The sequence below is a fragment of the Microbacterium sp. SORGH_AS_1204 genome, from assembly GCF_030818935.1.
Classification (GTDB): Bacteria; Actinomycetota; Actinomycetes; order Actinomycetales; family Microbacteriaceae; genus Microbacterium.
Genome location: NZ_JAUTBD010000001.1, coordinates 792,986 through 850,272 on the forward strand (window position 1 = coordinate 792,986; position 57,287 = coordinate 850,272).

General features: G+C 70.5%; 46 protein-coding genes, 1 tRNA gene and 2 pseudogenes (2 of these 49 running past the window's edge). 30 read left to right on the forward strand and 19 right to left on the reverse strand.

Annotated elements, in window-relative coordinates; genetic code table 11:
* The 3 genes and pseudogenes from QE410_RS03680 to aceA all read right to left on the reverse strand — a co-directional run.
* A pseudogene (locus QE410_RS03680) lies at positions 1-525 on the reverse strand (pyridoxal phosphate-dependent aminotransferase) (it extends 676 nt beyond the left edge of the window).
* Between the two features lie 240 nt (positions 526-765).
* Positions 766-2,379 carry a malate synthase A gene (aceB, locus tag QE410_RS03685; RefSeq protein ID WP_373459359.1) on the reverse strand — a complete coding sequence of 538 codons (1,614 nt, stop codon included), beginning with the start codon at positions 2,377-2,379 and terminating at the stop codon, positions 766-768.
* Positions 2,380-2,594: 215 nt separating this feature from the next.
* On the reverse strand, positions 2,595-3,911 hold the full coding sequence (gene aceA, locus QE410_RS03690) for an isocitrate lyase (protein ID WP_307328007.1): 1,317 nt from the start codon (positions 3,909-3,911) through the stop codon (positions 2,595-2,597).
* A 128-nt stretch (positions 3,912-4,039) separates the two neighbouring features.
* Here aceA and QE410_RS03695 point away from each other — a divergent pair, with 128 nt between their 5' ends.
* Positions 4,040-5,515: a helix-turn-helix transcriptional regulator gene (locus QE410_RS03695; RefSeq protein ID WP_307328011.1), complete on the forward strand. Its 1,476-nt coding sequence runs from the start codon at positions 4,040-4,042 to the stop codon at positions 5,513-5,515.
* A 294-nt stretch (positions 5,516-5,809) separates the two neighbouring features.
* Here QE410_RS03695 and QE410_RS03700 read toward each other — a convergent pair whose 3' ends face one another.
* Complete coding sequence (locus QE410_RS03700; protein ID WP_307328013.1) at positions 5,810-6,637, reverse strand: endonuclease domain-containing protein; 828 nt, start codon at positions 6,635-6,637, stop codon at positions 5,810-5,812.
* Between the two features lie 533 nt (positions 6,638-7,170).
* Entirely contained in the window at positions 7,171-8,706 is a 1,536-nt protein-coding gene (locus tag QE410_RS03705) for a PucR family transcriptional regulator ligand-binding domain-containing protein (RefSeq protein ID WP_307328016.1), read from the reverse strand.
* A 92-nt stretch (positions 8,707-8,798) separates the two neighbouring features.
* Between QE410_RS03705 and gabT the strand changes: the two genes are divergently transcribed.
* The 8 genes from gabT (at position 8,799) to nusG (ending at position 17,361) form a co-directional block, all read left to right on the forward strand.
* Positions 8,799-10,148, forward strand: coding sequence for a 4-aminobutyrate--2-oxoglutarate transaminase (gene gabT, locus QE410_RS03710; protein ID WP_307328019.1), 1,350 nt, complete (start codon positions 8,799-8,801; stop codon positions 10,146-10,148).
* Between the two features lie 79 nt (positions 10,149-10,227).
* Positions 10,228-11,682, forward strand: coding sequence for an NAD(P)/FAD-dependent oxidoreductase (locus QE410_RS03715; protein ID WP_307328021.1), 1,455 nt, complete (start codon positions 10,228-10,230; stop codon positions 11,680-11,682).
* On the forward strand, positions 11,679-12,551 hold the full coding sequence (locus QE410_RS03720; RefSeq protein WP_307328023.1) for a universal stress protein: 873 nt from the start codon (positions 11,679-11,681) through the stop codon (positions 12,549-12,551). The genes QE410_RS03715 and QE410_RS03720 overlap by 4 nt, the downstream gene beginning before the upstream one ends.
* A complete protein-coding gene (locus QE410_RS03725) occupies positions 12,548-14,107 on the forward strand; it encodes an APC family permease (RefSeq protein ID WP_307328025.1) in 1,560 nt (519 codons plus the stop codon). The genes QE410_RS03720 and QE410_RS03725 overlap by 4 nt, the downstream gene beginning before the upstream one ends.
* A gap of 58 nt (positions 14,108-14,165) precedes the next feature.
* A complete protein-coding gene (locus tag QE410_RS03730) occupies positions 14,166-15,527 on the forward strand; it encodes an NAD-dependent succinate-semialdehyde dehydrogenase (RefSeq protein WP_307328027.1) in 1,362 nt (453 codons plus the stop codon).
* Positions 15,528-15,812: 285 nt separating this feature from the next.
* Positions 15,813-15,885: transfer RNA gene (locus tag QE410_RS03735), tRNA-Trp, on the forward strand.
* A gap of 42 nt (positions 15,886-15,927) precedes the next feature.
* Positions 15,928-16,191 (forward strand): preprotein translocase subunit SecE, encoded by a 264-nt coding sequence (gene secE, locus QE410_RS03740; RefSeq protein WP_058232724.1) that lies wholly within the window; start codon positions 15,928-15,930, stop codon positions 16,189-16,191.
* Between the two features lie 60 nt (positions 16,192-16,251).
* Positions 16,252-17,361: a transcription termination/antitermination protein NusG gene (nusG, locus tag QE410_RS03745; protein WP_307328033.1), complete on the forward strand. Its 1,110-nt coding sequence runs from the start codon at positions 16,252-16,254 to the stop codon at positions 17,359-17,361.
* Positions 17,362-18,339: 978 nt separating this feature from the next.
* Here the strand turns inward: nusG and QE410_RS03750 are convergent.
* Positions 18,340-19,290, reverse strand: coding sequence for a hypothetical protein (locus tag QE410_RS03750; RefSeq protein WP_307328035.1), 951 nt, complete (start codon positions 19,288-19,290; stop codon positions 18,340-18,342).
* Positions 19,291-19,800: 510 nt separating this feature from the next.
* Here QE410_RS03750 and rplK point away from each other — a divergent pair.
* The 6 genes from rplK (at position 19,801) to QE410_RS03780 (ending at position 24,662) form a co-directional block, all read left to right on the forward strand.
* Positions 19,801-20,232: a 50S ribosomal protein L11 gene (gene rplK / locus QE410_RS03755; protein WP_058232721.1), complete on the forward strand. Its 432-nt coding sequence runs from the start codon at positions 19,801-19,803 to the stop codon at positions 20,230-20,232.
* An 11-nt stretch (positions 20,233-20,243) separates the two neighbouring features.
* Positions 20,244-20,936 (forward strand): 50S ribosomal protein L1, encoded by a 693-nt coding sequence (rplA, locus tag QE410_RS03760; RefSeq protein ID WP_058232720.1) that lies wholly within the window; start codon positions 20,244-20,246, stop codon positions 20,934-20,936.
* 245 nt (positions 20,937-21,181) lie between these two features.
* On the forward strand, positions 21,182-21,985 hold the full coding sequence (locus QE410_RS03765) for an amino acid ABC transporter substrate-binding protein (protein ID WP_307328044.1): 804 nt from the start codon (positions 21,182-21,184) through the stop codon (positions 21,983-21,985).
* Between the two features lie 131 nt (positions 21,986-22,116).
* Positions 22,117-22,782, forward strand: a complete 666-nt coding sequence (locus tag QE410_RS03770; protein ID WP_307328048.1) for an amino acid ABC transporter permease — start codon at positions 22,117-22,119, stop codon at positions 22,780-22,782.
* Positions 22,769-23,569: an amino acid ABC transporter ATP-binding protein gene (locus QE410_RS03775; protein WP_307328050.1), complete on the forward strand. Its 801-nt coding sequence runs from the start codon at positions 22,769-22,771 to the stop codon at positions 23,567-23,569. The genes QE410_RS03770 and QE410_RS03775 overlap by 14 nt, the downstream gene beginning before the upstream one ends.
* A gap of 31 nt (positions 23,570-23,600) precedes the next feature.
* Positions 23,601-24,662: a nitronate monooxygenase family protein gene (locus tag QE410_RS03780; RefSeq protein WP_307328053.1), complete on the forward strand. Its 1,062-nt coding sequence runs from the start codon at positions 23,601-23,603 to the stop codon at positions 24,660-24,662.
* A gap of 45 nt (positions 24,663-24,707) precedes the next feature.
* Here QE410_RS03780 and QE410_RS03785 read toward each other — a convergent pair whose 3' ends face one another.
* Both QE410_RS03785 and QE410_RS03790 read right to left on the reverse strand, forming a co-directional pair.
* The gene (locus QE410_RS03785) at positions 24,708-24,983 is read right to left on the reverse strand and encodes an acylphosphatase (protein WP_307328056.1); all 276 of its coding nucleotides are present in this window, start codon (positions 24,981-24,983) and stop codon (positions 24,708-24,710) included.
* Between the two features lie 241 nt (positions 24,984-25,224).
* Positions 25,225-25,909, reverse strand: a pseudogene (locus tag QE410_RS03790) (LysE/ArgO family amino acid transporter).
* Between the two features lie 69 nt (positions 25,910-25,978).
* On the opposite strand from QE410_RS03790, the gene QE410_RS03795 reads away from it, so the two are divergent.
* Positions 25,979-26,863 (forward strand): LysR family transcriptional regulator ArgP, encoded by an 885-nt coding sequence (locus QE410_RS03795; RefSeq protein ID WP_307328058.1) that lies wholly within the window; start codon positions 25,979-25,981, stop codon positions 26,861-26,863.
* A 2-nt stretch (positions 26,864-26,865) separates the two neighbouring features.
* Here QE410_RS03795 and QE410_RS03800 read toward each other — a convergent pair whose 3' ends face one another.
* From QE410_RS03800 to QE410_RS03815, 4 genes are all read right to left on the reverse strand, one after another.
* A complete protein-coding gene (locus QE410_RS03800; RefSeq protein ID WP_307328061.1) occupies positions 26,866-27,885 on the reverse strand; it encodes an NADP-dependent oxidoreductase in 1,020 nt (339 codons plus the stop codon).
* 221 nt (positions 27,886-28,106) lie between these two features.
* Positions 28,107-28,568, reverse strand: a complete 462-nt coding sequence (locus tag QE410_RS03805) for a MarR family winged helix-turn-helix transcriptional regulator (RefSeq protein ID WP_307328064.1) — start codon at positions 28,566-28,568, stop codon at positions 28,107-28,109.
* A 4-nt stretch (positions 28,569-28,572) separates the two neighbouring features.
* On the reverse strand, positions 28,573-30,258 hold the full coding sequence (locus QE410_RS03810; protein WP_307328067.1) for an MDR family MFS transporter: 1,686 nt from the start codon (positions 30,256-30,258) through the stop codon (positions 28,573-28,575).
* A 98-nt stretch (positions 30,259-30,356) separates the two neighbouring features.
* A complete protein-coding gene (locus tag QE410_RS03815) occupies positions 30,357-31,031 on the reverse strand; it encodes a YqaJ viral recombinase family protein (protein ID WP_307328070.1) in 675 nt (224 codons plus the stop codon).
* A gap of 103 nt (positions 31,032-31,134) precedes the next feature.
* Between QE410_RS03815 and QE410_RS03820 the strand changes: the two genes are divergently transcribed.
* The 5 genes from QE410_RS03820 to QE410_RS03840 all read left to right on the forward strand — a co-directional run bounded on the left by QE410_RS03820 (position 31,135) and on the right by QE410_RS03840 (position 39,207).
* Positions 31,135-31,536 carry an SIP domain-containing protein gene (locus tag QE410_RS03820; RefSeq protein ID WP_307328073.1) on the forward strand — a complete coding sequence of 134 codons (402 nt, stop codon included), beginning with the start codon at positions 31,135-31,137 and terminating at the stop codon, positions 31,534-31,536.
* A 195-nt stretch (positions 31,537-31,731) separates the two neighbouring features.
* Positions 31,732-32,718 (forward strand): hypothetical protein, encoded by a 987-nt coding sequence (locus QE410_RS03825; RefSeq protein WP_307328076.1) that lies wholly within the window; start codon positions 31,732-31,734, stop codon positions 32,716-32,718.
* Between the two features lie 441 nt (positions 32,719-33,159).
* Complete coding sequence (gene rplJ, locus QE410_RS03830; RefSeq protein ID WP_058232707.1) at positions 33,160-33,675, forward strand: 50S ribosomal protein L10; 516 nt, start codon at positions 33,160-33,162, stop codon at positions 33,673-33,675.
* Between the two features lie 38 nt (positions 33,676-33,713).
* Positions 33,714-34,100, forward strand: a complete 387-nt coding sequence (gene rplL / locus QE410_RS03835) for a 50S ribosomal protein L7/L12 (RefSeq protein WP_058232706.1) — start codon at positions 33,714-33,716, stop codon at positions 34,098-34,100.
* A 490-nt stretch (positions 34,101-34,590) separates the two neighbouring features.
* Positions 34,591-39,207, forward strand: a complete 4,617-nt coding sequence (locus QE410_RS03840) for an ExeM/NucH family extracellular endonuclease (protein ID WP_307328088.1) — start codon at positions 34,591-34,593, stop codon at positions 39,205-39,207.
* Between the two features lie 170 nt (positions 39,208-39,377).
* Here QE410_RS03840 and QE410_RS03845 read toward each other — a convergent pair whose 3' ends face one another.
* Positions 39,378-40,388, reverse strand: coding sequence for a LacI family DNA-binding transcriptional regulator (locus tag QE410_RS03845; RefSeq protein ID WP_307328091.1), 1,011 nt, complete (start codon positions 40,386-40,388; stop codon positions 39,378-39,380).
* 236 nt (positions 40,389-40,624) lie between these two features.
* On the opposite strand from QE410_RS03845, the gene QE410_RS03850 reads away from it, so the two are divergent.
* The 3 genes from QE410_RS03850 to QE410_RS03860 all read left to right on the forward strand — a co-directional run bounded on the left by QE410_RS03850 (position 40,625) and on the right by QE410_RS03860 (position 44,410).
* Entirely contained in the window at positions 40,625-41,956 is a 1,332-nt protein-coding gene (locus tag QE410_RS03850) for an ABC transporter substrate-binding protein (RefSeq protein ID WP_307328094.1), read from the forward strand.
* A 127-nt stretch (positions 41,957-42,083) separates the two neighbouring features.
* The gene (locus tag QE410_RS03855) at positions 42,084-43,436 is read left to right on the forward strand and encodes a carbohydrate ABC transporter permease (RefSeq protein WP_373459315.1); all 1,353 of its coding nucleotides are present in this window, start codon (positions 42,084-42,086) and stop codon (positions 43,434-43,436) included.
* Positions 43,433-44,410: a carbohydrate ABC transporter permease gene (locus tag QE410_RS03860; protein ID WP_307328097.1), complete on the forward strand. Its 978-nt coding sequence runs from the start codon at positions 43,433-43,435 to the stop codon at positions 44,408-44,410. Before QE410_RS03855 ends, QE410_RS03860 begins: the two co-directional genes overlap by 4 nt.
* Positions 44,411-45,114: 704 nt before the next feature.
* Here QE410_RS03860 and QE410_RS03865 read toward each other — a convergent pair.
* Both QE410_RS03865 and QE410_RS03870 read right to left on the reverse strand, forming a co-directional pair.
* The gene (locus QE410_RS03865) at positions 45,115-45,783 is read right to left on the reverse strand and encodes a DUF305 domain-containing protein (RefSeq protein ID WP_307328102.1); all 669 of its coding nucleotides are present in this window, start codon (positions 45,781-45,783) and stop codon (positions 45,115-45,117) included.
* Positions 45,783-46,490, reverse strand: coding sequence for a DUF3105 domain-containing protein (locus QE410_RS03870; protein WP_307328105.1), 708 nt, complete (start codon positions 46,488-46,490; stop codon positions 45,783-45,785). The genes QE410_RS03865 and QE410_RS03870 overlap by 1 nt, the downstream gene beginning before the upstream one ends.
* A 229-nt stretch (positions 46,491-46,719) precedes the next feature.
* On the opposite strand from QE410_RS03870, the gene QE410_RS03875 reads away from it, so the two are divergent.
* The 3 genes from QE410_RS03875 to QE410_RS03885 all read left to right on the forward strand — a co-directional run bounded on the left by QE410_RS03875 (position 46,720) and on the right by QE410_RS03885 (position 50,989).
* Positions 46,720-48,084 (forward strand): multidrug effflux MFS transporter, encoded by a 1,365-nt coding sequence (locus QE410_RS03875; protein WP_307328106.1) that lies wholly within the window; start codon positions 46,720-46,722, stop codon positions 48,082-48,084.
* A 114-nt stretch (positions 48,085-48,198) separates the two neighbouring features.
* The gene (locus QE410_RS03880; RefSeq protein WP_307328109.1) at positions 48,199-48,912 is read left to right on the forward strand and encodes a phosphatase PAP2 family protein; all 714 of its coding nucleotides are present in this window, start codon (positions 48,199-48,201) and stop codon (positions 48,910-48,912) included.
* Positions 48,913-48,922: 10 nt separating this feature from the next.
* Entirely contained in the window at positions 48,923-50,989 is a 2,067-nt protein-coding gene (locus QE410_RS03885; RefSeq protein WP_307328112.1) for a helicase HerA-like domain-containing protein, read from the forward strand.
* A 78-nt stretch (positions 50,990-51,067) separates the two neighbouring features.
* Here QE410_RS03885 and QE410_RS03890 read toward each other — a convergent pair whose 3' ends face one another.
* On the reverse strand, positions 51,068-52,525 hold the full coding sequence (locus QE410_RS03890) for an MFS transporter (protein ID WP_307328115.1): 1,458 nt from the start codon (positions 52,523-52,525) through the stop codon (positions 51,068-51,070).
* A 241-nt stretch (positions 52,526-52,766) separates the two neighbouring features.
* Here QE410_RS03890 and QE410_RS03895 point away from each other — a divergent pair, with 241 nt between their 5' ends.
* From QE410_RS03895 to QE410_RS03905, 3 genes are all read left to right on the forward strand, one after another.
* Positions 52,767-54,371 (forward strand): SDR family oxidoreductase, encoded by a 1,605-nt coding sequence (locus tag QE410_RS03895; RefSeq protein WP_307328118.1) that lies wholly within the window; start codon positions 52,767-52,769, stop codon positions 54,369-54,371.
* Between the two features lie 249 nt (positions 54,372-54,620).
* On the forward strand, positions 54,621-55,103 hold the full coding sequence (locus QE410_RS03900; RefSeq protein ID WP_307328121.1) for a molybdenum cofactor biosynthesis protein B: 483 nt from the start codon (positions 54,621-54,623) through the stop codon (positions 55,101-55,103).
* Complete coding sequence (locus QE410_RS03905) at positions 55,100-55,528, forward strand: molybdenum cofactor biosynthesis protein MoaE (protein WP_307328125.1); 429 nt, start codon at positions 55,100-55,102, stop codon at positions 55,526-55,528. Before QE410_RS03900 ends, QE410_RS03905 begins: the two co-directional genes overlap by 4 nt.
* Before the next feature lie 232 nt (positions 55,529-55,760).
* Here QE410_RS03905 and QE410_RS03910 read toward each other — a convergent pair whose 3' ends face one another.
* The 3 genes in view from QE410_RS03910 to glp are tightly spaced (each overlapping or abutting the next) and all read right to left on the reverse strand, a layout consistent with a single transcriptional unit that may run on beyond the window.
* Entirely contained in the window at positions 55,761-55,997 is a 237-nt protein-coding gene (locus QE410_RS03910) for a MoaD/ThiS family protein (protein WP_307328128.1), read from the reverse strand.
* Positions 55,994-56,548 (reverse strand): cyclic pyranopterin monophosphate synthase MoaC, encoded by a 555-nt coding sequence (gene moaC, locus QE410_RS03915; RefSeq protein WP_373459316.1) that lies wholly within the window; start codon positions 56,546-56,548, stop codon positions 55,994-55,996. Before moaC ends, QE410_RS03910 begins: the two co-directional genes overlap by 4 nt.
* A protein-coding gene (glp, locus tag QE410_RS03920; protein ID WP_307328131.1) for a gephyrin-like molybdotransferase Glp crosses the window boundary here: on the reverse strand, positions 56,545-57,287 show its 3' portion. 481 nt of this gene lie beyond the right edge of the window; the window shows 743 of its 1,224 coding nt (coding positions 482-1,224); the start codon falls outside the window, past its right edge; its stop codon occupies positions 56,545-56,547. Before glp ends, moaC begins: the two co-directional genes overlap by 4 nt.

The following is a 57,287-nucleotide window of genomic DNA, read 5'->3' on the forward strand; positions in this document are numbered from 1 at the left end:
CACGAAGACGAGCACCGTCGTCTTGTCGGTGCGGGCGGCCTCGAGCTGGGCGACGGTGACCTTGTAGTCCTGGTCGGCACCGGCGAACACCTCGACGGGCGTGCCGTCGGCCAGGGCGATCGCTTCGGGGTAGGTCGTCCAGTAGGGCGCGGGCAGCAGCACCTCGTCGCCGGGGTTCACCACGGTCTGGAACGCCTGGTACACCGCCTGCTTGCCGCCGTTGGTCACGATGACCTGCGACGGGGCGACCTCGAGGCCCGAGTCGCGCAGCGTCTTGGCGGCGATGGCCTCGCGCAGCACCGGGAGCCCTGCGGCGGGGGTGTAGCGGTAGTTCGCGGGGTCGTGCAGCGCCTCGGCGGCGGCATCCACGATGAACGACGGGGTCGCGAAATCCGGCTCGCCCGCGGCATACGAGATCACCGGGCGACCGGCGGCCTGAAGGGCCTTGGCCTTGGCATCGACCTTGAGGGTCGCCGACTCGGCGATGGCGGACAGCTTGCGAGAGAGCGGGGCACGGGAAGTCACGGTTCCGAGCCTAGTGTTTCGCCCCGGCGCGCCGAGGGGCAGATCGCCGATCCCATCCTTGGCAGGAATGGCTATACCGCACCCCGCGCCCCGCGTCTCCGCCCGTCGCCCCGCACCCCGCGCGCCATATCCCCGCCCGTCGCCTCAGCACCCCGCGTCTCCGCCGGTCGCCCCGCACCCCTGGCGCCGCGCGCCACGGCGCCCCTCCCGCCGATCGCGGAAGGGGCGCCGTGCCCGGGGTCAGTCGAGGTACTTCGCGTACGCCGGCAGGGTGAGGAAGGCCGGGAACTCTTCGCGCAGCGCCACCTCGCGGAACACCTCGGCGGCGTCGTCGAAGCGATCGCCGTCGAAGCGCTGCGCCTCGGCGAGCACGTCGGCGATCAGGCCCTCGACGAAGGAACGCGTGATGGCGGTGCCGTCGGCGGTCTCGCGGTCCTGGTGGATCCATTGCCAGATCTGCGAGCGTGAGATCTCGGCGGTCGCGGCGTCTTCCATGAGGTCGTCGATCGCGACCGCGCCGAGGCCCCGCAGCCATGCCTCGATGTAGCGGACGGCCACCGACACGTTCCCGCGCACGCCCGCCGTGGTGATCGGCAGGCCGATGCGCAGATCGAGCAGGTCTGCGGGGTCGACCAGCACCTCCTCGCGGGTGCGCCCGAGTTGGTTCGGCTCCTCGCCCAGGACCGCGTCGAACTCGGCGCGCGCCACCGGGATGAGGTCGGGGTGAGCCACCCAGGTGCCGTCGAACCCGTCGCCGGCCTCGCGCCGCTTGTCGGCGGCGACCTTCTCGAACGCCGCCTGCGTCACATCGGGGCGCCGACGGTTGGGGATGAACGCGCTCATGCCGCCGATGGCGTAGGCGCCGCGCTTGTGGCACGTCTGCACGAGCAGTTCGGTGTAGGCCCGCATGAACGGCACCGTCATGGTCACCTCGCTGCGGTCGGGCAGCACGAAGCGCGCCCCGCGCCCACGGTAGGTCTTGATGATCGAGAAGATGTAGTCCCAGCGTCCGGCGTTGAGACCCGCGCAGTGGTCGCGGAGGGCGAACAGGATCTCCTCCATCTCGAACGCCGCGGGAAGCGTCTCGATGAGCACGGTGGCCCGGATGGTTCCGTGCGTCAGACCCAGGCGCTCCTCGGTGAACGAGAACACGTCATCCCACAGCCGCGCCTCCTCGGCCGACTCGATCTTCGCCAGGTAGAAGTACGGCCCCCGGCCCGCCGCGATCAGGGCGTGGGCGTTGTGGAACACGTACAGCCCGTAGTCGACGAGGGATCCGGATGCCGGCAGCTCGCGACCCGCGCGATCGGTGAACGTCACGTGCTTCTCGGGGAGGTGCCACCCGCGCGGTCGCATCACGATGGTCGGGGTGCGCTCGGCCGTGACCTCGTAGCGCTTGCCCTCGGGGCTCGTGAACGACAGCTGCCCGCGGATGGCGTCGTAGAGCGAGAGCTGCCCGCCGATGACGTTGCGCCAGGTGGGGCTGGTGGCATCCTCCTGGTCGGCGAGCCACACCCGCGCGCCGGAGTTCAATGCGTTGATCGTCATCTTCGGGTCGGTGGGCCCGGTGATCTCGACGCGGCGGTCCTCGAGGCCCGGGCCCGCTCCGGCCACGCGCCACGATGGATCGTCGCGGATGTGGGCGGTGTCGGCGCGGAAGTGCGGGTCGTCGCCGTTGCCGATCTCGAACCGGCGACGCAGGCGCGCGGCGAGCCGGTCGTGACGGCGCCGGGCGAAGCGGTCGTGCAGCTCGGTGAGGAAGGCGATGGCCGCCGGGGTGAGGATCTCGGCGTCCCGTCCTTCGAGGGGCCGCTCGAGGCGCAGGTGCGGGACGGATGCCGGAGTGCTCGGCATCCGGGACTCTGCGGGGTACGCGCGGGTCGGGGTGGGCGGGGGAGAGGTGATGAGTGTCATGGTCGTGGCTTTCTTCTGAGTCAGTGACGAGGGGTGGGCGGCGGGGCGCGAGGTGGTGTCGCGCGGCGGGGGCGCGGGGTGTTGTCGCGCGGCGGGGGCGCGGGGTGTTGTCGCGCGGCCGGGGCGCGGGGTGGAGAGAGAGCGCGGAGCGGCGGTCAGTGGAACTGCGCGGTCTCCGTCGAACCCGCGAGAGCCAGGGTGGCGCTCTCGGGGTTCAGGGCGGTCGAGACGACGTCGAAGTAGCCGGTGCCCGCCTCGCGCTGGTGGCGCGTGGCGGTGTAGCCGTTCGCTTCGGCGGCGAACTCGGCCTCCTGCAGCTCGACGTAGGCGCTCATGGCGCGTTCGGCGTAGCCGCGGGCGAGGTCGAACATGGAGTGGTTGACGGCGTGGAAGCCCGCGAGCGTGATGAACTGGAACGCGTAGCCCATCGCCGCCAGCTCCGCCTGGAACGTCGCGACCTGCGCGTCGTCGAGGTGGCGCTTCCAGTTGAAGCTCGGCGAGCAGTTGTACGCCAGCTTCTTGCCGGGGTAGCGGGCGTGGATGGCCTCGGCGAAACGGCGCGCGAGCTCGATGTCGGGCTCGCCGGTCTCCACCCACAGCAGGTCGGCGTAGGGGGCGAAGGCGAGACCGCGGGCGATGACGGCATCCAGTCCCGGGCGCACCCGGTAGAACCCCTCGGTCGTGCGCTCGCCGGTGAGGAATTCGGCATCCCGCTCGTCGACGTCGCTCGTGAGCAGGTCGGCCGCCAGGGCATCGGTGCGCGCGATGATCACGGTCGGCACGCCCGCGACGTCGGCCGCGAGACGCGAGGCGTTGAGCGTGCGGATGTGCTGCTGGATCGGCACGAGCACCTTGCCGCCGAGGTGGCCGCACTTCTTCTCGCTGGCGAGCTGGTCCTCCCAGTGGATGCCGGCGGCCCCGGCCTGCATGAGCGACTGCGCGAGCTCGTAGGCGTTGAGCGGTCCGCCGAAGCCGGCCTCGGCATCCGCGACGATCGGGGCGAGCCAGTCCTGCGTGACCTCCCCCTCGGCGCGTTCGATCTGGTCCTGGCGCAGCAGGGCGTTGTTGATGCGGCGGACGACGGCGGGCACCGAGTTGGCCGGGTACAGGCTCTGGTCGGGGTAGGTCTGACCCGCGAGGTTGCCGTCCGCGGCGACCTGCCATCCCGAGAGGTAGATGGCCTTGAGCCCGGCGCGCACCTGCTGCACGGCCTGGCCGCCGGTGTAGGCGCCGAGAGCACGGACGTACTCCTCGGTGTGGATGAGGTTCCAGAGGTTCTCGGCCCCGCGGCGGGCGAGCGTCGCCTCCTCGCGAACGGTGCCGCGCAGGCGCACGACGTCGTCGGCCGAGAACGTGCGCTCGATGCCCTCCCACCGGGGGTCGGCTTCCCACGAGGCACGGAGCTCGGCGGCGGTCTCGGTCTGGTCGCCGGGGCGCAGAGCGGGCTGACCGGGGGTGGCCTGGATCGTCATGTCGTCCTCCTTCGGGTGACGGGGCGTCGGTGCCCCGTGACGACAACTGTGAGCGAAGATCACCGCCCTGAAACCGCATCCGCGCTGTGAAGATTGCCCGATCTTCTGCGCCTGTGAGACTCTGGCGTATGGACACCGGCGTCTCGATTTCTTCGGCATCCCTTCCGCTCGACCATGAAGAGGTGGACACCCTCACCATCGGCCGACGCATCCGTCAGCTGCGCACCGCGCGCGGCATGACCCTCGACGACCTCGCCACCGCGGTCGGGCGGGCGCCGAGCCAGATGTCGATGATCGAGAACGGCCGCCGAGAGGCCAAGCTCACGCTGCTCCAGGCGATCGCCCGCGCGCTGGAGTGCAAGCTCGACCAGATCCTGGATGCCGAGCCCCTCGACGCCCGCGCCACGCTCGAGCTGTCGGTCGAGCGAGCGATGCGCGGGCAGACGTTCCAGGCCCTGGGGATTGCGCCGTTCCGCGTCGGACGCGCGGTGCCGGACGAAGCGCTCGCGGCGATGCTCGCGCTGCAGGCCGAGATCGAGCGGCTTCGCGAGGAACGCTCGGCGACCCCCGAGGAGGCGCGGCGCGCCAACGTCGCCCTCCGCCGTCTCATGCGCACCCAGGACAACCATTTCCCGGAGCTGGAGCGCGTGGCATCCGAGATCCGGGAGGCGATCGCGCACCCGGGCGGACCTCTGACCCAGCGCGGGGCGAGCGACATCGCCGCGCACCTCGGCTTCACGCTGCACTACGTGCCCGACCTGCCGTCGTCGACGCGCAGCATCGCGGATGCCAAGAACGGCCGGCTGTACCTGTCGACCAAGGTCGCCAAGGGCGACCCGCGCGCGGCCGTGCTGCAAGCGCTGTCGAGCCGGATCCTCGGCCACGGTGAACCGACCAGCTACGACGAGTTCCTCCGCCAGCGCGTGGAGACGAACTACCTCATGGGGGCGCTGCTGCTGCCCGAAGCCCATGTCGTGCCGGCCCTGCGCGAGGCCAAGGAGCGGCGCGCGATCAGCATCGAGGATCTTCGCGACGCCTATTCGGTGTCGTACGAGACCGCCGCACACCGCTTCACGAATCTCGCGACCGTGCACCTCGGCATCCCGGTGCACTTCCTCAAGGTGCACGAGTCGGGGACGATCACGAAGGCGTACGAGAACGACGACGTGAACTTCCCCACCGACCGCCTCGGGTCGATCGAGGGGCAGATGTGCTGCCGGCGGTGGACGAGTCGTGTCGTGTTCGACGAGGACGACCTGTTCAACCCGTACTACCAGTACACCGACACCGGCAACGGGACGTACTGGTGCACCGCGCGCGTGGAGCAGTCGAGCGAGGGCGCGCACTCGGTGAGCGTGGGGGTGCGCTTCGACGACACGCGGTGGTTCCGGGGCCGCGACACGACGAACCGCGGTGTCTCACGGCACGCGGTCGAGACGTGCTGCCGCCGCGCACCGGCGGAGCTCGAGGCCGCGTGGCGCGGGCAGGCGTGGCCCAACGTGCGCACGCCGCGGACGCTGCTGGCGACGCTGCCGACGGGCGCCTTCCCCGGCGTCGACACCACCGAGATGTACGAGTTCCTCGCCGCGCACGCCCCGTCGTGACCACGCCCCCGTGCACGGCCGCGGCTGGGGTGTCGGTTCCGTGGCGGGTGCGGCGGCTGGGGTGTCGGTTCGCGGCGGGTGCGGCGTGCACAACGGCGGTGGTTTTCGGTGGCGCGCGGGGTGTGGTTGCCGTGGGGCGGCGTGTCGGTGGAGATTCCTGCTGTTGTGCTCGGCGGCGGTGGCGGCTGCACCGCACGGCGATCTCGCGTCGTGTGCTCCGGTGGAGGTGGCCCGGGTGTCGGTTCCGCGGCGGGTGCGCCGGCGCGCGCCGGACGACGATCTGGCCGCCGGAGGTCAGCGCGCGAGGTGCAGATTGCGGTCGACGTACGCCAGGATCGCCATTTCGACCGTGGGCCAGTCGTGCACGACGAGCGCGTAGTCGAACCGCAGCGTGATGTACCCCCACGCGGCGGCATGGGCGTCGCGTCGGAGATCGCGGTGGCGTTGGCTTTCACCGTCATGGAAGGGCGCGCCATCGACCTCGACGATGAGCACGTCGCCGATGATGAGGTCGACGCGCCCCACCGAGACGACTTTCACCTGCGTTCGCACGGGCAGGCGCCGGTTCCGCAGGCGCCACCGCACGAGCGATTCGAGCCCGCTATCGGCATCCGACCGCGCAAGGCGGAGCGCCTCGCGCCCGTGCGCGTTCGTGTTGTCGTGCAGCCAAGCGCGGTCCGAGCTGCGCAGAAGTCGCAGTCGCAACGCGGATTCGAGCGCGACGAAGAACTGCTCGACTCCGCGGCACCGCAGGATCTGCCGGAGGACGTGGGCGATCGGGAGGGACGCGAAGGCCCGCTCGAGGGGGATGTCGCTCCAATGGAGGATGCACGAGCAACCGTCGTGAGGGTAGCCGTGCCCGGCTTCACGCATCCACACGTGAATCTGGTCCGTTCCTTCGAGCACCCAGAGACCCAGGTGCCGCGCTGCCGTCACGCACGCGGGCGTTCCCCCGTGTTGAGCGGCCGAGACGACGGGTTCGCAGGTTCCGCGTTCGGCGTAGACACCACGACGCAGGTGGAGGAGGAATCCGGATGCCACTTCGGCCGCGATCGTCCGGCGGGAGCGCCCCGCGCTCCGCAGCTCGCTGAACGTAAAAATTGCCGAGTCGCCGACGCACATGCGTCCACGCTGCGTGATCGTCAGAGCGACGAGGCACCGGTCGGAGTGATTTGTGAACAGGTCGTGCCTGGGGAGGACCCGCCGCATCCGCGGGCCGCCGGGCGGCGGTGTGCACAACGGCAGGGAGTCTGGCGACACGCCGGGCCCGGCGAGCGCGGCTCGGCGTGTCGTGGAGGAGTCCTGCCGTTGTGCACAACGGGTCGGCCCGGGGCGGCGGTGTGCTCAACGGGTCGGCCGGGGGTGGCGGTGTGCACAACGGCAGGGGGTTTGGGCGACACGCCGGGCCCGGCGCGCGCGGCTCGGCGTGTCGCAGAGGAGTCCTGCCGTTGTGCCCGCGGGGTGGCCGCGGGGTGGCGGTGTGCACAACGGGTCGGCCGCGGGGCGGCGGTGTGCACAACGGGTCGGCCGCGGGTGGCAGTGTGCACAACGGCAGGGAGCTTCGGCGACACGCCGGGCCCGACGCCCGCGGCTCGGCGCGGCGCTCGACAACTCCGCCGTTGTGCTCGCAGACCCCGCCCGCCTGTCGGGGCCGCCTACTCGGCGAGTCGCAGCGCGGCCCAGAGTTCCGCGCGGGCGGCGAACGACGACAGGTCGCGGTCGATCACCCGCTCGGCCTGGGCGACGCGTGCGCGCACGGTGTGGCGGTGGATGCCGAGCGCGTGCGCCGTGGCCTCGTGCGAGCAGTCGTTCGAGAGCCACGCGTCGAGCGTCTCCACCAGCGCAGAGCCGTGCGCGGCGTCGTAGCCGCGCAGCGGTGCAAGGGCGTCCGCGGCCACGGCTCGCGCCCCCTCCGAACCGAGGGCGGCGATGAGCCCGGCACGGGCGGTGTCGGCGAAGTCGGCGACCCCGGGCGTCGCGGCCCGGTCGCGCGCGGTGCGCGCCTGGGTGAGGGCACCCGAGAACCTGTCGTAGCCGGTCGGCGCGGAGCAGCCGACGACCGTCTCGAACCGGTCGGCGATCTCGGCGAGCAGCTCCCGCGCGCCCGCCGGCACGACGACGACCAGCCCGTCGTCGCCGCGACCGAAGAACAACTCGCCCCGCCGCTCCTGCGCGCGGCGTTCGAGCCATTCGGTCAGCGCCGTCGAGCGATTGGATGCCGCCGGCGTCACCGCCACGATCACCGGGGCGGTCGGAAGGGGACCGAGCAGGTCGCGGGCCGCCCGCCGGGCGAGGGAGGGATCGTCACCGCTCAGCGATTGCACGAGTCCCGCGCGGAACGTGCCGATCGCCCGGCCGAGGCCGTCCTGCTGCTCGAGCGCGAGCGCGGCCATCGCGACGACCGCGGTCACGACGCTGCGGGCCTCGTGATCGAGGTCGGAGGCTTCGATCGCAAGGGCTCCCCGCAGGTGCCCGCCGCGCCCCAGTGTCTGCACGGTGACCGAGGCGTCGCCGACGCGTACGGTACCGGCGGCCCGTGTGCCACGGCGCAGCATCGTCGTCACCTCGGTGGCCACGGCGTCGACGGCGGGGAATGCCAGGGCGCCCACCGGATGCTCGTCGCGCACGGCGCCCGCCGCGTCGAACAGTCCCACCCAGCAGTCGAGCTGCCGTGAGAGTTCGGCGAGGGTGGCCGAGAGCCCGTCGGGGCGCAGCGCCGCCAGCGACACGGCCCGCTGCGCCGCGAGCGACCAGCTGCGTCGTGCGTACGCGTCGGCGGCGATCGCCTCGGCGCCGGCCCGGGCCACCGCGATGAAGGGCGTGCGGTAGGGCACTTCGAACAGCGGCATCCGCGCCTCGGCGCACGCGTCGACGAGACCGGCGGGGATGCCGTCGCGCACGACCTCCGTGCCGAAGCCCAGCGCCCGCACGCCGCGGGCGATGAGGCGGCCGACGTAGGCGGTGTAGTCGGCGGGGGTCGCGTCGGCGAACTGCGTGCCGGTGGTCAGCAGCACGAGCCCCTCGCTGAGGAACGGGGTCGGGTCGGCGAGGTCGCTGGAGTGCACCCACCGCACCGGGCGGTCGACGGCGCCGGGTGGCAGGTTCCGCTCGTTAACGACGAGGCGCAGGTGCAGGTCGCGCCGGGTGAGCAACGCCCGCAGGCTGGGCGGGCCCACGGCGTCGGCGACCATGCTTCCTCCTGTACGAGACGTATACGACGGTGCCAGCGACTGTACAGCCAGGTGAGTGCGACCCGCGTTGCGCCATCCGTAGCATCGCCGCCATGAGCCTCGACACCCTTCCCCTCGTCGGCGGTCCCTCGCTCCCGCAGGAGCGCCGCCTCGTCACCGCCATCCCCGGTCCCCGCTCGCAGGAGCTGCTCGATCGCAAGGCCGCGGCCGTGGCGTCCGGTGTCGGTCACACGGTCCCGATTCAGGCCATCGCCGCCGGCGGGGGAGTCGTCGTCGACGCCGACGGCAACTCGCTCATCGACCTCGGCTCGGGCATCGCCGTCACCAGCGTCGGCAACGCGCACCCCGCGGTGGTCAAAGCCGTGCAGGACCAGGTGGCCGCCTTCACCCACACGTGCTTCATGATCTCGCCCTACGACTCGTACGTCGCCGTCGCCGAGGCCCTCAACCGCCTCACCCCGGGGGATCACGCGAAGAAGAGCGCCCTGTTCAACTCCGGCGCCGAGGCCGTCGAGAACGCGATCAAGATCGCCCGCAAGTTCACCGGTCGCCAGGCCGTCGTCGCCTTCGACCACGCCTATCACGGCCGCACCAACCTCACGATGGCGCTCACCGCGAAGAACATGCCGTACAAGAGCGGTTTCGGCCCCTTCGCCGCCGAGGTCTACCGCGCGCCCCTGTCGTACCCGTTCCGCGACGGGCTCACCGGCCCCGAGGCCGCGGCCAAGGCCATCTCGCTGATCGAGAAGCAGGTCGGCGCCGACAACCTCGCCGCCGTCATCATCGAGCCGATCCAGGGCGAGGGCGGGTTCATCGTGCCCGCCGACGGCTTCTTGAACGCCGTCGTCGACTGGTGCCGCGAGAACGACGTGGTCTTCATCGCCGACGAGGTGCAGTCCGGCTTCGCCCGCACGGGCGCGATGTTCGCCAGCGAGCACTTCGGCATCGTCCCCGACCTCGTCACCACCGCGAAGGGCATCGCCGCGGGCCTTCCCCTCGCCGCCGTCACCGGACGCGCCGAGATCATGGATGCCACCCACACCGGCGGACTCGGCGGAACCTACGGCGGCAACCCGATCGCGTGCGCCGCTGCTCTGGCATCCATCGACGCGTTCGAGAACGAGGGGCTCATCGAGCGCGCACAGCAGATCGGCGACGTGCTGAAGGCACGCCTGCACCGGCTGCAACAGAACGACCCGCGCATCGGGGACGTCCGCGGACACGGCGCGATGGTCGCCGCCGAGTTCGTCGACCCCACCACGGGAGCGCCCGACGCCGCCCTCACCGCCGCGGTCGCAAAAGCCGCCATCGCCGAGGGAGTGATCGTCCTCACCTGCGGCACGTACGGCAACGTCATCCGGTTCCTGCCGCCGCTGTCGATCGGCGACGAGCTGCTGAACGAGGGCCTCGACGTCGTCGCGGCGGCCCTCGACCGCATCTGACGGACATCCTGGCGGCGGCGTGGGATCCACCGCCGCTGGGTCACCCCCTCGACTCCGCACGAGAAGTAAGGACGTTTTCATGGATGACATCACCCGCGACGTGGTCGTGATCGGCGCCGGCGCCGCCGGGCTCACCGCCGCGAACGACCTACGCACGGCCGGACTCTCGGTCGTGGTGCTCGAAGCACGCGACCGCGTGGGTGGGCGCCTGTGGACCGACACCGTCGAGGGCGCGATGCTCGAGCTGGGCGGACAGTGGGTCTCGCCCGATCAGACCGCGCTCATCGACACCGTCGCCGAGCTGGGATTGGAGACGTACAGCCGCTACCGCGAGGGCGAGAGCGTCTACGTCGGCGCCGACGGAGAGGCCAGACGCTTCACCGGCGAGATGTTCCCCGTCGCGCCCGAGACCGAGAAGGTCATCGACGAGGTCACCGCGCGACTGGATGCCATGGTGGCCGAGATCGACCCCGACAAGCCGTGGGAGCATCCGAACGCCGACGAGTGGGACAGGATCTCGTGGGACGCCTGGCTGCGACAACAGACCGACGACGACGAGGCCGTGCGCAACCTCGCCTTCGCGACGGGGTCCGCCATGCTCACCAAGCCCACGCACACGTTCTCGCTGCTGCAGTCGTTGCTCATGGCGGCATCCGCGGGCTCGTACTCGAACCTCGTCGACGCCGACTTCATCCTCGACAGGCGCGTGGCCGGCGGTCTGCAGCAGGTGCCCGAGCTGCTCGCCGAGCGCCTCGGCGACGACGTTCTGCTGAACCAGCCGGTGCGGCGCATCATCTGGGGTGCCGACTCCGCGGCGCCGGACCGCTCAGCGGGCACGGGCCGGCGGGTCGCCGACCTCCGGGCGTTGACCGCCCGCGTCGAGGCCGCGGCATCCTCCACCGACGGCGTCACCGTGATCGCCGACGGCGTCACCGTCCGCGCCCGCTTCGCGATCCTCGCGCTCGCGCCGGTGCTGTACCCGCGCATCTCGTTCGAGCCCCCGCTGCCGCGCCTGCAGCACCAGATGCACCAGCACATCTCGATGGGCTTCGTCATCAAGGTGCATGCCGTGTACGAGACGCCGTTCTGGCGCGAGCAGGGCCTGTCGGGCACCGCCTTCAGCCCGTACGAGCTGTGCCACGAGGCCTACGACAACACCAACCACGGCGACGAGCGTGGCACGCTCGTGGGCTTCGTGTCCGACCAGAACGCCGACGATGTCTTCCGCCTCAGCGCCCAGGAGCGCAAGCAGCGCATCCTCGAGTCGCTGTCGCACTACTACGGACCCGAGGCGAAGAACCCGGTCGTCTACTACGAGAGCGACTGGGGCACCGAGGAGTGGACCCGCGGCGCGTACGCGGCGAGCTTCGACCTCGGCGGCCTCCACCGCTACGGCGCCGACTTGCGCGAGCCCGTCGGCGTCATCCACCTCGCCTGCAGCGACATGGCCGGCGCCGGCTACCAGCACGTCGACGGTGCGATCCGTCAGGGCCACCGCGCGGCCGGCGAGATCCTCGAGCGGGTCCGCGGATGAGCATCGACCGGATCGTCGTCGGCTACACCGCCACCGAGGCGGGGGCGGATGCCGTCGCCCTCGGCGCCCGTCTCGGCGCCGCGCTCGATGCCTCGGTGCACGTCGTGGTGGTGCTGCCGTCGGCCGAGAACAACGTCTCGATCCCGGTGGATGCCGCCTACGAGCGCCTCGTGAAGGACACCGCCCGTGGATGGTTGCGCGACGCGGTGGCGCCGTACCCCGGCATCCGGGGCCACGTGCGCGTCGCGCCGTCGGTGTCGGAGGGGCTGGTCGCCGCCGCCGCAGAATTCGACGCGGGACTGGTCGTCATCGGCACCGGCGGGGGAGGACCGCGCGGCCGTCACCGTCTCGGCACCACGGCCGAAGAGCTGGTGCACTCGGCTCCCGTCCCCGTCGCCCTGGCACCCGAGGGCGCGCGCGCCGTCGATCCGAGCGTCGGCCTCCCGCGCGTCACCGCCGCGATCGGCACCCGCCCCGGTGCCGACGTGCTCCTCGACACCGCGGCATCCCTCTCCCGCCGGGCCACGGCGCCGCTGCGCCTGGTGTCGCTCGCGGGTGTCGACCTCCCCGATCGCGTCGACGCCGGTCTCACCCGGCTCACCGGTCAGACACACGCCGCGAGCGTGCTCGACACGGTGCGCGCGTCGCTCGCCGACGAGGTGCCCGCCGAAGCGGTCGTCGGCACCGGCAGCGACATCGAAGACGCCGTCTCGCGCATCGACTGGCAGTCCGGCGAGATCGCCCTCGTCGGTTCGAGCCGTCTCGCCCAACCGCGTCGGCTGTTCCTCGGCTCCACCGCAGGGCGGATCCTGCGCGCCCTGCCCGTCCCGATGATCGTGGTGCCCCGCACCCAGGAGGTCTCGTCATGACCCAGCAGCCCCTCGGTGCGAGCCCGGCTCCCGACAGCGCCGTCACCACCGGCATCTCCAACAAGGGGCTGCGCGTCGGCTCGATCGGTATGATCGGCGCCGTCGTCATCGGCATCTCGACCATCGCCCCGGCCTACACGCTCACCGGTGCTCTGGGCCCCACGGTCTCGGCCGTCGGATTCCAGGTGCCGGCGATCATCCTCGTCGGCTTCATCCCGATGCTTCTCGTGGCGCTGGGGTATCGCGAGCTGAATTCCCGGATGCCGGATGCCGGCACCTCGTTCACCTGGGCCGCCCGCGCGTTCGGGCCGTGGGTCGGCTGGATGGCGGGCTGGGGCCTTGTCGCCGCCACCGTCATCGTGCTGTCGAATCTCGCCGGAATCGCGGTGGACTTCCTCTTTCTGCTCATCGCGCAGATCACCGGCAACGCCGACATCGCCGAACTCACCCGCGTGGTGCCGATCAACATTGCGGTGTGCCTGCTGTTCATGTTCCTCGCGACCGTGGTGTCGTACCGCGACCTCCAGACCACGCAGCGCCTGCAGTACGGCCTGGTCGGATTCCAGGTCCTCGTGCTGCTGGTGTTCGCCGGAGCGGCCGTGGTCGAGATGCTGAACGGCAACGCCTTCGATGCGAGTCCGGTGCAGGCGTCGTGGTTCAACCCGTTCGAGGTCGACTCGTTCAGCTCCTTCGCCGCCGGTCTCTCGCTGTCGATCTTCATCTTCTGGGGGTGGGACGTCATCCTCACCATGAACGAGGAGACGAAGGACCCCGACAAGACGCCCGGGCGTGCGGCCACCGTGACGGTGTTCCTCATCGTCGCCCTGTACCTGCTCATCGCCGTGGCCCTGCTGATGTTCGCCGGCAACGGCACGGGCGAACTGGGCCTGGGCAACGAAGACATCCAGGAGAACGTCTTCTTCCACCTCTCCGGGCCCATCCTCGGACCCCTCGCCTTCCTCGTGTCGCTCGCGGTGCTCACCAGCTCGGCATCCTCGCTCCAGGCGACCTTCGTCGGCCCCGCCCGCACGCTGCTGGCCATGGCGCACTACGACGCCCTCCCGAAGAAGTTCGCGAAGGTCAGCCCGCGGTTCTTCACGCCGGGCTATGCCACGATCGTGTCGGCCATCGTCGCCTCGGCCTTCTACGCGATCATGCGCGTGGTCAGTGAGAGTGTGCTCACCGACACCATCACCGCCCTGGGTGCGATGATCTGCTTCTATTACGGCCTGACCGCCTTCGCCTGCGTCTGGTACTTCCGCAAGCAGTGGTTCGACTCCGCCCGCAACGTCTTCCTCACCCTGCTCGCCCCGCTCGTGGGCGGCGTCATCCTCGCCGTGCTGTTCGTGACGACCCTGATCGACAGCGCCGACCCGTCGTACGGCTCCGGCTCGGAGATCGGTGGCGTGGGGCTGGTTTTCGTCATCACGGTGGTGATCATCGTCGTAGGCCTCGTGCTGATGGTGGCGCAGCGCATCGCGAGCCCGGCGTTCTTCCGCGGTGAGACCCTGGGTTGGGAGGCGCCCGCCAGCGCCCGCCGGCGCCGCACGTCGTGAGATCCTCCCAAACCGCCCGCCGCGGCATGTCCTGACACCCGAAACGAGAAGGAGCACCATGAGCGACTACGCCGTCGTCAATCCCGCCACGGGGGAGACCATCGCCGAGTACGACACGCTGACCGATGCCGGCGTCCAGAACGCCCTGGCATCCGCTCACGACGGCTACCGCGCCTGGTCGCGGACTTCCCCCGCCGAGCGGGCCGACGCCCTTCGCCGGGTCGCCGACCTGCACCGTGAGCGCCGCGACGATCTCGCCGCGATCATCGTGCGCGAGATGGGCAAACCGCTGGAGGCGGCGCTCGGCGAAGTGGACTTCGCCGCCGACATCACGGAGTACTACGCCGACGTCATCGACCAGATCACCGGCGACGCCCCGCTCGACATCCTCGGTGAGGGCACCGCGGTCATCCGCCGGTCGCCCCTCGGCGTGCTGCTGGGCATCATGCCGTGGAACTTCCCGTACTACCAGGTCGCCCGCTTCGCAGCCCCCAATCTCGCGGTCGGCAACACGATCCTGCTCAAGCACGCCCCCCAGTGCCCCGAATCCGCCGAGGCGCTGCAGGCGATCTACCGTGACGCGGGGCTTCCCGAGGGGGCGTACGTCAATATCCGCGCGACGAACGATCAGGCGGCGATCATCATCGCCGACCCGCGCGTGCAGGGCGTCTCGGTCACGGGTTCCGAGCGCGCCGGCGCCGCGGTGGCCGAGATCGCGGGACGCAACCTGAAGAAGGTCGCGCTCGAGCTCGGCGGTTCCGACCCCTTCATCCTGCTGTCCACGGACGACCTGGATGCCGCCGTGCAGGCCGCCGTCGACGCGCGCCTCGACAACAACGGCCAGTCGTGCAACGGCGCCAAGCGCTTCGTCGTCATCGACGAGCTCTACGACGCGTTCCTGGCGAAGTTCACCGCGGCCCTCGGCGAGGCGAAGGTCGGCGACCCGTTCGCCGCCGACACCGTGCTCGGCCCGCTGTCGTCGCTCGCCGCCGCGGAGCGCCTCGACGAGCAGGTGCAGCGCGCCGTCTCGCAGGGGGCCACCGTCGAGGTCGGCGGCACGCGCGACGGGGCGTTCTACCCCGGCACGGTGCTGACCGGCGTCACGAGCGAGATGGACGCGTACGGCGAGGAGTTCTTCGGCCCCGTCGGCACCGTCTACCGCGTGTCCGACGAGGAGGAGGCGATCGAGGTGGCTAACGGCACCGGGTTCGGCTTGGGGTCGTACGTCTTCACGACGGATGCCGAGCAGGCCCAGCGCATCGCCGATCGCCTCGAGGCCGGCATGGTCTACGTCAACCTCGTGCTCGCCGACTCGCCCGAACTGCCCTTCGGCGGGGTGAAGCGCAGCGGGACCTCGCGCGAGCTGGGGCTGCTCGCGGCCGACGAGTTCGTGAACAAGAAGCTCATCCGCACGGCCTGATCCTCGCGTGCGCGCCCCCGGCTCGGACCGCCGCGTCGGGGGCTCTCTCGCGCCCCGAGACGGGGCTTTCGGCGCGTCCCCGTCCGCTCGGCGGAGCGGGGCGCGAGCCCGGCGACACGGGTGCACCGGCCCGGCTCGGTTCGCCAGGGCGGGGGACATGGCATAGACTGGGGAGTGCAGTCGAAATCTGCATTCTTTCGCCGTGCCTTCGGGTACGCGGCATCCTCCCCCGAGAGATTCCAGGCGCGAGCGTGTGGTTTCGAATCCTGGATCCCTCGGGATCTTAGGGCGGTAGCTCAATTGGCAGAGCAGCGGTCTCCAAAACCGCAGGTTGCAGGTTCGATTCCTGTCCGCCCTGCGCACAGCGCACGCTGGCACAGACAATGACCAAGGTGGTTCGATGACTCAGGACGAGATCGTCGCCGAGCGCGACGCCCCCCGCGAGAAGAAGCTGAACTTCTTCGCGCGGATCGCCCTCTTCATCCGTCAGGTCTTCGCAGAGCTCCGCAAGGTCGTCACCCCGACCCGGCAGGAGCTGCTGAAGTTCACCGCCGTGGTCCTCGGGTTCGTCGTCGTCATGATGGCGATCGTCTACGGCCTCGACGTGCTGTTCGTGTGGATCACCACCGCCGTCTTCGGCGTCCCCGGTACCGCCGGCGCCTGACCGGCGCTCGCGCGGACGTGCGGCGCCAAGAGCGGCCGCCTCTGAACGGAAGAGATCACAGTGTCTGAAAGATATGTCGACGACGCCGATTGGGCGACGGCAGCCGAGCAGTCCAGCGAGGACGACGAAGCCCAGGAGGGCAACGTGCTGGAGTCTCAGGAGCGTGCCTCCGACTCCGCTGAGCACGCGGCGGTCCACATCGTGGACGACGAGGCGGAGGTCGACGACGCCGACCTCGGCGACATCGACATCACCGACCCGGAGGCGGACGCCATCGTGAACGACGCACTCGAGATCGACGAGACCAGCGAGGCCGAGGCTGCCGCCGAGGTCCTCAACGACTCCCTGGCAGAGGAGCAGGCCGAAGAGGCCGAAGAGGCTGCCGAAGAGGTCACTCCCTACGACGGTCCCGACGTCAACGGTGAGCCCGACGAGCCCGTGCTCGACGAGGACTTCGTCGACGAGGTCTCCGCCGCCGCCGGCGTGGTCGACGAGGTCGAGGCCGGCGAGTCGCCTGCCGACGCTGCCGCCGACATCGACGAAGACGCCGACCCGTACGAGGCGTACCGCACCGAGCTGCGCTCGCTTCCGGGCAAGTGGTACGTCATCCACTCCTACGCCGGTTTCGAGCGCAAGGTGAAGGCCAACATCGAGCAGCGCAAGTCGACGCTCGAGGTCGAGGACGACATCTACCAGGTCGAGGTCCCCATGGAGGACGTCGTCGAGATCAAGAACGGCCAGCGCAAGATGGTCAACCGCGTGCGCATCCCCGGCTACGTGCTGGTGCGCATGGACCTCAACGAAGACACCTGGTCGGTCGTGCGTCACACCCCGGGTGTCACGGGCTTCGTGGGCAACGCCCACAACCCCACGCCGCTGCGTTTCGAAGAGGCCTTCAACATGCTGAAGAGCCTGGTCGAGGTCAAGGAGTCCGCTCCCGCCAAGGCCGGTGCCGCCAAGGGCGCCCCGACCGCTCAGCGCGTCATCCCCGCCGAGGTCGACTTCGAGGCCGGCGAGACGATCACGATCAAGGAGGGCTCGTTCGCGGGTCTTCCCGGCACGATCAGCGAGATCAAGCCCGAGAGCGGCAAGCTCACCGTGCTCGTGTCGCTCTTCGAGCGCGAGACCCCCGTCGAGCTGTCGTTCGACCAGGTCACCAAGATGGTCTGACGCCCCGCGCGTCCTCGCGAACGCCCCGCCCGGCTCCGGCCGCGGGGCGTTCGCCATTTTCGTGGGTGCGGACCGGTGGTGCGACGTTTCCGCCTGCTCTTCATGCGTCGAGAAACGCCATCCGCGGGAGGAAAAGCCCCACCGCGTTGTTCCTTGCGGCGGATGCCGTTTCTCGTGCTGGCGTCGTGGGCGGCGGCTTGTGCGTGTGCGACCGGGGCGGCGTGGGTGGCGTGCGGCGGTGTCGGTGTGTGCGGCGGTGTGGCGTGGTTGTCCTGGGCGCATGCGTCGAGAAACGCCATCCGCGGGAGCGAACGCCTCGCCGCGTTGTTTCTTGCGGCGGATGCCGTTTCTCATGCCGGCGTCGTGGGTGGCGGCTCGCGGCACGGCCGCGCGGCGCGCGCGGAGCGACGCCCGCGCGCGTCTCGCCGCCCGCCGGCGCTCACCGCGGACTGACGTAAGTGCCCCGACAAATCGGATGCGCGTGCACAAACGTCCCATCGAGTTGTTTCCAGTGATGGATGCCGTTCTCGCGACGGCCTCGTGTGTCGCGGCGCGTCGGTGTGTGGCTGAGCGGCGGGGAGGTCGTCGGTGTCCGCGTCGATAAACGCCATCCGCGGTGAGGAACGCTCCGCCGCGTTGTTCCTTCCGGCGGACGCCCGTTTCTCGAGCCCGCCGCCGTCGCCGAGGCCGCCGGGCGCGCCACGGCGCCCGCCCCACACCGGCCCCGCGCCCGCCCGGCGCGCCCGCCCGCCGCGCCCGCCCACCGCTTGCCCGGCCGGCGCCCGCCCGCGTGCGCGCGCGCCCGCCCGGCACGCCCGCCCGCCCGGCGCCCGCCTGGCGCCCGCCCACCGCCGCGCGCTCACCGCGGATCGGCGAACAGTGCACCGACAAACGGGATCCGCTTGAGTAAACGCTCCTACGGGTTGTTTCCGCCGGTGGATGCCGTTTCTCCCGCGGCCCGATCTCACCGCGCGTTGGTCACCAAGAACGCGGGTTGCGACCGACGGCGTGAAGACTCGCCGTGTCGGGCTTGCCGGTTAGAGGGAGACCCGCGGCGAGGAGCGACTCGCGCATCGCGTCGACCTTGAGGGCGTCGGCGTACTCCCATCGCGCGACACGCCACCCGATCCGGCGCAGGGCGTCTTCGCGGCGCTTCTCGTCGCGCAGCACCGCCTCGGGGGAATCCCCTGAGGTGTACTTGCCCCAGCCGTCCACCTCGCCGAGCACGCGGAACTCCGGCCAGCACAGGTCGGACCGGTATCGACGCGGTCCGATGCGGTGCTCTGCCTGCAGGATGGGCTCGGGGAACCCGCACCACTGCGCGACAGCCCGGCTGATGGACTCCGCAGGTGATTCGGCTGCGCCGTCGGCATTCCCGAGGACCCACTGAAGTCGCCGTCTCCCTCGAATGCTGCGCTGGGCGTCGGCCGTCTCGCGCAGCTGCTCGCGCGTCACGCTGTGGACGCGAATGGTGGCGTCCGCGACAGCGATACCCAGCGCCGGTGTCAGGCAGCGGATCAGATCGATCGCCGTCGCGGACGGAGATGTCGTCCGGAGGTCGCCGACGTCGCACATCGATCGAATGTCGAGACTCGTATGAACGACGACGTCTCCGTGAACCAAAGACCTCGTCCGTCGCGCGTCGAACAGATGAATCATGCGCGGGTGGCCGAACACCGGCAGTCCGAGAAGCGTTGCGGCCGACTCGTGCGAGAAGACGGCCCGAGGGTTTGTGAGCGCATAGGCGTGCACACGCGCCGCATAGCGATCCCACTCGGGCAGAGCGTCCCAGGCGACTTTCTCGGCGTAGACGCCCGGGCGCAGCCGCCGGAGAGCGCGGTCTGCGTGCGGGCGTCGCCCCATCCGGGCCGCGTCGACCGCGCGGATCAGGGGCAGGGGCGGGGGTTGCAGGCGCACAGACGTCTCCATGCGCCGAGGATGTCAAAGGCGCGGCCGCGGGCGATGCGCCCTGTGGATAACTGTTCGGCTGTGGCGTCCGTGCGCCCCCGACGGGGGGTACCGCATGCGTGGCGAGAAACTCCGTCCGCCGTCGGAAACGCGTCGTCACGCCGTTTGCGTGCGCGGATGGCGTTTGTCGGGCCGGAACGCGCGCGCTCCGCCCGATCCGCCGCCCGCGCTGACGTCGGCACGCCGCCGTGCAACGTCAACGTCCCATCGGCGCCACTTCCCCGCGAGAAACGGCATCCGCACCGATGAACGGGCCGTCGTGCCGTTTTCGCCCGCGGATCGCGTTTCTCGCAGACCTCGCAGCGCCGACACCGCCGCGGTGGGCGGGGGAGAGCGGTGGATGCCGCGGGCTTCGGCGTCGCGTATGATGGGGAGGTTGCGTGCCTCAGTGCGTGACGACCGCTGTCCGGAACCGCCGGGCGTGCGGGAGAGAGGGAGCCGCGAGGTTCCCGCTCGAGAGAGGAAAAGGATATGGCACCCAAGAAAAAGGTGACCGGCCTGATCAAGCTCCAGATCAAGGCCGGCGCGGCCAACCCCGCGCCGCCGATCGGTCCGGCGCTCGGTCAGCACGGCGTCAACATCATGGAGTTCTGCAAGGCGTACAACGCGGCGACCGAAGCCCAGCGAGGCAACGTCATCCCCGTCGAGATCACCGTCTACGAGGACCGCAGCTTCACGTTCATCCTGAAGACGCCCCCCGCCGCTGAGCTCATCAAGAAGGCTGCGGGCCTGGCGAAGGGCTCGCCCACGCCGCACACCACCAAGGTCGGCAAGCTGACCAAGGAGCAGGTCCGCGAGATCGCCACCACGAAGCAGCCCGACCTGAACGCGAACGACATCGAGGCTGCCTCGAAGATCATCGCCGGCACCGCCCGTTCCATGGGCATCACGGTCGAGGACTGAGGGAGATAACAATGGCTACCAAGTCCAAGGCATTCCGCGCCGCTGCTGAGAAGATCGCGGCCGACACGTTCTACACCCCGAGCGAGGCCGTCGCCCTCGCGAAGGAAACCGGCTCGAAGAAGTTCGACTCGACCGTCGAGGTCGCGCTGAAGCTCTCGGTCGACCCCCGTAAGGCCGACCAGATGGTCCGCGGCACGGTCATCCTGCCCCACGGCACGGGTAAGACCGCTCGCGTCATCGTCTTCGCCAACGGCCCCGCGGCCGAGGCGGCTCTCGCCGCCGGCGCCGACGAGGTCGGTGGCACCGATCTCATCGAGAAGGTCGCCGCCGGCTACACGTCGTTCGACGCCGCAGTCGCCACGCCCGAGCTCATGGGTCAGGTCGGTCGCCTCGGTAAGGTCCTCGGACCCCGCGGCCTCATGCCGAACCCCAAGACCGGCACCGTGACCCCCAACCCGGCCAAGGCCGTCGAGGAGATCAAGGGCGGCAAGATCGAGTTCCGCGTCGACAAGCACGCCAACGTGCACTTCGTCGTCGGTAAGGCGTCGTTCTCGGCCGAGCAGCTCGACGAGAACCTGAAGGCCGCGCTCGAGGAGATCGTCCGCCTCAAGCCGTCGAGCTCGAAGGGCCGTTACATCCAGAAGGGCGCCGTCTCGACCACCTTCGGTCCCGGCATCCCGCTGGACGTCAACGTCCTCGTCTGACCTCTGCGTCATCCGGAAGCCCCGCCGCGCCACGCGCCGGCGGGGCTTTCGCATCTCCCGACCGCTTCCCGCACGCCGCCCGACCGCCCCGTGGCGTGATCCGACCCGCGATGACGCCTGTCCGCGCACGATCGTGCGACTCGGTGTCATCCGGGAAGGGTTCGGCGAACGCCCGTGTTGTCACCGAGAGCGCTCAGCGCCATACCCCCTCGCACGTCCCCCACATCACCATGTCTGGAACAGCTATGCCCCGTCGTCGTTTGACCGTCCTCGCCGCCACCCTGGGCCTGAGCGCCCTCGCGCTGACCGCCTGCAGCGGCGGCTCGACCTCCGAGACCTCCGGGGCCGGCTCCGAGTACGACCTCGTCTCCGACGGCACCCTGACCGTCGCCACGGAAGGCACTTACCGTCCGTTCTCGTTCCACGAGGGCGCGGGGGATCTGACCGGGTTCGACGTCGAGATCGCCCAGGCCGTCGCCGAGAAGCTCGGTCTCGAGGTGATGTTCCGGGAGACGCAATGGGATGCCATCTTCGCCGGCCTCGACGCCGGACGCTTCGACGTCATCGCCAACCAGGTGTCGATCAACCCCGAGCGTGAAGAGAAGTACACCTTCAGCACGCCGTACACCGTCTCGCGCGGCGTCATCGTCACCACCGACGGCGACACCTCGATCTCGAGCTTCGCCGACCTGTCGGGCAAGACCACCGCGCAGTCACTGACCAGCAACTGGTACGAGCTGGCCACCAAGAGCGGCGCTCAGGTCGAGGCCGTCGAGGGCTGGGCGCAGGCCGTCGCGCTGCTCAAGCAGGGACGTGTGGATGCCACGGTCAACGACCAGCTCACCTACCTCGACTACGAGAAGACGAACAGCCCGACCGGCCTGAAGATCGCCGCGGAGACCGAGGACACCTCCGAGAGCGCCTTCGCGTTCAAGAAGGGCCAGGACGCGCTCGCCGACGCGGTCGACGGTGCTCTCGAGGAGCTGCGCGCCGATGGCACGCTCGCCGAGATCAGCCAGAAGTACTTCGGCGCCGACGTCACTCAGTAAGTCTCGCTGTAAAGCCCCGCGGATCGACCGCCTCCCGCCCCTAGCGTGGGTGGCGGTCGGTCTGCCCCCGCGTGTGCGTGAGCGCCCGCGACGAGGAGCCGGGCGCCGAGCCCGAAGGAGGAAGGAGGCCCATGAACGACATCTGGACACTGATGCTCGATTCGTTCTGGCCGATGGTGCTGGCGGGACTTCGGGGCACCATCCCGCTGTCGTTGGCCTCGTTCGCGATCGGTCTCGTTATCGCGCTGTTCATGGCGTTACTGCGCCTGTCACCCAACGTCGTGCTGTCGGGCATCGCGCGGTTCTACATCTCGGTCATCCGTGGCACACCGCTCCTCGTGCAGCTGTTCGTCATCTTCTACGGTCTCCCCGCGGTGGGGCTGACCATCGAGCCGTTCCCCGCCGCGGTCATCGCCTTCTCGCTCAACGTGGGCGGATACGCGGCCGAAGTCATCCGCGCGGCCATCCTGTCGGTCCCGCGGGGGCAGTGGGAGGCGGCGCACACGGTCGGCCTCTCGCCGGCTAAGACGCTGACGCGCATCATCCTGCCGCAGGCCGCGCGGGTGTCGGTCCCGCCGCTGTCGAACACCTTCATCTCGCTCGTGAAGGACAGCTCCCTGGCATCCCTCATCCTCGTATCGGAGCTCTTCCGGCAGGCGCAGAACATCGCGGCCTTCTCATACGAGTTCATGGCCGTCTACCTCGAGGCGGCGCTCATCTACTGGCTGTTCTGCCTCGTGCTGTCGTTCGGGCAGAACGCCCTCGAGAAGAGGTTGGACCGCCATGTCGCCCACTGACACCCCGCTGCTGCAGGTCACCGAACTCGAGAAGAGCTTCGGCGCGAACCGCGTGCTGGCCGGCGTCGACCTCGAGGTGCGCCGCGGCGACGTGCTCGTGCTCATCGGACCCTCGGGTTCGGGTAAGACCACGGTGCTGCGCTGCCTGAACGGCCTGGAGACCCCGGATGCCGGTGTCGTGGCGTTCGATGGAGGTCCGGCCGTCGACTTCTCGACGAAGGTGACCAAGGCCGACCGCACGGCCCTGCGCGACCGCTCGGCGATGGTGTTCCAGCACCACAACCTCTTTCCGCACCTGACGGTGATCCAGAACGTCATCGAGGGGCCCGTGCAGGCGCACGGTGTCGCCAAGGCCGACGCGGTCGCCCGGGCCGAGACCCTGCTTGCGCGTGTGGGCTTGGCGGAGAAGCGCGACGCGTATCCGTCCGAGCTCTCGGGCGGTCAGCAACAGCGGGTGGGGATCGTGCGCGCGCTGGCGTTGCAGCCGCAGCTGCTGCTGTTCGACGAGCCGACCAGCGCCCTCGACCCCGAGCTCGTCGGCGAGGTGCTCACGGTGCTGCGCGAACTCGCGAACGAGGGGTGGACGATGGTCATCGTGACGCACGAACTCGGTTTCGCGCGTGAGGTCGCCGACGAGGTGCTCTTCTTCGACGAGGGCGTGATCGTCGAGCGCGGTGCGCCGTCAGAGCTGCTGCGCCAGCCGAAGAAGGAGCGCACCCAACGGTTCCTCAACCGTCTGCTGCGTCCGCTCGACGGTCCCGAACCCGCGGCGGAAGACGACGCGTAACAGTGTCGGAGGCTCGGAGTAGCGTCGGAGCATGCGCCGCCTGGAACGCCTTCTCGGTCTCGACACGCCCATCGTCCTCGGCCCGTTCGGAGGGCTGTCGTCCGTCGCGCTGACCTCCGCGGTCAGCGACGGCGGAGGGCTGGGTTCGTTCGGGCTGTACGGGTACACGCCCGCACGCATCCACGAGACCGTCACCGCCCTGCGCGCGGCGACGCCGGGGCGCATCGCGGTGAACCTGTGGTGGCCTCGCGGTGACGAGGTCACTCCCGACGCCGTCGACATCGCGCCGTTCCTTCGCGCGGCCGACCCGCTCTTCGCCGCCGCCGGCGTCGTCGCACCCGAGCCCCCGGCCTCCTTCCTGCCCGCGTTGGCGGATCAGCTCGACGCGGTCTTCGACGCCCGCCCCGACGCGCTCAGCATCGTCTTCGGAGTTCCGGATGCCGCCACCCTCGCGCGCGCGAAGGCCCTCGGCATTCACGTGATCGGCACCGCCACCTCGGTCGCCGAGGCGGTCGCGCTCGAGGCCGCGGGCGTCGACGCCGTCGTCGCGACGGGGGCGGAAGCGGGTGGGCACCGCGTGTCGTTCCTACGCGAGGCCGTGGACTCGCTCGTCGGCACCTTCGCCCTGGTGCCGCAGGTGGTGGATGCCGTCGGCATTCCCGTGATCGCGGCCGGGGGCATCGCCGACCGTCGCGGCGTCGCGGCGGCCTTCGCGCTGGGGGCATCCGGTGTGCAGGTGGGGACGGCGTTCCTGCGTACCCGACAATCCGCGGCCACGGAGGGCCATCGAGCGGCTATCGCCGCGGCCGCAGACACCGACACCGTGTTGACGCGGGCGATGAGCGGGCGGCTGGCCCGTGGCATCCCGAACCGCGCGATGCGCGATCTGGAGGCGTCGGGCATGATCGCCCCGTTCCCGGCGCAGAACTGGCTCACGGGCGTCTTCCGCGCGGCGGCGGGTGCGGCGGGCGACGCCGACCTCGTGTCGCTGTGGGCGGGGCAGGCGGCCGGGCTGGCTCGTCTCGACGACGCCGCCGAGGTGCTCGCCGAGTTGCGAGCCGGTGTTCCGGCCGACCATTCTCTCGCCGTGTGAATCTCGCGGAGGCGTACCGATCCCGGACCCTCGACTCCGGTCTGGTCAGGCGGTCGCTCGGATCTCGAAGTCGACGGGAGGTGCCTCGCCGCATTCAACAGCGTCGACGCGGTCGACCCGCGCTGACGGCGGCCCCTCGTGCGCCCAGGCGATGACGGCGTCGACGGTCGCCGCGTCTCCCGCGATGAGAGCCTCGACCGTGCCGTCTCGACGATTGCGCACCCAGCCGCGGGCGCCCGCGCGCTGCGCGGCGGCGTGCAGCGCGTAACGGAAGCCGACGCCCTGCACCCGCCCGTGCACCGTGATCATCACCGCTCGCATGCGCTCATTCTCGCGGACGGTGCCCGGGGCGGTCGGGTTCGGGGCGGATTCGGCGTTTTGGGGCGGGCGGATTCCGCCCCGAGCGGCCGATCCTGCCCCAAACGGGGCGGTCCCGCCTGCGACGGGCGATTCTGACCGGCCACCAAGGCCCGGACCTGCCGACTCCGTCCCGCGCCGGCATCCGGGCGGATCGTGGACCGACGAAGACGCCGCCCGCAGGACGCCGCCTGCGCCCGCCGCCTCAGTGCGGCAGCACCAGCGACACCGCGATGGCGAACATCACCACGGCGATGACCGCGTCGAGGATGCGCCACGCGCGCGGCGTGTCGAGCCAGCGGCCGAGGTAGCGGGCGCCGAAGCCGAGCGCCGAGAACCACACGAGGCTGGCGGTGCACGCGCCGATCGCGAACGCCCACCGGCCGTCGCCGTGCGTGGATGCCACCGAGCCGAGCAGGAACACCGTGTCGAGGTAGACGTGCGGGTTGAGCCACGTCAACGCGAGGCAGGTCAGGAGGGTGGCGGCAGGCGTCGTGCGGGGTGCGTGACGCCGTGCTGTCGACGGTCCGGGTGGTGACGCGGGGGGAGGGAGTAGCGGCATCCGGAACGGAGGGCACGGGGGTATCCAGGCGCAGCGTTCCGCCGCTGGGCCGCAGGGCGCGCCGCGCCGCGAGCACGCCGTAGCCGACGAGGAACACGGCGCCCGCCCAGCGCACGACGACGATCAGCCACGGCACGGCCTGCAGCACGAGACCGACACCGGAGACGCCGAGCGCGATCAGTGCCGCGTCCGACACCGCGCACACCGCGACGACCGCGAGGAGGTACTCGCGCCGGATGCCCTGCCGCAGCACGAACAGGTTCTGCGCACCGATGGCGACGATGAGTGAGAAACCGAGGCCGAGGCCGGCGAGCAGGGGGGTGAGCACACTCCGACGCTACGGTCGTGACCTCGCGAAGACCAGCTCATGATTCTGCAGCACCATTAGCATCGCTTCATGTCGATACCGCTCGATCTCGCTCGCACGCTCGCCGCAGTGGTGGAGGCGGGGACCCTGGACGCCGCAGCACGTCGCCTGCACATAACCCCTTCGGCGGTGAGCCAGCGTATCCGCGCGCTCGAAGACCAACTCGGGCGCGTCGTGCTCGTGCGATCCAAACCCGTGCGCACCACCGAAGCCGGAGACGCGGTGGTGCGTCTCGCGCGTCAGCTCGCGCTGCTCGAGTACGACGCGCTCGCCGCGATGGGCGCAGAGGGCGGGGCAGTGGCATCCGTTCCCCTCGCGGTGAACGCCGACTCGCTCGCGACGTGGTTCCTGCCGCCGCTGGCCCGGGTCGCCGCCCGCCGGGCGGTGGTGTTCGACCTGCACCGGGACGACCAGGACTTCACCGCAGGACTGTTGGAGTCGGGCACCGTCATGGCCGCGGTGACCTCGCGTGAGGCACCGGTCGCCGGGTGTCGCGTTCGACGGCTGGGCGTGCTGCGGTACGAAGCGGTGGCGACGGCCGGGTTCGCGACCCGGTGGTTCCCCGAGAGGGTCGATGCCGACACCCTGAACGCGGCGCCGGTGGTCGACTTCGACCGTCGCGACGACCTTCAGACCCGCTGGCTCGCGCGCCGCGGAGTCGCGGAGGGGGCTCCGCCCAGGCATCGCGTGCCGGCATCCCAGGACTTCGCCAGCGCCATCGAACTGGGCCTCGGATGGGGGCTGCTTCCCGGCTTCCAGTCGAGGGACGGGCTCGCGACGGGCGCGCTCGTGCGTCTCGGCGACGACCCGGTCGATGTGCCGCTGTTCTGGCAGCAGTGGAACCTCACGTCGTCGCTGCTCGATGACATCGCCGATGAGATCGTCGACGAGGGAAGGCGTGTGCTCGCGGGATGACGTCAGTCGTCGCTGACGCGCAGCACGATCTTGCCGCGCGTGTGACCGCGCTCGAGCTCGGTGTGCGCGTCTGCGGCATCGGCGAGGTCGAACACCCGGTCGACGTAGACGCGGATCGCCCCCGCATCGAGCAGCCGCGCGATCGTCGCGAGCGCTCCGCCGTCGGGGATCGCCTTGTAGTCGGTGGACCGGATGCCGCGGGCGGCGGCCGCCTCGCGGAACCCCGGCCAGGCGCCGGTCGGCACCTCGATGAGCAGACCGCCCGGACGCAGCACGTCGAGCGAACGTGTCCCGGTGTCGTCGGAGACGTTGCCGATGAGGTCGATGACGACGTCGACGTCGGCGATGACGTCTTCGAAACGGGTGGAGGTGTAGTCGACGACCTCGGCGGCACCCAGTTCGCGCAGCCAGTCGCGGTTGCGGGGCGAGCCGGTGGCGATGACGTGCGCGCCGAAGTACGCCGCGAACTGCACGGCGAAGTGGCCCACCCCGCCGGCGCCCGCGTGGATGAGGATGCGCTGGCCCTGGTGCGCGAGGGCCGTCTCGACGACGAGGCCCCACGCGGTCAGCGCCGCGACCGGAACGCCTGCGGCCTCGACGTGCGAGAGCGAAAGGGGCTTCCGCGCGAGCGAGAGGGTGGGCACCACGACGTACTCGGCATATCCGCCGCCCGTACGGGGGAACGCGGGCATGCCGTAGACCTCGGTCCCGACGGGGAAGGGATGCGCGTCGAACGGAGTGCGCACCACCACGCCGCTGACATCGAGGCCGAGCACCGACGGCCACGCGTCGATGGCCCCCGACATGCCGCGGCCGGCGCGAGTCTTCGCGTCGATCGGATTCACGCCCGCCGCGACCACGCGAACGAGCACCTCGCTGAGCACCGGTGTGGGCACCGCGATGCGTGCGGAGCGCAGCACCTCGGTGGAGCCCGGCGCGTCGAAGACCACCGCGTTCATCGTGTCCGGCACGGCGGGCGCGGGGTGGAGGGTGGTCTCGGGACGCGTCGATCGGAATCTCATCGTGCGCTCTCTCTCGCGGATGGTCGCAAGTCGCTGCGACTCCGCCGCGACCTCTCCAGTCAAGCGCCCCATTGTCTCGCCGGTGTTTCGCCGCCGTCACCGTGTCGCGACGCTCCGGGCGCCGCGATGCTTAGCCGACCGGCCCGTCCGGGCGCATTCGACCGCCGGGCCGGTCGCGCCCTCTCGTGTCGGCGGCGAGGCGCCGCAGGGTCTGTCGACGTTCAGTCGCGTGCGGGCACCTCGCCCACCGCGAGCGCGTGGAGCAGGGTCGAGAGGTGGCGGATGTCGTCGATCGTCCAGTCGGCGATCGCCTCGAACAGACGGCTCTCGTGCGGGGCGCGCGCCTCGGCGAGGCGGTGGTGGCCGAGTTCCGTCACCGCGATCAGGCGCGAGCGCCTGTCGTTCGGGTCGGGGGTGCGGGTGACGAGCCCGAGGTCTTCGAGTTCGGTGATCGATCGACTGAGGAACCCCTTGTCGGCGGCCAGTCGCTCGGCCAGCGCCGACAGGGTGAGGGGCCCGAAGCGGCTGACGACCGAGAGAGCTTTGAAGGTGGCCGGGAGCATCCCGGGGCTGACCCGTTCCGCGGCCTCGGAGACGAAGCGACGGAACACGGTCATGAGCTCCGAGAACGACGATTCCAAGGCCTGCACGGCCTCTCGGCGGTCATCGGTCACGTCGCTCATCACGTCAGCCATCCTCTCCCATCTCGGCGTCGCGGTGCGCGCGCACGGCATCCTGGGTCTTCACCGTGCCGGTCGCGGAGAGGGTCGCCATGGCGGCGGGGACCGAGACGGTGGCGAGGTCGGCTTCGCTGGCAGCAACCCGCTCCGTCGTCGTCATCCGGGTCAGCGGCCGGTTCGGCAGGAACAGGATGGCGACGAGGCTGACCACGGCGACCGGCACCGCGATCAAGAACGAGTGCGCGATCGACTGCGCGTAGATGTCTTCGACGATGACGCGGACGCTCTCGGGGAGGGTCGAGACCTGGGGGATCGCGCCCGACTGCAGCGACTGAGCGACCGCGGCGCCGTGCGGGCCGAGCCCCATGATCGCGGCCTGCAGGTCGGCCGCCCGGTCGGTGAACAGGCTCGTCGCCATGCTGGCCAGCGCCGCGCCCATGACCGACACGCCGATGGTGCCGCCGAGGCTGCGGAAGAACGTCACTCCCGAGCTCGCCGCGCCCATCTGGGTGGGGTTGGCGGTGTTCTGCACGATGAGCACGAGATTCTGCATCGTCATGCCGACGCCCGCGCCGAGGAAGAACATGTACAGCGAGACGAGCGCGAAGTTCGTGTCGTAGTGGATGGTCGACAGCAGGAACGACCCCGCGATCAGCAGCACGCCACCGGCGACGAGGAACGGCTTCCAGTGCCCGAAGCGCGAGATGAGGGCGCCGACGACGATGGATGCCACGAGCAGGCCGCCGATCATCGGGATGGTCATGACGCCGGCCTCGGTGGGGGTCGCGCCACGGGCCATCTGCATGTACTGGCTGAGGAACACCGACGTGCCGAACATCGCCAGGCCCGTCGCGATGGAGGCGATCGTGGCGAGGGTGAAGGTGGCATCCCGGAACAGGGTCAGCGGCACGAGCGGCTCGGACGAGCGCAGCTCGACCACGACGAAGAGGATCGCGGCGACGACGGCACCGCCGACCATGAGCAGCGTCTCGGTGCTGGCCCACTCGAAGGTGCTGCCGGCGTTCGTCACCCAGATGAGCAGGAGCGACACGGCTGCCGACAGCAGGACGATGCCGACGTAGTCGATCTTCACCTTGCGCTTCGCGCGGACCGGCAGGTGCAGGGTGCGCTGCTGGATGAGCAGCGCGGCGACGGCGAAGGGGAGCGCGACGAAGAAGTTCCAGCGCCAGCCGAACGCGTCGGTGATGACCCCGCCGAGGAGCGGTCCGCCGACGGTGGCGACGGCCATGACGGCACCGAACAGACCCATGTACCGCCCGCGCTCGCGGGGGCTGATGATGTCGGCCATGATCACCTGGCTGAGGGCGGCGAGACCGCCGGCGCCGAGGCCCTGCACCGCGCGGAAGGCGATGAGCATGTCGGTGTTCTGCGAGAAGCCGGCGGCGGCGGTGGCGAGCACGAAGATCGCGATGGCGATCTGGATGAGCACCTTGCGGTTGAACAGGTCGGCGAGCTTGCCCCAGATGGGGGTGGAGATCGCGGTGGTGAGGAGGGTCGCGGTGATGACCCAGGTGTACGCGTTCTGGTCGCCGGCCAGGTCGTGCACGATGACCGGCAGCGAGGTCGAGACGACGGTCGAGGCGAGCATCGACACGAACGTGCCGAGCAGCAGCCCGATCAGGGCCGGGAGGACGCGGCGCTGTGCGGGCGCGTCGACGGAGGTGGTTGCCATGCGGAGACTCCACGGGAGGGGGCGGATGCCGCGACGACGCTGGCGCGATTAGTTGACTGGTGTCAACGATACGCCTAATGCTTGACTTGCGTCAACTATTAATCGAGGAGCGCGAGGGCGCGGTACCTGTCCGTGGGTTCTTTGTGCACCGGCATCGGCCGGCGCGCCTCCATGGTGCGGCGGTAGAGCTCGTCGATCAGAGATGTCGCGAGGCCGACGAGCTTGGCGATCTCGCGCTCGTCGCGGTCGACCCACTGGCAGCGGGGCTCGTCGTGCATCGGGACGAAGCCGTCGTGCTGCTCCCACGCGACCAGGGTGCGCTCGGCGCCGAGCACGTGCTGCTGCCACCAGATCTGGCGCATATAGGTCTTGGGGATCGAGCGCCACGCCTTGTTCGTCGTCTTGATCTCGGCGAGCACGATGCGCCCCTCACCGTCGACGACGACGCCGTCGGGGGTGGCGAGGTGCCGCTTCTCGACGACCGCGTGGTACAGCGCCGACGAGGGTCGGATCCCGTGCGTCGCGGCCACCCAGGCGGCGATCTCTGGCTCGCGGCGGCGGCCGTGCGCGGTGAAGGCGTTCCCCGAGAAGTTCGAGCCCATGAGCTTGGCATCCGCCGCTCGCGAGATCGCGTTGTGGCTGGTCAGGGTGGCGACGTCGGTCGCGGTGATGCCGCGCGAGCGCGCCCGGATCCAGGCGACCCGATCGCGCGAATCGGCGACGATCCGTGCGTCGAGGTCGGCGCTGCGCGACGCGACGAGCTCGGGGGACATGCGTTCGACCCTAACCCCGCTCGGCCCTGGATCGAATCGGAACCCCGGCGCGTCGGCATCCGGGGTCTTGTGCGCGAAGTAAGGGTGACCTAAGTTGTTGGGCATGAACCCGGATGCCGCCTCGCTGCGCCGCCCCGACGGCGGTCGCTGGTGCGACCTCGAGGGCGCGGTGCTGCTGGGCGGCGACGCGCAGAACATCCCGGAGATGCGGCGCATTGCCGCGGCCCTGTCGCCGGCGGCGCACGTGACGGTGCTGGTCGAGGTGTGCGGTTCCGCGCAGGTCGGCGTGATCGACGCGCACGAGGGCCGGGTGAGCTGGCTCGACCGGTCGCGCGACGGCGGGTTCCGGCCGCGGGGCGAGCGGCTGGCGCAGGCGATCCACGCGTGGTGCGCCGAGTGGGCCTGCGGCGACGACCCGGTCTGCACCGTCTGGCTCGGCGCCCGCACGCCCTCGCGCATCGTGCGTATGACGCAGGCGCTGCTGCCCGAGCCGCGCGTCTCCTGACGGCAGGTGCCCGGGCGGGTGGGGTGGACCTTTCTGCCGAGGACGCACGTGATCCGCGAGGGCGCATTCGTTCGATCGAAAAGCGGTGCGTCTTCGACGATCCGATGCGTCTTCGACCGTGGCTGAGGCCCCGGCCCAGCGCGCGCCTGTGGACAGTCGGCGACGGCGCTCCGCCGGAGTCGGCATGGTGGGTGGATGCTCGCGGAATCGGCGGTTGCCCGCGCTCGACGGTCGTTGTTCTCGCGAGCCGAGCTGCGCGAGCGGGGCGTGCCGGATGCCGAGCTACGCAAGGCCGGTGCCGGCGGCGGGTGGCACCGGATACAGCCAGGTGTGTATGTCGCTCGCGAGGAGTGGGAGACAGCGCGGCCGACAGACCGCCACCGCTTCGCCATCCTGGCCGCCGCGGATCGGGCACGCGAGGCCGGTGGGGTCATCTCCCACCTCTCGGCGGCCGTGTTGCACGGTCTACCGCTCTATCGGTTCAGCGATGGTCCGGTGCATACAACCGTTCCGCGGGCTTCGCATCCTCCCAGCGGAAGGGCGATCAGGCGGCATACCGGAGCGCTCGGAGCGGCGGATGTGGTCATCGTCGGCGGCCTCCGCTGCACCTCTCTCGAGAGGACGGTATTCGACGTCGCGTGCACGCAGTCGCGCGAGGTGGCGTTGAGCTGCGCCGACGCAGCACTGCGTCGAGTCGCGGTCACGGATCGGCGGTTCGACCCTGATGCGCATGCGCTCTGGCGTGAGGCCATGCTCGACCGCGTCTCGCGTGCGAGGGGAAGGCGCGGCGTTCGTGATGCCGCATGGATCGTCGCGTTCTCCGACGGTCGGGCGGAGCTCCCAGGAGAGAGCGTCAGTCGATTGCAACTGCACCGGCTCGGTTTCCGTGATCTCGACCTGCAGGTGGCCGTGAAGGGGCCCCACGGATTCGACTACTTCGTCGACATCGGCCTGCGCGACGTGCGAACGTTCTGGGAATTCGATGGGGAAGTGAAGTATCGAGACAGCGCGATGCGCCGCGGGCGCTCCGTCGAAGACGTGGTGCTGGATGAGAAGCGGCGCGAGGACTGGATCCGCGGAGTCACACAGTGGCGGCTGTGTCGTGGAGGCTTCGCTGACATCGTCTCGCCGGAGGCGCTTGGCGCCCGGCTCGCTGCCTTCGGGGTGCGTTCGCCGCGCTGACGCGCGTCGCCACGCACGCGTTCGCCGCGCTGACGCGCGTGAAGACGCACGCGTTTGATGAGGACGCAGTCATTCGGGGGCATTCGGATGCGTCATCGACGAACGTATGCGTCCTCGCCGACGCGGCGGCGGGCGCGGGTCGCGGGCCTGGGTGGGTCGGGGTGGCGTGCGGGGCACGGGCGGGGCCGAGGCAGGGCGGGGGCGGATTGGCGCCGGGGGCATGGGTCGGGTATGGTGGGGGTCAAGCCAAAGACCGTCGGTCATCGTCGTGCGTGCACGTCGATCGAAGCGTCTGCTGAAACAGCAGGGGACCTACGCAGGTAACGAAACTCCTCTCGAGCTCCGTGCGCCTGCGCCGGAGCTCTTCTTTTTGCCCAGACCCCGGTGTCTTCGGCCGGCGCCCCGCCATCGCGGAGCGCCTCGTACACACAAGGAGTGGCCATGGCGCAGAAGGATGCATCGGTCGCCGAGCTCACGAAGAACTTCGAGAACTCGACCGCCGTTCTGCTGACCGAGTACCGCGGTCTGACGGTTGCCCAGCTCAAGCAGCTGCGCAACGACATCCGTCAGGACGCGGATTACGCCGTGGTGAAGAACACGCTGACCAAGATCGCCGCGTCCAACGCGGGGGTCACGGGACTGGATGACGAGCTCAAGGGCCCGTCCGCCATCGCGTTCGTGCACGGCGACCCCGTCGCCGTCGCGAAGAGCCTGCGTGCCTTCGCCAAGGCTAACCCTCAGCTCGTGGTGAAGGGCGGCTACTTCGATGGCGCCCCGCTGACCGCTGCTGAGGTCAACAAGCTCGCCGATCTCGAAAGCCGTGAAGTCCTGCTGGCGAAGCTCGCCGGTGCGATGAAGGCGACGATGACCAAGGCGGCATACGTCTTCCAGGCGCTTCCGTCGAAGGCCGTTCGCACGGTCGACGCGCTGCGCGAGAAGCAGGACACCGCGGCCTGACCCGGCCCGGCTGATTAACCCGATCAAGGAGATACAACATGGCTAAGCTCAGCACCGAAGAGCTGCTCGACGCGTTCAAGGAGCTCACGCTCATCGAGCTGTCCGAGTTCGTCAAGGCGTTCGAGGAGACCTTCGACGTCACCGCTGCCGCCCCCGTGGCCGTGGCCGGCCCCGCCGCCGGTGGCGCGGCCCCCGCCGAAGAGGTCGAGGAGAAGGACTCGTTCGACGTCGTCCTCGAGGCCGCCGGCGACAAGAAGATCCAGGTCATCAAGGTCGTCCGCGAGCTCACCTCGCTCGGCCTCGGCGAGGCCAAGGCCGTCGTCGACGGTGCCCCCAAGGCCGTGCTCGAGGGCGCGAACAAGGAGACCGCCGACAAGGCGAAGGAGGCCCTCGAGGCTGCCGGCGCCACGGTGACCCTGAAGTAATCACGCTTCATCGGTCGCGGTAACGCGATCCGCGACGACCCGGATGCCACTGGCATCCGGGTCTTCGTCGTTTCCTGACGCGTGAGGGGTCGGTCTTCGTCGCCGAGGACAGCTCGAGGCGACAGAACGTGACCCCTCACGCGAGGCGGGGGCGCGGGCGGGGCGGGGAGAGCGGACGGGCGGGGGCGCGCACACGGGGCAGTAGCGCGGGCGGGGCGGGGAGAGCGGACGGGCGGGGTGCGCAGGCGGGCGGGGAGTGCAAGCGGGGCGGGTACGCGAGGACGTCACCGTGCCCCGACGATCCGCGCGGTGTGAGACCCGGTTCCGCCGGGCGAGAAACCGATGTTCACCAGATCGAAACGTTCGAGTCTGGGAAAAGGGTATGCGGATCGTTTACGGTCGTGGGGAACCCCCCCCGTCGATCCCCCCATCCGACGTCGAACGTTCGCGCGTCGGTACCTGGAGACTCATGCCCAACGCTGCTTCGCGCGTGCCCGCACGCCGTTTCACGACCGCGTTGAGCGCCGCCCTCGGCGCCGCTCTGCTCGGATCCGCCCTCGTCCCGCTTCCGGCCTTCGCCGCCGACGGCCCCCGGGTGGTGATCAACGAGGCCTACCTCAAAGGCGGCAGCAACGGCGCCTTCTTCAACAAGAAGTTCGTCGAGCTCTACAACGCCGGCGACACCGCGCAGGACCTCAGCGGATGGTCGCTGCAGTACCGTTCCGCCAGCAGCGTTCAGGCCCCGAGCGGCGCGAACACCCAGCCGCTGACCGGGTCGATCGCCCCCGGCGGCTACTACCTCATCGGACTGCCCGGCAACGACACCAACGGCGCCGACCTTCCCGCCGCCGACATCACGAGCGCGGGCCTGAACCCGTCGGGCACGAACGGCCAGCTGTTCCTCGCGAATGTGACCGAGTCGCTCGCGCTGCCCGGCGGGCCCGTCGCCGACAGTCGTGTCGTCGACTTCCTCGGTTACGGCACCGCGGCCGGCTTCGAGACGAAGGCGGCATCCGTCGACGGCCCGAACGGCACCCCGAACGCCCTGGTACGCACCGACTTCGTGGACACGAACGACAACTCGGTCGACTTCACCAACACGACCACCGTGACCCCCCAGGGGTCCGGCGGCGCGGTCACGCCCACGCCCACGGCGACGCCGACCGCCACGGCGACACCGACGGCCACGCCCACTCCCACCCCGACCGTCACGCCCGGCGTCGTCACGCCCATCCGCGACATCCAGGGCACCGGCGCCACGACACCCCTCGCCGGCGCGACGGTCACCACGCGCGGTGTCGTCACCGCCGCGTACCGAACGGGTGGATACAACGGATTCTTCATCCAGACGCCCGGCACGGGCGGCCCGCTCGACCCGCAGACCCACCTCGCCTCCGACGCCGTCTTCGTCTACGGATCCGCCGCGACCGCCACGGTCGCGATCGGCCAGCACGTCGAGGTCACCGGCACGGCGGGTGAATTCGGCGGGCAGACGCAGATCACCGTCGACGCCCCCTCCGTGAGCATCCTCACCGAGCAGGCGGCCGAGGTACGACCGGCCGAGATCGCGTGGCCGAAGACCGATGAGGAGCGCGAGCGGTTCGAGGGCATGCTGCTCGCGCCGCAGGGCGACTTCACCGTCACCAACACCTACTCGACGAACCATTACGCCGAGGTCGGCCTCGCCGCGGGCACGACGCCGCTGCGCACGCCCACCGACGTCGCACGTCCGGACACACCGGAATACGTCGCCGCCGTGGCCGACAACCGCGCCCGCGCGGTCGTGCTCGACGACGGCGCCTCGATCAATTTCCTGAACGACACCAACAAGAGCATCCCGTTGCCGTACGTCTCACTCACCGAGCCGGTGCGCGTCGGTGCCGCTGCGACGTTCGAGACGCCCGTCATCCTCGACTATCGCAACAACGCGTGGAAGTTCCAGCCGACCGAGCAGCTGACGGTCGGCAACGCGGACACCGTGCAGCCGGCGTCGTTCGAGAACACCCGCACCGCGGCTCCCGAGGCCGTCGGCGGCACCGTGAAGATCTCGAGCTTCAACGTGCTCAACTACTTCACGACCACGGCCGAGAGCGTCGGGTGCACGTCGACGTACAAGGACCGCGAGGGCAACCCCATCACGGCCGACACGTGCCCGGCCCCCGGTCCCCGCGGCGCGGCGGATGCCGCCAACCTGAAGCGCCAGCAGGACAAGATCGTCGCCGCGATCAACGGGCTGGGTGCCGACGTCGTCTCGCTCGAGGAGATCGAGAACTCCGCCGCCTTCGGCAAGGATCGGGATGCCGCGCTGTCGACCCTCGTCGACGCTCTGAATGCGGCACTCGGCTCGCCGCAGTGGGCCTTCGTTCCCTCGCCGGCTGTGCTGCCGGCATCCGAGGACGTCATCCGCACCGCCTTCATCTACAAGAAGGAGGTGGTCGCGCCCTCCGGCGACAGCGTCATCCTCGACGACCCGGCGTTCCGCAACGCCCGTCAGCCGCTCGCGCAGGCGTTCGCGCCTCTGACGGACCCGGATGCCGAGATCCTCGCGATCGTGAACCACTTCAAGTCGAAGGGTGACAGCCGCCCCGCGGCCACGGGCGACAACGCCAATGGCATCCAGGGCGCCTTCAACGGTGACCGCGTGCGCCAGGCCGACGCTCTCGGCGCCTTCGCCGCTGCGCGCGCGGCCGAGGTCGGCACCGACGATGTGTTCCTGCTCGGCGACTTCAACGCGTACACGCAGGAGGACCCGATCCAGAAGCTGCGCGAGTACGGCTTCGAGCCGCTGGAGGCGGGCACGGGCGAATACTCGTACTCGTTCAGCGGGCAGTCCGGCTCGCTCGACCACGTGCTCGCGTCGGCCTCGGCGCGTGAGCTGGTCACCGGTACCGACATCTGGAACATCAACGCCGTCGAGGCGCTCGCCCTGGAGTACAGCCGCTTCAACTACAACGTGCTGAACTTCTACGACACCACGCCCTACCGATCCAGCGACCACGACCCCGTGATCGTCGGTCTCGATCTCGCCCCCGAGACCACCGACATCACTCTGCTCGGCATCAACGACTTCCACGGTCGCATCGACGCCAACACGGTGAAGTTCGCGGGAACGATCGAGCAGCTGCGGGCCGCCGGCGGCGAGGGCAACACCCTGTTCCTCTCCAACGGCGACAACATCGGCGCCTCGCTGTTCGCCTCGGCGTACTTCGACGACGAGCCGACCATCGAGGTGTTGAACGCGCTCGACCTGGCGGCATCCGCCACCGGCAACCACGAGTTCGATCGGGGGGCGGACAAGCTCGTCGACGAGGTGAGCGGGTGGGCCGACTTCCCCTACCTCGCCGCGAACGTGTACAAGAACGGGCAGCCCCTGCTCGACGAGTACGCCATCTTCGAGGTCGACGGCGTGCGCGTCGGCGTCATCGGGGCCGTCACGCAGGAGACGTCGCAGCTCGTCTCGCCGGGCGGTATCGAGGGCATCGAGTTCCGCGAGCCCGTCGCCGAGGTGAACCGCGTGGTCGCCGAGATCCGCGATCAGGTCGACGTGATCGTCGCTGAGTATCACGAGGGTGCCGCCGAGGGCGACTCCACGGGGGAGACGATCGAGCAGGCGGTCGCCGCGGGCGGGGCCTTCGCGAAGATCGTGAACGACACGGATGCCGCGGTCGACGCGATCTTCACGGGTCACACCCACCAGAAGTACGCGTGGAACGCTCCCATCCCGGGCGCCGCGGGCACCCGCCCGATCGTGCAGACCGGGAGCTACGGCGAGAACATCGGCGAGATCGTGCTGACCGTCGACCGTCAGAACGGCGACGTGGTCGACTACTCCGCGCGCAACGTGCCGCGTCTCGCCGCGGCCACGGTTCCGAACGATCCCGCCCAGACGGCCGCGAACAGCGCCGCGCTGGACGCCGAACTGATCGCGACGTATCCGCGCGTGGCCGCGGTCGACGAGATCGTGAAGCTCGCGCGCGCCGAGGCCGACCGCGTCGGTGCGCAGCCGGTCGGATCGGTGACCGCCGACATCACCACCGCTTACCGCGGCGGGTCCTACGTCGACGGCGTTTACACCGGTGGTCAGCGCGACGACCGTTCGAAGCAGTCCGCTCTCGGCGGCCTCGTCGCCGACGCCCTGCTCGACACCCTCGCCGATCCCCTCCGCGGGGGCGCCGAGATCGCCCTGGTCAACCCGGGTGGTCTGCGCGCGGAGCTGTTCTACGGAGAGGACGGGGTCATCACGCTGGCCGAGGCCAACGCGGTGCTGCCGTTCGTCAACAACCTCTGGACGACGACGCTGACGGGTGAGCAGTTGCGACGCGCGCTCGAGCAGCAGTGGGGCGACACCGCCGGCCGCGACCGCGATCTCGCGCTCGGCGTCTCGGACAACGTGCGCGTCACCTACGACGTGTCGCGTGGCCCCGGACAGCGCATCACCGGAATCTGGATCGACGGCGTGGCCGTCGACCCGGCGGCGACGTACCGCGTGGGCTCGTTCAGCTTCCTGCTCCAGGGCGGTGACGCGTTCGCGGCACTCGGCCAGGGCGCCGAAACCCGCGACTCGGGCCTCATCGACCGTGACGGATGGATCGACTACCTCGAGGCGAACCCCGGCCTCACGCCCGACTTCACCGCGCGCGCGGTGCAGGTCTCGGGTGTGCCCTCGGAGGTCCGGTCGGGCGGTGACGTCGCGCTCACGGTCTCGAATCTCGACCTCACCTCGCTCGGTGCTCCCGCGAACACGTCGCTGTCGGCGGCCTGGGGATCGGATGCCACGACGTCCTTCCCCGTCGCGAATGGCGCGGCCACGGTCAGCGTCGGCGTTCCGGCCGGCGCCTCCGGCGTGATCGCCCTGCAGCTGGTGGCGCAGCCGAGCGGCACCGACGTGACGGTGCCGATCAGCATCGGCGCAGCCGGAGGCGACGGGGCCGGCGCGGGCTCGGGCGCCGGCGGATCCGCGGGCCAGGGCAGCTCTGCCGGTCAGGGTGGATCGCTGCCGGTGACGGGTGCCGACACCGCCTGGATGGGCGCGGGCCTGCTCGCCGCGCTCGCCCTGCTCGGTCTCGGCGTCATCGCACGTCGCCGGGCGGTCCGCCAGAGCGACTGAACGACGGCGAATCGAAGACCCCGGGTGCCACGGCATCCGGGGTCTTCGGCGTCCGACGGGTGACACAGGTGCGAGGGCATCCGGGACGTCACCGTGACTCGCGATGCCGGCGTGGCGCGGCATCCCGAATCTTCGTTACGAGGCGCCGGCCCAGCTGGCCCAAGGCGACGTCATGCGGAGCGCGGGGGAGCGGTGGACGCGCGAACGACGAGGCGCGTCTCGGCCTCGGTGCGGCGCGGGGCCTCGGCGGTGCCCTCGATCATCGAGACGAGGATGCGCGTCGCCTCGATGCCCTGGGCGAGGGGGAACTGCTCGACCGTGGTGAGGGAGAACATCTCGGCGTAATCATGGCCGTCGATACCGACGACGCTGAGCTCGGTCGGCACCGAGATGCCCATGCGGCGCGCCGCGATGATGACGCCGATCGCGACCTCGTCGCACGCGGCGACCACCCCCGTCGGACGGGATGCCGCGTCGGCGAGGAACGACGCCGCCGCGGCGTACGCGTCGGTGATGGTGAGGGTGGAGGGGACGTCGCGGATGCGGATGGCCAGACCGTTGTCGTTCATGGCGTTGCGGTAGCCGATCGATCGCTCGTCGACGTCTTTGGCGGGGGCGTCGGTGCGCGGTGTGCTGCCGACGAACGCGATGTCGGTGTGGCCGAGTGCGATGAGGTGCTGCGTGATGATGCGGGTGATCGCGACGTTGTCGAGACCCAGCGTCGGAACCCCGGAGAGGGCGTTGCCGATGCTGACCACCGGCTTGCCGATGTTCGCCAACCGCTCGAGATCGGCATCGTCGGGCTCGAGGGCGACGGCGATGATGCCGTCGAAGCGCTTGCGCGCGAGGTAGGTGGAGTACAGGCTCTCGCGGTCGTTGGAGCCGGGCTCGGCCACATACAGGGTGACGTCGTACCCGAGCGGGATGAGCGTGCGTTCGACGCCCTCGACGATCGATCCGAAGTACCAGCGGTTGACCTTGGGGACGATGAGGGCGATCGTGCGTGTGCGTCCGGTCGCCAGACTCACCGCGCTCGTGGACGGGACGTAGCCCAGGGATGCCGCCGCGTCGGCGACCCGTCGACGGGTGCCGTCGGAGACGTAGCCGCCGCCCGTCAGCGCGCGGCTGGCGGTCGACTTGGACACGCCGGCCAGGCGCGCCACCTCGGCGATTCCGCTCATTCGTGTCTTCCTCGTCATCCATCGACGTCCGTGTCGACGCTGAGAAGAGTATCCGACATCTCCGGAAACTGGAACCGGTTCCGGCTCGTCATGCGTCGCCTTTTCCGCATGAATCCGCCAGTTACCGGTTCGTGATCAAGTCACGGTTGCAACTCTGGTGGATTGCCTCTACGGTTGCCTGGAATCGGTTCCCGACGGGATCCGATGCACCACAGAACTCAAAGAGGAGAGACCACATGGGTATGTCACAGCGGACTCGCCTGCTGGCGCCCGTCGGGCTGCTGGCGGTCAGCGCGATCGCTCTCGCGGGCTGCGCCGAAGGCGACAGCGGCGGCACGGGCGGATCGGGCGGGGGCGAGACCACGGTCCGCATCTCCGGCGGCATCACCGGCACCGAGGCCGACGCGCTGAACCAGACGTTCGAGCAGTTCACGGCCGACACCGGCATCAAGGTCGTCTACACCGGCGACAAGAGCTTCGAGGGCAACATCGTCACGAAGGTGTCCGGTGGCGACGCCCCCGACATCGCCATCGTCCCGCAGCCGGGTCTGCTCAAGACCCTCATCGGCACCGGCGAGGTGCAGGCGGCATCCGACGCCGTCTCGTCGAACGTCGACGAGTACTGGGGCGAGGACTGGAAGTCGTACGGCACCGAGGACGGCACCTTCTACGCCGCCCCCATGCTCGCCAACCTCAAGGGCTACGTCTGGTACTCGCCGGCGAAGTTCAAGGAGTGGGGCGTCGAGGTGCCCAAGACGCTCGACGAACTCATGACGCTGACCGCGACGATCCAGCAGAAGACCGGTGCCGCCCCGTGGTGCGCCGGCTTCGCCTCCGACGCCGCATCCGGCTGGCCCGGAACCGACTGGGTGGAAGACATGGTCCTGCGCCTGTCCGGCCCCGACGTCTACGACCAGTGGGTCGCGAACGAGGTGAAGTTCACCGACCCGCAGATCAAGCAGGCCTTCGACGCGGTGGGCGACATCCTCCTCAACCCCTCCTATGTCAACGCCGGCTTCGGCGACGTGCGCAGCATCAACTCGACCGCGTTCGCCGACGTCGCCGCCAAGGTCGCCGACGGCAGCTGCCCGATGACGCACCAGGCCTCGTTCCTGTCGGCCAACTTCCTCACGGTGACCAACGCCGCGGGTGAGACGCCCACGGTCGCCCCCGACGGCGACGTCTACGCGTTCCTGACCCCCGGTGTCACCGAGGGCGAGCTCGCGGTCGAGGGCGGCGGCGAGTTCGTTGCAGCATTCTCCGACGACGAGAACGTGCAGAAGGTCGTCGAGTACATGTCGTCGCCCGAGTTCGCCGACGCGCGCGTCAAGCTCGGTGGCGTGATCTCCGCCAACAAGGGCGCCGATCCGTCGCTGGCCTCCAGCGAGTTCCTCACCGAGGCGATGAAGACGCTGCAGGACCCGAACACCACGCTGCGCTTCGACGCCTCCGACCTCATGCCGGCCACCGTCGGTGCGGGTTCCTTCTGGAAGGGCATGGTCAGCTGGATCGACGGTACGCCGACCGACCAGGTGCTCAGCGACATCCAGGCCGGCTACGACAACTGATCGACGCCGACCGACGATGGGCCGCCCGCTGTGCGGGCGGCCCATCCCGGGTCCATACTTCTAACCCGCCCGGCGTACTCCGCGGGCACACATCGATGAGCACGAAGGCGTGTTCGGGAGGGACGTCATGACCGATATCAAGAATGCGGAGTCGACGCCGACGGCGTCGCCGCCGCCGCGGGAGCGGGCCAGGACCGCCACGCGCGACTCCGCGAACGCGCGCAGGACCACGTTCACCGTGGTCGCCGTAGGGCTCATCCTGGTGGTGGCGCTCTTCCTCTTCATGGTCACCCGCGCACCGGCGGAGACCCGGCCGACCACGCTCGGCTTCTCGCTCAACAGCTTCTTCACCTGGCTGGGCGGCCTGAGCCCCATCGCCCAGATCCCGCTCGTCATCCTCGTCTTCGGTGCCGTCGTGGGCCTGCTCCTGCTGCTGATCGAGTACGCGCCGCGCTCCGGCAAGGGCTACTTCTGGCTCCGCCTCGTGGCCTGCTTCGCGATCCCCGTGCTGGCGTTCATGCTGCTGCGGCCCTACCAGAACGCCGTCATCTACGTGCTCGGCATAGCGGTGCTCCTCGGCGCGATCCTCTTCTACGCCGACTACCGCTCCCGTCAGGGGGCCGGCTACCTGTTCCAGCTCGTGCTCTTCGCCGCGCCCGCCGCGATCCTGCTGCTGATCGGCCTCGTGTACCCGGCCATCACGACCTTCTTCCAGTCGTTCTTCGACAAGACCGGTGAGAACTTCGTCGGCTTCGAGAACTACATCTGGACCTTCACGAACCCCGAGGGCTTCTGGTCGGTCATCAACACCCTCATCTGGGTGCTGCTCGCGCCCACCATCGCGACGGCCGTCGGCCTCGCCTACGCGGTGTTCATCGATCGCGCGGCGGGGGAGAAGTACCTCAAGGTGCTGATCTTCATGCCCTTCGCGATCTCGTTCGTGGGCGCCGGCATCATCTGGAAGTTCGTCTACGACTTCCGCCAGGGCGACCAACTCGGCATCCTGAACGCCATCGTCACGGCCTTCGGCGGGCAGCCGATCTCGTGGCTGTCGGCAGCGCCCCTGGTCAACACCCTGCTCCTGGTCGTGGTGTTCATCTGGAGTCAGACGGGTCTGGCGATGGTGATCCTGTCGGCGGCGATCAAGGCCGTCCCGCCGGAGCAGATGGAGGCCGCGGAACTCGACGGCGCGAGCGCTTGGGAACGCTTCTTGAACGTCACCGTTCCTGGCATCCGCTCTTCGCTCATCGTCGTGCTCACCACCATCGCCATCGGCGCGCTGAAGATCTACGACATCGTCGCCGTCATGACCGGTGGTCGAAACGACTCGACCGTCCTCGCCTTCGAGATGGTCAACCAGCAGCAGCGATTCCAGAGTTACGGCCACTCGGCAGCGCTGGCCGTGGTGCTGTTCCTCTTCGTGCTGCCGCTGATCATCTTCAACGTGCGCCAGATCCGGAAGCAGAGGGAAGTGCGATGACCACCTCCACCGTGGTGCTCGAACCCACCACCGACACCCGCACCGCGCGCCAGGTCGCCCGCGACACGCGCAAGCACGAGGCGATGGCGCGCAAGCGCCTCACCTCGAAGGGCGCGACGATCGCCGCCATCGTGATCGCCTTCTTCTGGACGATCCCGACGTTCGGCCTGTTCATCACCTCGTTCCGACCCGGCTCCGACACCCAGTCGACCGGGTGGTGGACGGTCTTCACCGACCCGTCGTTCACACTGGAGAACTACCGACTCGCGTTGACCTCGGGCGGCACCGCCCTGACGCTGGCGCAGTCGTTCCTCAACTCGCTGGCGATCACCATCCCGGTGGTGCTGTTCGCTCTGGCGGTGGCCTCGCTCATCGCGTACGCGTTCGCCTGGATCGACTTCAAGGGCCGCAACTTCTTCTTCATCTTCATCTTCGCGTTGCAGATCGTGCCGCTGCAGATGGCCCTCGTGCCGCTGCTCAGCCTGTTCTCGCGCGGCCTGACGATCAACGACGTGACGATCTTCCCGGGCTTCGACCTGCGGGGTGTGGAGCACAGCTTCGCCACCGTGTGGATCGCGCACGTGATCTTCGCGATGCCGCTGGCCATCTTCCTGCTGCACAACTTCATCGCCGAGATCCCCCACGAGGTGATCGAGGCGGCCCGCGTGGACGGGGCTGGGCACGGCCAGGTGTTCTTCCGGATCATCCTGCCGCTCGCCGCGCCGGCCCTGGCATCGTTCGCGGTGCTGGAGTTCATCTGGGTGTGGAACGACCTGCTGGTGGCGACGATCTTCGCGCCGTCGTCATCGTTGCCCCTGACGCAGTCGCTCAACTCCCTTTCGGGCACGTGGGGCGACCAGTGGTTCCTGCAGTCGGCGGGAACGTTCATCTCCATCCTGGTTCCGCTGATCGTCTTCTTCCTGCTGCAGCGCTTCTTCGTGCGGGGCCTGCTGGCGGGCGCGACGAAGGGCTGAGCCCGGTTCGACCGAGGGGCGTGGCATCCGTTGAGGGTGTCACGCCCCTTTCTCGTGCGCGCCGGGGCTGCGTGGCGCGGGGCGCGGGGCGCGGCGGGGCTGCGGGGCGGGCGGCGCGGGGCGCGGTGGGGCGGCGAGGGGCATGGCGAGAAACGGCATCCGCGGGGGGACATGCTGTGAGGCGGCGTTTCTTGCGGCGTATGGCGTTTCTCGCGGGGGGGTCGGCCGCGCCGGGCGCCGGCGGGCGCCGTGCCGCGCCGGTCCGGGCAGGTGCGCGGAGCGCCGCGCCGGTCCGCGCGGTGCGCGCGGTGGGGTGGGGTAGGTGGTGGCGTCGCGAGAAACGGCATCCGCGGGGAGACACGCTGTGAGGCGGCGTTTCTTGCGGCGAATGGCGTTTATCGCGGGGGGTGCGCCGGCCCGGGCGCCGCGCGCCGCCGGTCCGTGCAGTGCGCGCAGTGGGGCGGCGTGGGGTGGTGGGTTCGCGAGAAACGGCATCCGCGGGGAGACACGCCGTGACGCGGCGTTTCTTGCGGCGTATGGCGTTTCTCGCGGGGGGTGGGCCGGCCCGGGCGCCGGCCCGGGCGCCGCACCGCGCCGGCCTGGGCACCGCGCCGCGCCGGCCTGGGCACCGCGCCGCGCCGGGCCGCGCCGTGCGCGCGCCGGGCGCCGAGCGAGGGTGGGGCGGCAGGCGCGGAGGGGGCAGGTCAGGCGCTGCAGCCGAGGCGCGACTGGATGTCGCGCATCGCGTCGATCTCGGCGGACTGGCCGCTGACGATCGTGCCGGCGACGGCCTTGACGCGCTCGTCATCGCCGAGCTCGATGACGGCCTGCGCCATGGGGATCGCGCCCTGGTGGTGCCGGATCATCAGCTCGAGGAACAGGCAGTCGGCGGGCTGACCGTCGAGCGTCTGGAGCTCGGAGAGCTCGGCATCCGTCGCCATGCCCATCTCGCTCATGAGCTGTTCCTGCGTGAGCGCGGCGGTGTCGCCGTGGCTGTGCTCGCCGGAGGATTCCATCCACGTCATCAGCGGTTGCGACGACGCCTGCGGCAGGCCCCACTCGACGAGCCAGCCGTACATCTCGCCGCGCTGGCCGGCCTGGCCGGTGGCGATGTCGTACGACAGGGTGCGCAGTTCGTCGTCGTCGGTCTTGCGGTAGATCTCCATCGCCATGAGCGCCGCCTGCGTGTGGTGCACCTGCATGTCGCGGGCGAAGCCGGCATCCGCGGAGGTGTCGGAGGGGTGTGCGGGCGCGGCCGTCGCGCCGAACGCCGTGAAGCGTCCGATCGCGAAGGCCACGGCCAGCACCGCGACGGCGATGACGGCGACGACGATCCAGCGGACCGCGGGCCGCGCCGGAGCGTCGTCGGTCATCACGCCTTGCCCGGGCCGTCGATCGCGCCGGAGCAGGCGGCGTTGGGCTCGGGGACGTTCTGGCTGCGCCAGAACTCGGTGAAGAAGTCCTTGATGCGCGGGTCGGTGGGGTCGTCGACCTTGAGCTGGTGGTTCCAGCCGCTGACCGCGACGGCGGTGTCCATGTCGGGGTACGGCGAGAGGATCGCGTAGCTCGAGGGCATGACGGCCTTCAGGGCGTCGATGCCGGCCTCGTCGATGCGCGTCGGGTCGTAGGTGATCCAGATCGCGCCGTGCTCCAGGGAGTGCACCGCGTTCTCGTTCTGCTGAGGCTCGGTGTAGACACCGCAGTTCAACCAGTAGGGGTTGTGCGGGCCGCCGGCGGGCGGGTTCTGCTCGTAGGTCACCGCGCCCTGCACGTGGTCGGAGCGGTTCTCATAGGTCTGCACGCCGTCGGGCACCTCGCCCGTGCTGTTCTGCGCCTGGTAGGTGGGCGCGGGAGCGGGAGCGAGAACGAAGGATGCCACGACCAGACCGATCACCGCGAGAGATGCCACGGAGCCCACGACCCACCAGACGAGCTTGCCGCGCTTACGGCGCGCCATCTGCTTCTGGTATTCGGCCAGCTTCTCCTGGCGCTTCTGCTCGCGCTGCTGCTTGACGGTCAGGTCGATCTGAGCCTGAGTGGCGGGGTTTCCGCTCGCGCGCTTGTCGGGGGAGGGGGTCATGCGTCGTGTTCGTCTCTCTTCGGGGCGGGACACATCGGCATCCGCCGACATCTCCAGCCTATTCGGGCGAATGGGCCGATGGCCTGGGAGGAACCCCCGAGCCGGGATGGTGGCCGGCAGGGGAGTCGCGATAGTATGACGAGGTCGAATCGATTCGAGGTTCGATGATCCCCCCATTTTCTCAGCCCGATTCGTCGGGCTGTCCGTGTTGCGAAACGAAATCAGACGCGTGCTCGATACCTCCTCCCACCCCGTGATCACCCCGCCCTCGGCGGCGGCCTCCCCCGCCGCGCCCTCGCGCCCTGCCCCGACGACCACCGGAGCCATCCGGACGCTCGGCACGAACCCGGCGACCGCGCCGATCGTGCTCCACCCGGGCGACGCCATCCCGTCGTCGCGCCGCGTGCTCTACATCGTGCTGTTGGGCGCGCTGACCGCCCTCGGCCCGTTCACGATCGACCTGTACCTGCCGGCCTTCCCCGTGCTCGAGGCCGACTTCCAGACGACCGCGGCCGCCATCCAGCTCACCCTCACCGGCACCATGATCGGCTTCGCGCTGGGGCAGCTGATCGTCGGTCCCCTCAGCGACAAGGTCGGGCGTCGCGTCCCGCTGCTCTCGGTCACCGCGCTGCACGTCGCCGCGAGCATCTTCGCCGCTCTCGCGCCGACGCTCGGCACCCTTTCGGTCGCCCGTGTGCTGATGGGCGCGGGGGCCGCCGCTGGCGGTGTCGTGGCCGCCGCGATCATCCGCGACCTGTTCGGAGGACGCCGTCTCGTCGTCATGCTCTCGCGCATGGCGATGGTCTCGGGCGTCGCCCCGGTGCTGGCCCCGCTCGCCGGATCGGCACTGCTGCTGGTGATGCCGTGGCGCGGCATCTTCGTCGTGCTCGCCGTCTACGGTGCCGTCATGCTCGTGTCGGCGATCATCTTCATCCCCGAGACGCTTCCCCCCGCCCGCCGCGGCGGACCCGGCGCCACCACGGTGTGGCAGCGGTACGGCAGCGTCTTCCGCGATCGCGTCTTCATCGGCGTGCTCGTGATCGGGGCGATGGCGTTCAGCGGACTCTTCTCGTACCTGTCGGCATCGTCGTTCCTGTTCCAGGTGACCTACGGCTTCAACCCGCAGCAGTACGGCGTGCTGTTCGCCGTGAACTCGGTCGGCGTCGTCGTCGGCGTGCAGGTGGCGTCGCGCCTCGCGGCGCGCTTCGGTCCGCAGTGGGTGCTCGCGGTGTCGACCGCGGTGCTCGTGCTGGCCGGCGGGACCATCGTGCTCACCGACCAGCTCGGGCTCGGGCTGTGGGGCACGGTCGTGCCGCTGTTCTTCTTCATGACCGCGTGCGGGTTCACCTTCCCCTGTACACAGGTGCTCGCGCTCGACCGTCACGGCAAGGCCGCGGGCACGGCGCAGTCGATCATCGGCGCCGCGAACTTCGGCGTCGCGGGCATCGTCTCGCCGCTGGTCGGACTGCTCGCGACCGGGTCGGGCATCACGGCGACCACCATGGCGTCGGTCATGGTGGGCTGCGCGGTCATCGGCGTGATCGCGCTGTGGACGCTCGTGCGCCCGCGCACGGTGGAGCGTCTCGCGCCCTGACCCGGCGAGCTCGGGATGCCGCGTGTAGCGGCGAACAGTAGCAGAGCCGGCGCGTCAGCCCGATGGTGGGCGCGACCGTTCCGTCGAGCGCGCCGGACGCGGCATCATGAGGCGATGGATGACAGGGCGATGGACGACCGAGCGCTCGAGTTCGTGCTCGACACCCGTCCGCAGCGTTTCCGTGCCGTCGTGGGTGTCGTGCTCATCGCCCTCGCGTGCGCGCTGGGTGCGTGGGTGTACTTCCGCGGCCCGAGCCCGTTCGCGGTCGATGTCTGGTGGAACCAGCTGTTCGCGGCGGCGCCGTCGCAGCCGGTCTTCGTCTTCGCGATCGTGATGGACACGGTGGGGGGCCACCTCACCGCCGTGTTCATCGTGCCCCTGCTGGGGGCCCTTGCGCTCTTCCTGTCGCGCCGACGATGGTCGGCCGTGTACTTCCTGGCGGCATCCGTCGGGAGCGCGCTGCTCGTGCAGGTGGTCAAGCACACCTTCGGTCGCGCGCGGCCGGAAGACATCCTCATCTTGAGCGACTACGGCTCGTTCCCCTCGGGTCACACGGCCAACGCCGCCACCATCGCGGTGGTCGCGGCGGTGCTCTTCCCCCACCTGTGGGTGCGCATCGTCGGGGTGGCGTGGGTCGTCCTCATGGCGTTCAGCCGCACCTATCTGCACGCGCACTGGTTGTCGGACACCGTCGGCGGTGCCCTCATCGGCGCCGGTGCGGCGTTCGTCTTGGCGGCTGCCTTCTCACGTCTGCGTGCACGCGACGAGGATCGCTTGGCGATCCGACGCGCGCGGAAGCCGGATGCCGAGGCGGCGACCCCGTCATAGGCTGACGCGCATGAGTGAGCCCGGCGAAGCAGCCCCCGTTCCCTCCGCCGCCGATGCCGAACTGGCGCGGTTGAGAGCCGAGGCGCAGGCCGCGGAAGCAGAGCTGCGCCTGGCGCGGGCGCGCGCCGATCTGGCCGCCGCCGAGGCCGCCGCTGCCGCTGCGCGGGCGGCTGCCGCAGGCGGGGCGGCCGAACCTCGTGCAGCGTCCGCGGCAGAGGCATCGGCGGAGCTCGCCGGGTCGGCCCCGGACGATGCAGCTGCGCCGGTGCCTGCTGCGCCGGCCCCGGGTGCGCCGGCCCCGACCGACGCCGCCGCGTCGGTGCCTGCTGCGCCGGCGCCCGCTGCATCGGCTCCGGCGGCAGCGCCGGGAACGGCGGCATCCACGTCCACGACGTCGACGTCGACGTCGACCCGGCCGGCGTCCGCGCCGTCGCCCGCGGCATCCGCAGCCCCTCTCACCGAGGCGCAGGTCGCGCAGATCGCCGCGGGCTACGCCTCCGGCGGCGCCGCGCTCGAGCTGGGAGTGCTCGTGAACGGCGGGCCCGTGGCATCCGTCCCCGTGCGCATCCCGCTGGCGATGGTCAATCGCCACGGCCTCGTCGCGGGCGCGACCGGCACCGGCAAGACACGCACCCTGCAGCTGCTCGCCGAGCAGCTGTCGGAGAACGGCGTCCCGGTCTTCGCCGCCGACATCAAGGGCGACCTGTCGGGTGTCGCCGCGCCGGGAATCCCGAGCGAGAAGCTCGCCGCTCGCACGGCGGCCCTCGGCCAGGACTGGTCGCCCCGCGCCTTCCCCACGGAGTTCTACGCGCTCGGCGACGACGTGGCATCCGGCATCCCGGTGCGGGCGACGGTGTCGGGCTTCGGACCACTGCTGCTCAGTCGCGTGCTGGGGCTGAACGCCACGCAGGAGTCGAGCCTCGGGCTCGTCTTCCATTACGCCGACGAGAAGGGCCTGGCGCTGGTCGACCTGTCCGACCTGCGCGCGGTGCTCACCCACCTCACCAGCGACGAGGGCAAGGCGGAGCTGAAGGGCATCGGCGGGCTGTCGGCCGCGACGGCGGGCGTCATCCTGCGCGAGCTCGTCGCCTTCGCGGCGGTGGGTGCGGAGTCGTTCTTCGGCGAGCCCGAACTCGACGTGCGCGCGTTCCTGCGAACGGATGCCACGGGTGCGGGCATCGTGAGCCTGCTCGAGGTGCCGAACGTGGCATCCCGCCCGGAGCTGTACTCGACCTTCCTGATGTACCTGCTCGCCGAGCTGTACGAGGTGCTGCCCGAGGTGGGCGACGTCGACAAGCCGAAGCTGGTGTTCTTCTTCGACGAGGCGCATCTGCTCTTCCGCGACGCGTCGAAGGCGTTCCTCGCCGCCATCACGCAGACCGTGCGGCTGATCCGGTCGAAGGGCGTGGGCGTGTTCTTCGTCACGCAGACGCCGAAGGACGTTCCCGGTGACGTGCTGGCCCAGCTCGGCTCGCGCGTGCAGCACGCGCTGCGCGCCTTCACCCCCGACGACGCCAAGGCGCTGCGCGCGTCGGTGCGCACGTACCCCGACTCGGGGTACGACCTCGAGCGCGTGCTGCAGGAACTGGGCACGGGTGAGGCGATCATCACCGTCATGAGCGAGCGCGGCGCGCCGACGCCGGTCGCGTGGACGCGCATGTTCGCCCCGCGGGCCTCGATGTCGCCGATCACCGCCGAGGCGATGGCGTCGGCCGTGACGGCATCCCCCCTCTTCTCGACCTACGGAACCCCGATCGATCGGGAGTCGGCCCGCGAGATCCTCGGCGCCCGGATGCAGGCGGCGACCGAGGCGCGCGAGGCCGAGGAGCGGGCGAAGAAGGCCGCCGCCGACGAGGCCGAGTACGCCAAGCAGAAGGCCGCGATCGACAAGGCCAACGCCGCCGCGCAGAAGAAGGCGCAGCAGGAGTACGACCGGATCCTCCGATCGACGGCGGCGCCGCGCGGTCGCGCGAGCACCCCCGCTCCCGGGCTCGACGGGCTGCTCGGACGCGGGGCGACGAAGAGCATCGTGACGGGCGTGATCCGCGGGATCTTCGGCACGGGGCGGCGGCGGTAGACGGCGCGGGCGGGGACAGGACCGGATGCCGGGACCCGGCATCCCTTCGACAACCTCGCACCGCGACGGGGCGCGGGATCAGGGCCGGCGGACCGCCAGCGGCATGGTCGACGTGTCGATGAGCGGGTCGCGGTCCTGACGTTCGACCAGCGCCTCCGCCTCGGCGGGCGTCTCGACCGTCGGCACCGAGCCGAGCAGCGGGCGGCGGGCGGTCTCGCGCATCGACAGCAGGGCGACGAGGCCGAGGGCGGCGAAGAACATGATGTAGAACGCCGGCATGAGCGTGTTGCCGGTCCAATCGATGAGCGCCTGGCTGAACAGGGGCGTCGTTCCACCGAAGAGCGAGACGGCGACGTTGTACGCCACCGCCATCGCCCCGAAGCGCGAGGCCGTCGGGAACAACGCCGGCAGAGCGGATGCCGAGATCGCGACGTAGAACGCCACCGGCACCGCTGCCATGCACAGGGCGATCATGACGGCCCACAACTCCCCGATCTGCATGACGAGGAACGCCGGCACGAGCAGGACGAGCGCCGAGCCCGCGGCGATCGCGTACACCGGCCTGCGTCCGATGCGGTCGCTGAGGCGGCCGATGAACGGCAGCGCGGCCGACATCACCAGCAGCACCGGCACCGTGGCGACGGCGGCCGTGAGGTTCGAGACGCCGACCTCCTTCTCGAGGTACGTCGGCATGTAGCTGGTCAGCGCGTAACCGGCGGTGTTGGTGGCGGCGACCAGGGCGATGCCGATCAGCAGAGGCTTCCAGTGGTGCCGGACGATCCCACGCAGCCCCTGGCGCGACATCGGATCGTCGGCGTCGATCTCGGCGGTGTGGCCCTGCTCGAACGCGGGCGTCTCGGGGATGCGCAGGCGGAAGTAGATCGCCACGATGCCGAGCGGGATCGCGAGCAGGAACGGGATGCGCCAGCCGTAGTCGACCATGGCGTTCTCGCCCGAGACCGCCGTGGTGATGGCGGTGGTAACGGCCACGGCCGACGCGCCCGCGGCGAAGCCGACGTATGAGCCGACGTCGAGCCATGACGACCAGAAACCGCGGCGGCGGTCGGGGGAGAACTCCGAGACGTAGGTGGTCGCCCCGGCGTATTCCCCTCCGGTGGAGAAGCCCTGCACCATCTTCAGCAGGTACAGCGGCAGGATGGCCCACAGCCCGATCTGCGCGGAGGTGGGCAGGATGCCGATGAGCGCGGTCGCCGCGGCCATCATCGCCATCGTGAGGAACAGCACCTTCTGCCGCCCGATGCGGTCGCCGAGGGGACCGAGCACGAAACCGCCGAAGGGGCGGACGAGGAACGAGATGGCGAAGCCCAGGAGCGTCACGAGCAGGTCCCACGGGGCGGGCACGTTCGAGGCGAAGACGGCGCTCAGCGTGACGGCGAGGTAGCCGTAGATGCCGAAGTCGAACCACTCCATGAAGTTGCCGACGACGGTGCCGCCGATCGCGGTGCGCACGCGCTTGGTGTCGACGACGATGACGTCGTCGACCTCGAGGCGGGGAGCGGGGGCCTTGTCGTTCATTCCTCTAGCCCTACCCCTATCGCCGCGCCGATGCCAGCCGGGGCCGTGACGGCGGTGCCGTGCTACCGGATCGCCGGCGCGGTGTCGCCTCCCTGGCGCGGCGGGGCATGCGTCGAGGTCGTCGACGACCCGCGTGCCGTCGTGCGTGCGCCCGGCGCTCCTCTGCAGGTCGTCCCGGCGCGGCCCTCGGGGCGCCGTCAAGCCCCCGGCGATGTCGGAGGCCGGGCGTACCGTGTCGGGCATGAGCGAGCTGACCACACCCACCGGCCGCGAACCGGCCCTCGTCGCGCAGCCCCGTGACGACGGGTCGGAGCCGCGCGCTCTCGTGCTCGGAGCCACCGGCTATCTCGGCGGGCGTCTCGTCCCTCGTCTCGTTGCCGCGGGTTACCGCGTGCGCGTCCTCGTGCGCGACCCGCTCCGTGCGGCAGCCTTCCCGTGGGGCGATGAGGTTGAGGTCGTCCAGGGCGACGCGACCGACACGGCGGCCGTCACGCAGGCGGTCGACGACGTCGACATCGTCTACTACCTCATCCACTCCATGGGCGGTGGCAAAGACTTCGAGAGCACCGACCGGCGAGCGGCCCAGACGGTCGCCGACGCGGCGGCCGCGGCCTCCGTCCGCCGCATCGTCTACCTCGGCGGGCTGCACCCCGACGACACGCCCCTGTCGGCGCACCTGCGCTCGCGCGTCGAGGTCGGCGACATCCTCCTGGCCAGCGGCGTGCCCACCGTCGTGCTGCAGGCGGGCGTCGTCATCGGCTCCGGGTCGGCGTCGTTCGAGATGGTGCGTCATCTCACCGACGTGCTGCCCTACATGCCGGCCCCCAAATGGGTGCGCAACCGCATCCAGCCGATCGCCGTGCGCGACGTGCTGCACTACCTGCTCGGGGCGGCGCGCGTGGCGCCGAACGTGAATCGCGCCGTCGACATCGGCGGCCCCGACGTGCTGCGGTACGGCCAGATGATGAACGGCTACGCGCTCGAGGCGGGCCTGCACCAGCGGCCGATCGCGTCGCTGCCGGTGCTCACGCCACGGCTGGCGTCGCACTGGGTCAACCTCGTGACGCCGATCCCGAAGTCGATCGCGCGTCCCCTCGTCGAGTCGCTGCAGAACGACTGCGTCGTCAAAGACCGTGCCGTCGACGACCTCATCCCGCGGCCCGAGGCGGGACTCATGCCGTACCGCGACGCCGTCCGGCTGGCGTTGCGCCGTGTGAACGACGACGACATCGAGACGAGCTGGCTGGATGCCGAGGTCTCGGGCGTTCCGAGCGACCCGCTGCCGAGCGACCCCGACTGGGCCGGGCGGCTCGTTTACACCGACGTGCGCACGATGAGCACCACCGCCAACGCCAAGCAGCTGTGGTCGGTGATCGAGGGGATCGGCGGCGAGAACGGCTGGTACTCCTCGCCCCTGCTGTGGGCGATTCGCGGCTGGATGGACCGGCTCGTCGGCGGGGTGGGTCTCGCCCGCGGGCGCCGCAGCCGCTCGGTCGTCACCGTCGGTGACGCGCTGGACTTCTGGCGGGTCGAGGCCATCGAGCCCGGCCACCTGCTCCGCCTACGCGCCGAGATGAAGGTTCCGGGCGGGGCGTGGCTCGAACTGCGCGCGACGCCTGAGGGCGACGGAGCACGGTTCGACCAGCGGGCGCTGTTCTTTCCGACCGGGCTCGCCGGCCGCCTGTACTGGATGGCCGTGCTGCCGTTCCACGGCCTCATCTTCAGCGGCATGGCGCGGCGCATCACCGCCGCCGCCGAGCACGTGCAGCGTGACGAGCCGGAGCCGCAGGCCGAGGCAGGGCGCATCGCGCCCGAGGTGCCCGAGGTCGAGACCATCGGCTCGTGATGCGGGGCGCGGCCCCGGGCGGGCGCGGCGCTCAGCGCAGCCACGAGATCACCCTTTTGTGCCGAGACAAGCTGTTCTTGCGGCGAAACGCGGGTGATCTCGGCAATGCCGGTGATCTCGGCGAGGGGCGCGGCGAGCTGCCTGCCCGCAGTGCACACGGTGAGGGGCGCGGCGAGCCGCCTGCCCGCAGCGCGCACGGCAGGGGGTGTGGCGAGCCGCCCCGGTGCCACGCGCACCTAGGCTGATGCCGTGCCACATGTCGCCCGGGTGATCACCGTTTCCGACCGTTCCGCCGCCGGACTCCGCGAGGACCGCGGCGGGCCGCTCGCCGTCTCGCTCCTGCGCGACGCCGGGTTCGACTGCGCCGACGCGGTCGTGGTCGCCGACGGCGCCGACAGCGTCGAAGCCGCGCTGCGGGTCGCGGCGACGGCGGGGCCCGGATTGATCGTCACGACCGGCGGCACCGGCATCGCCCCGCGCGACCGGACGCCCGAGGGAACGGCGCGCGTGCTCGACCGCGAGCTCTCGGGCATCGCCGAGGAGCTGCGCCGCCGCGGCCTCTCCGACACCCCCCTCTCGGTCATCTCCCGGGGCCTCGCCGGCATCGTCGACCCCGGCACACTGGTCGTCAACCTTCCCGGGTCCACGAGGGCCGTGGCATCCGGGATCGCGGTGATCGTCGAGATCGCCCCCCACGTGCTCGACCAGCTCGCCGGAGGAGACCACGCATGAGCGCCGTCCGCATCGCCCGCCTGTCGGAGGAGCCGCTCGACCTCGACGCGCACCTGCGTGCCGTCGAAGACGACGCGTCGGGGGCGGTCACGACCTTCGTCGGTCGCGTCCGCAACACCGATCCGGATGCCGCTGACGCCGTCATCGCGCTCGAGTACAGCGCGCACCCGGATGCCGAGCAGACGCTGCATCGCATCGCCGCCGACGCGGCCGAGGGCACCGACGCGATCGTCGCCGTCAGCCACCGCGTCGGGCGGCTCGACGTGGGCGAGGCCGCGGTCGTGATCGCCGTGGCATCCGGTCACCGCGCTGAGGCGTTCGACGTCTGCCGCCGGGTGATCGAGACGATCAAGACCGACCTGCCGGTGTGGAAGCGCCAGGTCGAGGCCGACGGCACCACGCAGTGGAAGGGCCTGGGCGGGTAGGTTCCGCGGGCCGGTCGGGGCACGGGGCGGCCAGGCTGCGGCGCTGTCGGCGTGACAGCGTGCCGAGCACGGGCTATCGGGCGGCGGGACCCGCTCGGTGCGACAGAGCCGGAGATGTGCGCTGGATTCGGTGGGATCGCCGGGATGCGTCCGGATCCGCTGTCGGTTTCCGAATCCGCGACCCGGGGGAGGCAACCGCCGACACCCGGTCGCCAGCGGAGAGCGCCGTTCGTCAGCCGCCGGCGAAGGGCGGCAGGACGTCGACGTGCGTCACACCCGCGAGCGGGGCGTCGTCGTCGCGGCGGGTGCCGTCGACGAGCACGGCGCAGCGGTCGAGGATGCCGTCGAGTGCGGGGTGGTCGGCGACCAGAGCCGCGCGCAGCGTCGCGAGCGTGGACTCCGAGCGCTCCTCGGCGTCGGTGCCGGCGGCCTCGGCCGCGGCGGCGAAGTAGCGGACGCGGACGGTCACGCGGATGCTCCCGTGGGTCCGGAGGCGCCGGGAGACGCGGGGCCCGAAGCGTCGGAGGAGACCGAGCCCGAGCCGGCGGGCTCGCCCGGGCGGAGCCAGTCGCCGGACTTGCCGCCGGTCTTCGACACGATGCGCACGTTCTCGATGGAGGTGCCCTTGTCCATGCCCTTCACCATGTCGACGATGGCGAGGGCGGCGACCGACACGCTCGTGAGCGCCTCCATTTCGACGCCGGTGCGGTCGGCCGTGCCCACCGTCGCCTCGATCTCGACGCCGTCGTCAGTGATCTCCAGATCCACCGAGGCGCGGTGCACGCCGATGACGTGCGCAAGGGGGAGGAGCGTCGGCGTCGACTTCGCGGCCTGGATGCCGGAGATGCGCGCCACCGCGAGCACGTCGCCCTTGGGGGCGGTGCCGTCGCGGAGCGCCGCGACGACCTCGGGCGCGCAGCGCACGAAACCGCGAGCGGTGGCGGTGCGGACCGTGGGCTGCTTCTGCGTGACGTCGACCATGCGGGCGTGGCCCGCGGCATCCAGGTGCGTGAAGGTCATGGAATCAGCATGACATCGAGCGAGTCGCCGACCGACACGGTGGACACCTCGGCGGGCACGACGGCGAATGCCTCGGCACGGGCGAGGGATGCCGCGAGGTGCGACCCGGAGCCACCCGCGGTCGCGGGACGTACGGTGCCCGCGACCAGGTCGACGGCCGCGGGGAGGTATTGGCGGCGTCCGGGCGGAGTCGACCAGCTCTCGGATGCCGTGAGGCGGGCGAAGCGCCGATCGATCACGGTGCGACCCTGCAACGCCAGGAGGGCGGGCCGCACGAACACCTCGAACGACACCGCGACGCTCACCGGGTTGCCGGGCAGACCGAAGACGAGGCGTCCGTCGTCGAGCACGCCGAACGCCTGCGGCTTGCCGGGCTGCATCGCCACCTTCTCGAACACGATGCGATCGCTGAGCGCGAGGCGGACGGGTTCATAGGCGCCGGCACTGACTCCGCCGGTGAAGACCACGACGTCGGCGCGAGCCGCCCGCGCAAGGACCGCGTCGATGCCGGCGGGGTCGTCGCCGACGCGGTCGACGAGTTCGATGTCGGCATCCGCTGCGCCGACGAGGGCGGCGAGCAGGGTCGCGTTGGAGTCGGGTGTCTGACCGCGGCCCGGCGTCGTGCCGGGGGCGACCAGCTCGCTGCCCGTGGAGACGACGGCCACGCGGGGGCGGCGGTGCACGACCACCGCGTCGACGCCCGAGGCCGCGGCGGCCGCCAGCGCGAGCGGGCCGAGCC

Coding starts and splice junctions, on each gene's coding strand:
- aceB (WP_373459359.1), bottom strand. CDS start 2,379: ATGCCGAGCACTCCGGCATCCGTCCCGCACCTGCGCCTCGAGCGGCCC.
- aceA (WP_307328007.1), bottom strand. CDS start 3,911: ATGACGATCCAGGCCACCCCCGGTCAGCCCGCTCTGCGCCCCGGCGAC.
- QE410_RS03695 (WP_307328011.1), top strand. CDS start 4,040: ATGGACACCGGCGTCTCGATTTCTTCGGCATCCCTTCCGCTCGACCAT.
- QE410_RS03700 (WP_307328013.1), bottom strand. CDS start 6,637: ATGTGCGTCGGCGACTCGGCAATTTTTACGTTCAGCGAGCTGCGGAGC.
- QE410_RS03705 (WP_307328016.1), bottom strand. CDS start 8,706: ATGGTCGCCGACGCCGTGGGCCCGCCCAGCCTGCGGGCGTTGCTCACC.
- gabT (WP_307328019.1), top strand. CDS start 8,799: ATGAGCCTCGACACCCTTCCCCTCGTCGGCGGTCCCTCGCTCCCGCAG.
- QE410_RS03715 (WP_307328021.1), top strand. CDS start 10,228: ATGGATGACATCACCCGCGACGTGGTCGTGATCGGCGCCGGCGCCGCC.
- QE410_RS03720 (WP_307328023.1), top strand. CDS start 11,679: ATGAGCATCGACCGGATCGTCGTCGGCTACACCGCCACCGAGGCGGGG.
- QE410_RS03725 (WP_307328025.1), top strand. CDS start 12,548: ATGACCCAGCAGCCCCTCGGTGCGAGCCCGGCTCCCGACAGCGCCGTC.
- QE410_RS03730 (WP_307328027.1), top strand. CDS start 14,166: ATGAGCGACTACGCCGTCGTCAATCCCGCCACGGGGGAGACCATCGCC.
- secE (WP_058232724.1), top strand. CDS start 15,928: ATGACTCAGGACGAGATCGTCGCCGAGCGCGACGCCCCCCGCGAGAAG.
- QE410_RS03750 (WP_307328035.1), bottom strand. CDS start 19,290: ATGGAGACGTCTGTGCGCCTGCAACCCCCGCCCCTGCCCCTGATCCGC.
- rplK (WP_058232721.1), top strand. CDS start 19,801: ATGGCACCCAAGAAAAAGGTGACCGGCCTGATCAAGCTCCAGATCAAG.
- rplA (WP_058232720.1), top strand. CDS start 20,244: ATGGCTACCAAGTCCAAGGCATTCCGCGCCGCTGCTGAGAAGATCGCG.
- QE410_RS03765 (WP_307328044.1), top strand. CDS start 21,182: ATGCCCCGTCGTCGTTTGACCGTCCTCGCCGCCACCCTGGGCCTGAGC.
- QE410_RS03770 (WP_307328048.1), top strand. CDS start 22,117: ATGAACGACATCTGGACACTGATGCTCGATTCGTTCTGGCCGATGGTG.
- QE410_RS03775 (WP_307328050.1), top strand. CDS start 22,769: ATGTCGCCCACTGACACCCCGCTGCTGCAGGTCACCGAACTCGAGAAG.
- QE410_RS03780 (WP_307328053.1), top strand. CDS start 23,601: ATGCGCCGCCTGGAACGCCTTCTCGGTCTCGACACGCCCATCGTCCTC.
- QE410_RS03785 (WP_307328056.1), bottom strand. CDS start 24,983: ATGCGAGCGGTGATGATCACGGTGCACGGGCGGGTGCAGGGCGTCGGC.
- QE410_RS03795 (WP_307328058.1), top strand. CDS start 25,979: ATGTCGATACCGCTCGATCTCGCTCGCACGCTCGCCGCAGTGGTGGAG.
- QE410_RS03800 (WP_307328061.1), bottom strand. CDS start 27,885: ATGAGATTCCGATCGACGCGTCCCGAGACCACCCTCCACCCCGCGCCC.
- QE410_RS03805 (WP_307328064.1), bottom strand. CDS start 28,568: ATGAGCGACGTGACCGATGACCGCCGAGAGGCCGTGCAGGCCTTGGAA.
- QE410_RS03810 (WP_307328067.1), bottom strand. CDS start 30,258: ATGGCAACCACCTCCGTCGACGCGCCCGCACAGCGCCGCGTCCTCCCG.
- QE410_RS03815 (WP_307328070.1), bottom strand. CDS start 31,031: ATGTCCCCCGAGCTCGTCGCGTCGCGCAGCGCCGACCTCGACGCACGG.
- QE410_RS03820 (WP_307328073.1), top strand. CDS start 31,135: ATGAACCCGGATGCCGCCTCGCTGCGCCGCCCCGACGGCGGTCGCTGG.
- QE410_RS03825 (WP_307328076.1), top strand. CDS start 31,732: ATGCTCGCGGAATCGGCGGTTGCCCGCGCTCGACGGTCGTTGTTCTCG.
- rplJ (WP_058232707.1), top strand. CDS start 33,160: ATGGCGCAGAAGGATGCATCGGTCGCCGAGCTCACGAAGAACTTCGAG.
- rplL (WP_058232706.1), top strand. CDS start 33,714: ATGGCTAAGCTCAGCACCGAAGAGCTGCTCGACGCGTTCAAGGAGCTC.
- QE410_RS03845 (WP_307328091.1), bottom strand. CDS start 40,388: ATGAGCGGAATCGCCGAGGTGGCGCGCCTGGCCGGCGTGTCCAAGTCG.
- QE410_RS03850 (WP_307328094.1), top strand. CDS start 40,625: ATGGGTATGTCACAGCGGACTCGCCTGCTGGCGCCCGTCGGGCTGCTG.
- QE410_RS03855 (WP_373459315.1), top strand. CDS start 42,084: ATGACCGATATCAAGAATGCGGAGTCGACGCCGACGGCGTCGCCGCCG.
- QE410_RS03860 (WP_307328097.1), top strand. CDS start 43,433: ATGACCACCTCCACCGTGGTGCTCGAACCCACCACCGACACCCGCACC.
- QE410_RS03865 (WP_307328102.1), bottom strand. CDS start 45,783: ATGACCGACGACGCTCCGGCGCGGCCCGCGGTCCGCTGGATCGTCGTC.
- QE410_RS03870 (WP_307328105.1), bottom strand. CDS start 46,490: ATGACCCCCTCCCCCGACAAGCGCGCGAGCGGAAACCCCGCCACTCAG.
- QE410_RS03880 (WP_307328109.1), top strand. CDS start 48,199: ATGGATGACAGGGCGATGGACGACCGAGCGCTCGAGTTCGTGCTCGAC.
- QE410_RS03885 (WP_307328112.1), top strand. CDS start 48,923: ATGAGTGAGCCCGGCGAAGCAGCCCCCGTTCCCTCCGCCGCCGATGCC.
- QE410_RS03890 (WP_307328115.1), bottom strand. CDS start 52,525: ATGAACGACAAGGCCCCCGCTCCCCGCCTCGAGGTCGACGACGTCATC.
- QE410_RS03895 (WP_307328118.1), top strand. CDS start 52,767: ATGAGCGAGCTGACCACACCCACCGGCCGCGAACCGGCCCTCGTCGCG.
- QE410_RS03905 (WP_307328125.1), top strand. CDS start 55,100: ATGAGCGCCGTCCGCATCGCCCGCCTGTCGGAGGAGCCGCTCGACCTC.
- moaC (WP_373459316.1), bottom strand. CDS start 56,548: ATGACCTTCACGCACCTGGATGCCGCGGGCCACGCCCGCATGGTCGAC.